Source organism: Curtobacterium sp. JUb34 (assembly GCF_003755065.1).
GTDB lineage: Bacteria > Actinomycetota > Actinomycetes > Actinomycetales > Microbacteriaceae > Curtobacterium.
Genome location: NZ_RJVH01000001.1, coordinates 348,154 through 403,825, shown reverse-complemented (window position 1 = coordinate 403,825; position 55,672 = coordinate 348,154). Strand labels below are relative to the sequence as shown.

The following is a 55,672-nucleotide window of genomic DNA, read 5'->3' as shown; positions in this document are numbered from 1 at the left end:
CATCGAGCAGACCAACGTCCCGACCGACGGGCTCCTGCCCGCGCTCATCGCGACGATCTGGGGGGACTGACGGCCTGGAGGGACGCGGCGGACCCGCGCCGTGCCTCCAGTCCGTCGGTGGGTCTCACCCGCCGGCGCCGCGTCACACGACGCGCGCAGCGACGAGGTCGCGCGCCAGCGTGCGCACCGCGCGGTTCGGCTCCGGACTCGTGCGGATCGCCAGGCCGATTCGGAGCGGTTCGACCGTGTCCTCGAGTTCCAGGACCGCTCCGTCGTGCCGCACCCCGGAGTCCGGCACGACCCCGACGCCCAGCCCCGCCGAGGCGAACCGGATCACCGCGGGCATGTCGTTCATCTCGGCGACGATCCGCCGACGGATCCCGAGTCGTTCGAGTGCGCCGTCCAGGATGATCCGGTTACCGAACCCGTGTGCGGTGTCGACGAAGGGTTCGTCCGCGAGTTCGGCGAGTGACACCGAGTGCCGCCCGGCCAGCGGGTGGTCCGACGCCGTGAAGACCCGGAACGGCATCTCACGCAGCGGTTCGACCACCACCCCGGCGGGCACCGTCGGCAGGCCCGTGTACGCGAGGTCGAGCCGCCCGGCGACGAGGTCCTGCACGAGCCCGGTCGTCCCGGACGGCGAGGTCATGAGCTCCACGGTGACGAGCGGGTGCCGCCGCCGGAACCGCTGCAGCACGCCGGTCAGGTCGACGATGTCCATGCTCGTGAAGATGCCCAGTCGCACCCGTCCGCGCAGGTCGGCGTCATCCACGGTCGCCAGGTCACGCATCCGGTCGAGCGACTCCAGCACGGCGCGGGCGTGGGGGAGCAGGTCCTCGCCGGCGGTCGTCAGCACGAGGTGCCGCCCGGTGCGGTCGAACAGCCGGACGCCGAACGTCCGCTCGAGCGACGCGATCCCCGCCGACACCGTGGACTGCGCCGCCCAGAGCCGCTCGGCCGCACGGGTCACACTGCCCTCGGCGGCGACGGTCACGAACTGTTCGAGCAGGCGGGTCTCCATGCACTCATCATCGATCCGATCGATTGCTGACATCAAGAGCATCCGTTGGACTCGATGGTCGAGCCGCGCGATCATCGGAGCATGTCAACCGTGACCGACACCCCGACGGGCGCTCTCCCCGCCACCGACACCGCCACCGCTCCCGCGAGCGAGCGTGTCCCGGCCCCGCGCGGCCGTCGCGCGCACACCCGTCGGCGCCACGGCTTCGGCTTCTGGGCCGTCGCCTTCGCGTTCCTGTCGGTGATGGCCTTCGCGACCGTCCCCGCACCGCTGTACGTCATCTACCAGGCACGCGACGGCTTCCCGACGTTCACCACCACGATCATCTTCGCCGCGTACGGCGTCGGGGTCGTCGGGTCCCTCTACCTGGCAGGACACCTCAGCGACGTGCACGGGCGGAAGCCGCTCATCCTGGTGTCGATCGCGCTCGAACTCGTCGCCGCCGTGCTGTTCCTGGTCTGGAACGACGTCACCGGCCTGATCGTCGCGCGTCTCGTGACCGGTCTCGGCGTCGGCACGCTCACCGCCACGGCGACCGCCCACCTCGGGGAGCTGCGGGTCCGTGCGACCGGTTCGTCCGACTCGGCGAAGGGCGCGAGCGTGGCAGCGGGTGCCGTCAACCTCGGCGGGCTGTCGCTCGGCGCCCTCGTCGGTGGTGCACTGGCCGAGTTCGTCGGAGCGCCGCTCATGGTGCCGTACGTCGTGTTCGTCGTCGCCCTGGCCGTGGCCTTCGTGCTCGTCCTCGTCGTCCCGGAGACCGTCGCCCGGCCCGAGATCCGCGTGGCCTACCGCCCGCAGCGCATGCAGGCGCCGGAGGGCAAGGCCGCGGCGTTCTGGGCAGCCGGTGCCGCGGCGTTCGCGGCCCTCGCGGTCCAGGGGCTCTTCACCTCGGTCGCCCCGACGTTCCTCGGCACCACGTTCCACGTCACCGACCGACTGGCGGCCGGTGCGACGACCTTCGGGGTGTTCGCCGCGAGCGCCGTGTCGCAGATCGTCTTCGCCCGTCTGTCGCAGCGCGCGCAGATCCGGCTCGGCATGGTGCTCCTCGTCGGCGGCCTGGCGGTACTGGCGGTCGCCGCGGTCCTGCTGCAGGTCGCCGGGTTCATCGGCGGTGGCGTGGTGGCGGGCGCCGGGGTCGGGCTGCTCTTCCGGGCCAGCATCGCGAGTGCCGGAGCCCTGGTCGGTCCCGAGCGTCGGGGCGGGGTGCTCGCAGCGACCTTCCTCATCGCCTACGCCGGGCTGACGGTGCCGGTCGTGGCCGTCGGGGCGGCGCTCCTGGTGATCCCGACGCTGCCCGTCCTGATCGGGTACGTGGTGCTCGTCGCCGTCCTGGCCGTCATCGCCGGCACCCGACTGGCCGCGCGCGCCTGACGCGGGGCGGGCCTCCCGTCCGACCGTCCTGTCCCCGGAACCTGGTTCCGGACACCGCACCACGCGATCGCGCGGTGTCGTGTCCGGAACCAGGTTCCGTCGTCCGCGACGCACTCCCGGCATACTGGGCGCGTGCCCCAGAACCACAACCGTCCCGTCATCACGGGGATCGCGGCCGTGGTGGCTGCCGGTCTCCTCGCCGGCGGGCTGTTCCTGACGGCGCGGCAGGGTGCGGACGACCCGACCATCGGCGCCGGATCGAGCTCCGGGATGCCGACCGACGCTGCGACCGCCTCCGGTGACGGCACCGTCACGATCACCCGCACCGGGCCGGACCTCCCTGGTGACGCCGCCCTCGCACGGTGCGACTCCACGACCCAGGCGACCGTCGCCCAGTACGACACCGCGGCGCTCGGCCGGGTCACCCTGCAGTGCGGCACGTCGGCGCAGGGCTACGAGCACATCCGGCAGCGGCACACCGCCGACTGGCAGGGGGTCGTCGCGGGCCACGGCTCGCGCGACTGGGACGACGCGATGCTCACGGCGGTGCAGACGGCGCTGGTCTCGTCGCGCGACGGGTTCCCGGTCGACGCCGGCGACGGGAAGGTCTGCTACGCGGCGCCGGTGCGGTTCGACGACGGCTCGCGCCCCGACGAGGACCCGTTCGTGAAGGTCATCGTCTCGGCCACCACCGACCGCGTCATCACGGCGTACCCGACGCGCACCGACGACTGCTGACGCGGGCGCGGGCGGGCATCGATCCCGAACGACATGCTCGATGTCGTACGACGTCGAGCATGTCGCAACCGTGCGTCGGCAACTGCCCGCGCGTGCAACGAACGACGAAGCCGATGTCGTACGACGTCGACGATGTCGTTCCACGTCGCAACCGTGCGTCGGCAACTGCCCGCGCGTGCAACGTACGACGAAGCCGATGTCGTACGACGTCGACGATGTCGTTCCACGTCGACAAGCAGAACGGCCGCGCCGCGACCCTACGCGTGCACCTCGTGCTCGTGCCGCCGGTGCGACGCGGGCTCCAGCTGGAAGGTCGAGTGCTCCACGGGGACGTCGAAGTGCTCCGCCACGCACTGCTGCAGCTCGTCGAGGATCCGCGGAGCGTGCGCCGTCGAGAAGCACTCGTCGTCCACCACCACGTGGGCGGTCAGGTTCGGGACGCCCGTCGCCACCAGGGTCGCGTGCAGGTCGTGCACCGCGATGACGTGCTCGAGCTCGAGGATGTGGCCCCGCACGTCGTCGAGGTCCAGCCCCGGCGGCGTGGACTCGAGCAGCACGTTCGCGGTCTCGCGCAACAGCCGGATCGCCCGCGGCAGGATGAGCAGGCCGATGAGGATGGCGGCGACCGAGTCGGCACGCTCCCACCCGGTCAGCATGAGGACGACCGCGGCGGCGATGACGGCGACCGAGCCGAGGGTGTCGTTGAGGACCTCGAGCCGGGCGGCGCGCGAGGTGAAGCCCTCGCCCGAGGCCCGCAGCAGCACGCCGTAGGCCACCAGGTTGCCGACGAGTCCGATGATCCCGAACACGAGCAGCGGCCCCGAGTGGATCTCGGCGGGGACGAACAGCCGCTGGACCGCCGAGATGATCACGAAGACGCCGACCGCGAGCAGGATCGCCGCCTGGGCCGTGGCACCGAGCACCTCGGCACGTTGGAAGCCCCACGTGCGCTGCGTCGTCGGACTGCGGCGGGCGAGCCGCGTCGCGACGAGTCCGATGCCGAGCCCACCGGTGTCGACGACCATGTGCCCGGCATCGACCAGCAGCGCGAGGGAGCCCGTGACGACGGCACCGACGACCTCGGCCAGCAGGATCGTCGCCGAGATGCAGAACGCGATGAGCAGTGCGCGCTCGGACGCGTGCCCGACGCCGTGCCCGTGGTCGTGTCCCATGTCCGACATCGTAGGGATCCGCACCGACGACATGCCAGGATCGGCACGTGACCCGGTCGCCCTACGAGCTGTCCACACCGTCCGAGGTGCTGGCCCGGTTGCACCCGCGGCTGTCGACGTACTTCGGTGCGATCCCGCCCGGTCACGTCGGCCGCGGTGAAGGGGTGTTCGACGTCGTCGGCACGCCCCGCCGGTGGCTCTGGCCGCTGCTCGCCTGGTTCGCCCGCGACTCCGTCATGTTCCCGGTCTGGGAACGGGACGTCCCGTTCACGATCGAGAACCGGCCGGCTCGCGTCCGTCGTGGACCCGGGAACGGTCTGGAGGCCCGCCCCGCGGTCCGCGCGCACCGCACCTTCCGGTTCCGCTCCGGCAGCCGCACGATGGTGGACGCCATCACCGCCGAACCGGACGGCCTGGTCGACCACCTCGGTCGCCACGGGCGCGTCAGCGCCCGGCTCCGGGCGGAGGTCGACGCGCACGGGCCGGACGCGGGCGCCCTGCGCCTGGTCTCCACGCGCGTGACGTTCCGCGCGCTGGGACGCGAGGTGCGCCTCCCGGCCCGCATCGCACCGCGTGTGACGCTGAAGGAACGATTCGATGACGAAGCCGACCTCCAGCGCGTGTCCCTGGTGCTCACGGCGCCGGTGCTCGGCACGCTGTACCGGTACGAGGGGGCGTTCCGGTACGAGATCGCGCCGGACACAGGACGGGGATGAGATGAGCGACCAGAAGGGCCGCGTCGTGATCGCGGGAGCGAGCGGGTTCGTGGGGCAGTACCTGCGGGAGGCCTTCACCGAGGAGGGCTACCAGGTCGTCACGGTCGGCCGGACCGGCGATGCGGTGTGGGGCAACACCCTGCGCATCCGCGAGCTCGTCGACGGTGCCGCCATGGTCGTGAACATGGCGGGCAAGAGCGTCAACTGCCGCTACGGACGACGCAACCGCGCCGAGATCATGCGCTCCCGGGTGGACACCACGCTCGAGCTCGCCGAGGCCGTCCGCACCGCCGAGCACCCGCCGCCGCTGTGGCTGAACGCCTCGACCGCGACGATCTACCGGCACGCCGACGACCGACCGCAGGACGAACTGACCGGCGAGCTCGGCGAGGGGTTCTCGGTCTCGGTGGCGCGCGCGTGGGAGGACGCCTTCTTCGGCGCCGACCTGCCGTCGACCCGTCGGGTGGCACTCCGGATGGCGATCGTCTTCGGTGACGGCAGCGCGCTCGTGCCGCTCATCCGGCTGGCGCAGACGGGGCTGGGCGGCCCGCAGTACGACGGCCCGTGGGTGCCGACGCGTTCCCGGCTGCGGGCGGGGACATACCACCACCACCGGCCGACCCGCGGCCGGCAGCGGTTCAGCTGGGTGCACATCGCCGACGTCCTCGGCTCGATCCGGTTCGTCCGCGACCACCCGGAGATCGAGGGTCCGGTGAACGTGTCGAGCCCGAACCCGTCCGACAACCGGACCGTGATGGCGACGATCCGCGACGCCGTGGGCCGCCGGTTCGGACTGCCGACGCCGCGGTGGATGCTCGAGGTCGGGTCCTTCGCGATCCGCACCGAGACAGAACTCGTGCTGAAGAGCCGGTGGGTGGTGCCGACGCGGCTGACCCAGGCCGGCTACGAGTTCCGGTACCCGCACCTGCGCGGTGCGCTCGCCGGGATCATCGCGGAGCGTCGCCAGCACCGGGGCTGAGCACCGGCACCGGGACTCCGTCGATCGGCGTCGGCACGGGGACCGCGGAAGGCGACGAGTGCGACGGACCCGACGAGTGCGACGGACCCGACGCGCGTGCCGGTCGCGACGACCACAGCACCGCTCCGACCACGACGGCACCGGCGAGCACCTCCACCAGGCCGGGCACCTCGCCGAAGGCCGCCCACGACGCCAGCACGCCGACGACCGGCACGAGCATCGAGAACGGCGCGACGGTGCTCGACGGGTAGGTCGCCATCAGTCGCGACCAGATCCCGTAGCCGACCAGGGTCGCGACCAGCACGATGTAGAGCAGGCCGAGGTCGGCTGGCAGTGCCTCGGCGGTGAAGGCCGTGCCGAGTGCGGCGCCGATGCGGTCCGGCCCCTCGACCACGAAGGACAGCACGGCCATCGGGATCGGCGGCACGACCGACCACCAGAGCGTCAGGTGCAGCGGGTTCGCGGCTCCTGCTCGTCGGGTCGCCACGTTGCCGATCGCCCACCCGAGCGCGCCGCAGAGCGCCAGCACCACCGGCAGCAGCGCCGCCGTCTGCGACCGGTGCAGGGCGATCAAGCCGAGGGCGGCGACCGCGATCGTCACGCCGACGACCTGGCGTCCGGTGAGCCGTTCGCGCAGGAACACGCCGGCGAGCACCACGGTGAACGGTGCCGAGGCCTGCAGCACGAGCGACGCGAGCCCGGACGGCATCCCCGACGCCATGCTCAGGTACAGGAACGAGAACTGCAGCACCCCGAGCCCGAACCCGACGAGCAGCAGCCGCCCGAACGGGATCCTCGGCCGCGGCACGAACAGCAGCGTCGGGACCGCCAGGATCGTGAACCGCAGGGCCGCGAGCAGGAACGGCGGGAAGTGCTCGAGCGCGAGCGCGGTCGCGGGGAAGTTGAGGCCCCAGACGACGGCGACGACCAGGGCGAGGAGGCGGTCACGAGCTGTCATGCTCCGATCGTGACGGCTCCGAACGTGTAGGACCAGCGAATTGTTCGCAACCGACGTTGTAGCCTCCCTGCATGGTCGACTTCGACGTGCAGCTGCTCGCCGTCCTCCGCGAACTCGCCGAGCGTGGCAGCGTCACGGCGGTCGCCGAGGCCACCCACCGGACGCCCAGCGCGGTGTCGCAGCAGTTGCAGACGCTGCAGCGGCAGGTGGGTGTCCCGCTCGTCGAGCGGGTGGGTCGCGGCGTCCGGCTCACCGCCCACGGCGAGGTGCTCGCCGGCCTGTCCACCGGCGTCGCCACGGCGATCGCCCGGGTCGACGCCGCCTGGCAGGAGCACCTGGGCGGGGCGACGGGACGCGTCGACCTCGCGATCTTCCCGTCGGCGGCCGAACTGCTGCTGCCCGGGGTCCTCACCCGGATGCGCGCGCACCCCGGCATCGAGCTGACGCTGGTCGACGTGGACGTCAGCGAGGGGGAGTTCGCACCCCTCGCCGCCGACCACGACATCGCCGTCGGGCACCGGTCCGACGGCGTGCGGCCGGCGGACCAGGGATCGGTGGAGACCGTGCCGCTCCTGCGCGAACCGCTCGACGTCGCGGTGCCGCCGGGGCACCGGCTCGCCGGTCGCGAGCGGGTCGGGATCGACGAGGTCGTCGGCGAGACCTGGATCGGCGTGCCCGAGGGCTACCCGATCGACCGGGTCCTGCAGGCGATGGCGGCGGCGTCGGACGCCCCACCGAGCGTCGCCTTCCGGACGATCCACCTGCCCGTCATCGAGAACCTGGTCGCCGCAGGCCACGGCGTCGCACTCGTGCCGCGGTACACCTCGGGCACCCGGGCGTCCGGCCGGTTCCACCTGGCCGAGCTGGCCGACGTGCGCGCGGGGCGCCGGATCGAGGCGCTGGTCCGCCCCGACCGTGCGGTCCGCCCCGTGGTGCGCACCGTCCTGGAGGCACTGGTCGCCGAGGCCCTGGACGTCACCACCTGAGACGGTCGCGCCCACTGCCGGGCGCACGCCGCGCCTCCCGTCCGGACGTGGGCCGCGGCAGACCCGCTCCGTGCGCGGGAACGCGCTCAGCGCACCTGGAACGGGGTGCCGAGCGGCAGGAGCTCGGCCAACGCGCTGATGTCGGCGTTGTGCATGCGGATGCACCCGTGCGATGCGGCGGTCCCGATGCTCGAGCTGTCGTCGGTGCCGTGCAGGCCGATCTGGCCCGGGCCGCCGCCGAACGAGTTGAGGACGTCCGAGAACGCCGTCGTGCCGTACGCGTACGGGCCGTAGCCGCTGTTCGTCGGGGCGAGCAGCTCGGTCAGGGCGAACCGGCCGGTCGGCGACGGGGTGCCACCGGTGCCGGTCGCCACCGGGTAGCTGTCGACGACCTTGCCGTCCTTGTACAGGTCGAGCGTGTTGTCCGCGCGGGTGACCACGATGGCGTACGGGTCCTCGGAGAGGGTGACCGCGCTCGTCGGGACCCATCCGGTGCTGCCGTTCGGGCGCTGTGCGAGCTGCACCTGCGCCCAGCCGTCCTGCTGGTCGACCACACGGAAGACGAGTGGTGCGCCGGACGGCTGCGGGTTCGACAGGGTGCTCGTGGCGGCGCCACCGGGCGTCCGGCTGACCGGCACTGAGTCGCCGCGGACGGCCGCGACGGTGGTGCTCACGGGCGCGTCGACCGCGTCGGTCGGGCCCGCGGAGCGCGTCGGGCCCGGTGTCGCCGTGGGGGTCGGGGTCGCGCTCGCGGCGACGGACCGTGTCGGGGTCGGCGTGGGCGCCGCCGACAGCGGGCCGAGGGCGACGAACGCCACCGCCCCGGCGCAGACGACGGCCACGGCGGCGGCGATCAGTGTCGCGCGCCGCCGTGGCTCGGTCGGGAGGATCGGCAAGATCAGCCCGTGAAGGTCGCCGTTCCGGGCACCGGCACGGCGACCGGCGCCGTGCCCGCGTCGGCCGTCACGGTGAGCGTCGTCGTGGCCGTCTGCGCCGACGACAGGCCGACGAGACCGAGCACGTAGGTGCCGGCCGAGTCGACGAGGTCAGCGGGCAGGACGATGGTCCCGGAGACGTTGCCGTCGGCGTCGGCACGGAACTGGACGCCGGGGATCGCGACGGCGTCGGCTGCGTCGCCGACCGCAGCGGTGACGACCTCGTTCGGGGCGAAGCCCGAACCCTGCACGCGGACACCGGTCGTGGTGGCCTCGGTCAGGGTGGCGGAGGTGGTGAGCAGACGTGCTGCCGCGGTGGGCTGCGGGGTGAAGTACGTCGTGGTGTCGTCGATGCGCAGGGCCGAGATCGAACCGCTGGCGTCGGCGGCGAGGGCCTGGGCGTCGGACTCGAGCGGCGAGGCGAGGCTCTTCAGCTCGCCACCGACGGAGACCGGGGCGGTCGGCTCCGTGGGCTCGTCGGTCGGTGCCGTCGTCGGCTCGTCCGTCGGCGCCGTGGTCGGCTCGTCGGTCGGCTCGTCGGTCGGCTCGTCGGTCGGCGCGACCGTGGGCTCGTCCGTCGGGGCGGGCGTCTCGGTCGGGGCGGGCGTCTCGGTCGGCTCGTCGGTGGCGGGCGGTGCGGGGACCTCGGCGGTGATGTCGATACCGACGTAGACGACATAGCCGACGACCTCGGCGTCCGCTGCCTTCAGGTCGCTGGCGAGCTTCGAGGTCGACTCGACCTCACCGGTGGCAGGGTCGATCCACCGGGTGAGGCCGTCGCTGACACCGTCGCTGTTGCCGGCGTCGGTGGCGAAGACGACGGTCTGCGCGCTGGTGTCGCCGCCCTCCTGGATCGCGAGGCCGAAGCTCGTCGCCCCGGTCGTGGTGGTGCTGAGGCCGGAGGCGAGCGCCCCGACCTCGCCGCCGGGCACCGGCTTCGTCAGGCCGCGGACCAGGCCGACGGCCTCGCCCTCGGAGACGGACAGCCCGTCCTCGTCCAGCGTGGCGAAGTCGGTGATCTTCCCGCCCGCGGTCGGGTCGGACAGCGCCGCCCAGTACCACTTGTCGTTCAGCGGGACGGTGCCTTCGGGAGCCGCCGTGAAGTCGGAGGACGAGTCGGTCCAGGTCACGATCGCCGATGCGGCGGTGGTCGTCTGGTTCGCGGTGGAGACGGTGGGGACGAGCGCAGCGGTGACGCCGAGCACGGTGGCGCCGACGGCGGCCGCGGTGATGCGGGAACGAAGCACGGTGTGGAGATCCATCCGGTCAGAGGGCAGGGATCGTCCTCTGTGACGCCCCCGGTGCTGAGACGATGCTCAGCACCACGAACCTACCGACTTCGTGAGGATTCCGCACCCCTTTGCGGCACAGTGTTCACATCGCGCAGGTGAACAGCGTCAGACGTCGAGGTGGTCGACCAGCTCGTCCGCCAGACCCGTGTACGTCGCCGGCGTCAGGTTCGTCAGGCGGGCCTTCGCGCCGTCCGAGATGTCCAGGCCGTTCACGAAGACGATGAGGTCCTGCTGGGTCACGCGCTTGCCGCGGGTGAGGTCCTTGAGCATCGCGTAGGGGTCCTCGATGTTCGACTGCCCGGCGGTGACCTCGGCGCGGATGACCGTCTGGATGGCCTCGGCGAGGACCTCCCAGTTGTGGTCGAGGTCGTCGGCGAGCTTGGCCTCGTTCACCGCGATCTCGCCCAGGCCCCGGCGCAGGTTGTCGAGCGCGAGCAGCGAGTGCCCGAACGCGACGCCGATGTTGCGCTGCGTGGTCGAGTCGGTCAGGTCGCGCTGCAGACGGCTCGTCACCAGGGTCTCGGACAGCGTGGAGAACAGCGCCGACGAGATCTCGAGGTTCGCCTCGGCGTTCTCGAACTTGATCGGGTTGATCTTGTGCGGCATCGTCGACGACCCCGTGGCGCCGGCGACCGGGATCTGCGTGAAGTACCCCATCGAGATGTAGGTCCACACGTCGGTCGCCAGGTTGTGCAGGATGCGGTTGGCGTGCCGGACCCGGTCGTACAGCTCGGCCTGCCAGTCGTGCGACTCGATCTGCGTGGTGAGCGGGTTCCAGGTCAGCCCGAGGCCCTCGACGAACTCGCGGGACAGCGTGGGCCAGTCGGCCTCGGGGTCGGCGGCGAGGTGGGCCGAGAAGGTGCCGGTCGCACCGGAGAACTTGCCGAGGTACTCGCCGCCCTCGATCTGGGCCAGGACGCGCTCGAGCCGGTAGACGACGACCGCGAGCTCCTTGCCGAGCGTCGAGGGGGTCGCCGGCTGCCCGTGCGTGTGGGAGAGCATCGGGACGGCGCGCAGCTCGACGGCGAGCGTCCGCAGCTTCTCGAGCACGGCACGGAACGCCGGCAGCCAGACCTGGTCGACGGTGTCCCGCACGGTCAGGGCGTAGGACAGGTTGTTGACGTCCTCGCTCGTGGCGGCGAAGTGGGTGAGCTCGGCGATCGAGTCGAGCCCGAGCTCCGACAGCCGTCGGCGGACGAAGTACTCGACGGCCTTGACGTCGTGGCGGGTGGTGGCTTCGATCTCGGCGAGTTCGGCGATCTGGTCGTGCCCGAAGGTCTCCGCGATGCGCCGGAGCGCGGCCTTGTCGTCGACGCTGAGCGGCGAGGTGGTGAACATCGCGTGGTCGGTCAGGAAGACCAGCCACTCGACCTCGACCACGATGCGTGCGCGGTTGAGCCCGGCCTCGGAGAGGTGCTCGCCCACCGTGTGCACGATCGGGTAGTAGCGCCCGTCGAGCGGGCTGATCGGCTGCGGGGGAAGGGGGGTCATGGGGCTCCCTGACGGACGGCCGGCTCGAGCTGGTGGAAGAGCGCCCGGCAGGCCCGTTCGACGGTCGAGAGCACTCGGTCGAACTCGTGCCGGTCCGCGTAGTACGGGTCCGGCACGTCGGTCTGCTGGGGCCAGGCGTCGTCGTACCGCAGCAGGAGCGTCACCTTGGCGGAGTCGTCCATGGTCGGGGCCCACGATCGCAGGACGCGTTCGTGGGAGCGGTCGAGTGCGACCACCAGATCGAGGTCCGGGAACCGGTCCGGGTCGAACTGACGGGCGCGATGCCTGCTGCCATCGTATCCGCGCGCCGCGAGGGCGGCGATCGTGCGCTCGTCGGCCGGTTCGCCGACGTGCCAGTCGCCGGTGCCGGCGGACTCGACCTGGAAGCGGTCGGCGAGCCCGGCGTCCGCCGCGATCTGCGCGAAGACGACACCCGCCATGGGGGACCGGCAGATGTTGCCGCTGCAGACGAACGAGACGCGGAACGGGGCGTCGACGTCCGGGGCCATGGTCACATCATGGCCCAGGGAGGTGTCCTCCGCGAGGTCCGTCCGCGTCACGCCCGCTGGCGGTTCAGCACCGGACGGACGAACAGCCCGATCAGCCAGGCGAAGACGGCGAGCACGAAGGCGCCCACGATGCCCCAGCCGAAGGACTCGACCTCGAGTCCGAAGCCGAACGCGTCCGAGATGCCCGCGACGATGAGCAGCAGGATCGCGTTCACGATGAAGGAGATGAGCCCGAGGGTCAGGATGTAGATCGGGAACGCCACGATCCGGATCAGCGTGCCGATCACGGCGTTGACGAGCCCGAACACGAAGGCCACGAGCAGGTAGGTGAGCACGGTGGCCGTGGTCCCACCGTCGCCGAACGCGGTGACGGAGACGCCGCTGACGATGAGCGTGGTGAGCCAGAGGGCCACGGCGTTGACGACGAGGCGGACGAGGAATCGCATGCACCCATGATGCCCTCCGACTCCCGCGCACGGGCCGGTAACCTGATCCGGTGACTGACGAGCGAGTGCACATCCGGCCGGAGATTGCTGTGCTCCCCGCGTACAAGCAGGGACGCCAGGCCGCCGACGACGCCTTCAAGCTGTCGAGCAACGAGAACCCGTTCCCGCCCCTCCCCGGTGTCGTCCAGGCCGTGCAGGCGCAGACCGCGTTCAACCGCTACCCCGACGCCACCGCCCTCGCCGTCCGCGCCGCGCTCGCGAACCGCTTCGGGCTGACCGCCGACGAGGTGCACGTCGCCCCCGGCAGCGTCGCGATCCTGCACGAACTCGCCCGCGCGACCTCCGGCCCGGGTGACGAGATCGTCTACGCCTGGCGGTCCTTCGAGGCCTACCCGGGTGTCGTCACCGTCGCGGGGGCCACGAGCGTGCAGGTGCCGAACCGGCCGGACGGCGGCCACGACCTCGACGCGATGGCCGCCGCCGTCACCGAGCGCACCCGCATGGTGATCGTCTGCACCCCGAACAACCCGACCGGCCCGATCGTGACCGAGTCCGAGTTCGCGTCCTTCATGGCCGCGGTGCCGCAGTCCGTCCTGGTCGTGCTCGACGAGGCATACGCCGAGTTCGCCACCGACGAGTCCGCCGTGCACGGGCACCCGCTCCTCGCGCAGTACCCGAACCTGGTCGTCCTCCGGACCTTCTCGAAGGCGTACGGTCTCGCGGGTCTGCGCGTCGGCTACGCCCTCGGCCCGGTGTACGTGCTCGACGCGGTCCGTGCGTGCGCGATCCCCCTCTCCGTCACGGCCCAGGGCCAGGCGGCTGCACTGGCCAGCCTGGAACGCGAGGACGAACTGCTCGAGCGGGTGTCCGAGATCGCCACGCTCCGCGACCACATCGTCACCGAGCTCCGCGAGCAGGGGTGGGCCGTGCCGGACGCCCAGGGCAACTTCGTCTGGCTGCCCACGGGGGTCGGCACGGTCGCCGCGGCCGCCGCCTTCGAGGACGCCGGCATCATCGTGCGGCCCTTCCCGCCGGAGGGCCTCCGCATCTCGATCGGCGAGCACGAGGCTGTGGAAACGCTCCTCGAAACGGCCCGCTCGCTTGTGGGGGACCTCCAGGTGGCCGACTGATGGCTGCCGCTACGCTGGCCCGCATGTCATTCCGCGCCGCGGCTCCCGCGACGACCACCGTCCGGCTCCTCGACCCCGAGGGTCGGTTCGTGGAGACCGACGAGAACGCCGAGTTCGCCGCCGCCGCGCGGGCGATCCCCGACGAGACCCTGCTGGCGATGCACCGCCGCATGGTCCTCACCCGACGGTTCGACCACGCCGGCCACAACCTGCAGCGCACCGGCCAGCTCGGCCTCTGGGTGCCGAGCCACGGGCAGGAAGCCGCACAGACCGGCTCCGCCTTCGCCCTGCGCGCCCAGGACCACGTCTTCCCCTCGTACCGCGAGCACGCCGTCACGATGCAGCGCGGCGTCGAGCCGATGGAGATCATCGCGATGTACCGCGGGCAGACTCACGGCGGGTGGGACCCGGACCAGCGCGGCAACACGCACATCTCCACCCTGGTGATCGGCTCGCAGACCCTGCACGCCACGGGCTACGCGCTCGGTCAGAAGCTCGACGGCGACGTCGGCACGGGCGACCCCGACCGCGACGCCTGCTCCATCGTCTACTTCGGCGACGGCGCGACGAGCCAGGGCGACGTGAACGAGGCGTACGTGTTCTCGGCGTCGACCAAGGCGCCCGTCGTCTTCTTCCTGCAGAACAACCACTGGGCGATCTCGGTGCCGGTGTCGGTGCAGTCCCCGACGCCGCTCGTCGACCGCCCGCGCGGCTTCGGGATCCCGAGCGTGCTCATCGACGGCAACGACATCCTCGCCTCGTACACGGCCTCGGTCGTCGCCACGGACCACGCCCGCAGCGGTCAGGGCCCCGCGTTCATCGAGGCGGACACCTACCGCATCGGCGCGCACACCAGCTCGGACGACCCGAGCCGGTACCGCGCCGACGGCGAGCTCGAGGACTGGGTCCGCCGCGACCCGATCGTCCGCTCCGAGGCGTACCTGCGCTCGAAGGGTGCCACCGACGCACAGTTCGCCGCGTTCGACGAAGAGGGCGAGGACATCGCCGCCGACGTCCGCCGCCGCACCGTGGCACTCACCCCGCCGTCCGTCGACGTCATGTTCGACAACGTCTACCGCGAGCCGCACCCGCTGGTCGCCGAGCAGAAGGCCTGGCTCGAACAGTACGAGGCCGGCTTCGAAGGGGGCGCCCACGCATGAGCACTACCGAGCAGCTCTTCGACTACACGCTGCGCTCCCACCCGGACGCCGGCGAGGTCCCGAGCGACCCCACCCCGACCCTGCCGATGGCGAAGGCCCTCAACGCCGGGCTCGCCGCGGCGATGCAGGCGGACGACAAGGTCCTGCTGATGGGCGAGGACATCGGCCAGCTCGGCGGTGTCTTCCGCATCACCGAGGGCCTGCAGGACCGGTTCGGCCCGGAGCGCGTGCGGGACACCCCGCTCGCCGAGGCCGGCATCATCGGCACTGCGATCGGCCTCGCCCTGCGTGGCTACCGCCCCGTGGTCGAGATCCAGTTCGACGGCTTCGTGTGGCCCGGCTTCGACCAGATCACCTCACAGCTCGCGAAGATGGCGAACCGGCTGCCGGCGCACATGTCGCTCCCGGTCGTCATCCGCATCCCCTACGGCGGCCACATCGGTGCCGTGGAGCACCACCAGGAGTCGCCCGAGGCGTACTTCGCGCACACCCCCGGTCTGCGCGTCGTCAGCCCGAGCACGCCGAACGACGCCTACTGGATGATCCAGGAGGCCATCGCCTCGAAGGACCCGGTCGTCTTCCTCGAGCCGAAGTCGCGCTACTGGCCGAAGGGTCAGGTCGACCTCGTCGACGGGCACGTCCCGATGCACACCACCCGGGTGGCGCGCACCGGCACCGAGGTCACCCTCGTCGGCCACGGTGCGATGGTCGCCACCCTGATGCAGGCCGCCGAGCTCGCCGAGTCCGAGGGCACGAGCTGCGAGGTCATCGACCTCCGCTCGATCTCGCCCATCGACTGGGAGCCGATCCTCACCTCGGTCCGCAAGACCGGTCGCCTCGTCATCGCGCAGGAAGCCTCCGGCTTCGTCAGCGTCGGCAGCGAGATCGCCGCCACGGTCGCCGAGAAGGCGTTCTACACGATGCAGGCGCCGCCGCTGCGGGTGTCCGGGTTCGACGTCCCGTTCCCGGTCTCGAAGTTGGAGCACCTGCACCTGCCGGACGCCGACCGCGTCCTCGAGGCCGTCGACCGCGCCCTCGCGTACTGATCCAGCTCGACTGACCCAACTCGTCCGAACGCCGAAGGAGCCGTAAGTGGCCGTCGCCGAATTCCCCCTGCCCGACGTGGGCGAAGGCCTCACCGAGGCCGAGATCGTGCAGTGGCGCGTCGCGATCGGGGACGAGATCACCGTCGACCAGGTCCTGGTCGAGATCGAGACCGCGAAGTCGCTCGTCGAGCTGCCGTCGCCGTTCGCCGGCACCGTCACCGGGCTGCTCGTGTCCGAGGGCGACACGGTCGAGGTCGGCAAGCCGATCATCCGTGTCGAGTCCGACGCGTCGGTCGCGTCCGGTGCGCCGGTGACGGCTCCGCCCGCTCAGTCGGGAGGCCCGGCACCGGTCGGCGACAGCGTCCCGACCTCGCCCGCGGTCGCCCCTACCCCGCCTGTGGCGCCCGCCCCGGCTGCTCCGGTCGTGCAGACCCCGCCGGCTCCGGCTCCCGCCGCAGCTCCCGTCAGCCCGGCCCCGGCCCCGGCCGCCGCAGCGCCCGTGGCCCCGTCGGCTGCACCGGTGCAGCCCGTCGCCGACGGCGCCTCCGTCGTCGGGACGGACGAGTCCTCCGGCGCTGTCCTCGTCGGCTACGGTTCGGCGACCTCGTCGCCGTCGCGTCGCAAGCCGGGTGCCCGCCGGGCCGCAGCACTCGCGGCCGAGGCGAGCCGTGCCTCCAGTGTGGATGCCGCAGCAGCGGCCGAAGCGGCCAGTGATCCCGGTGAGGACACCACTGCCGAGGCCATCGCCGGTCTGGCGTCCGCGCCCGCACGCAAGCAGACCGTCGCGACCAACGTGCTCGCGAAGCCGCCGATCCGGAAGCTCGCGAAGGACCTCGGCGTCGAGCTCGTCGAGATCGTGGCGACCGGCCTCGCCGGCGAGGTCACCCGCGACGACGTCATCCGGCACGCGAAGCAGGCCAGCGTCTTCCGCAACATCGAGACACCCGAGTGGGGCGAGGTGCGCAGCGAGACGATCCCGGTCAAGGGCGTCCGCAAGGCCATCGCGACCGCGATGACCACCTCCGCGTTCACCGCACCGCACGTGTCGCTGTTCGTCGACGTCGATGCGACCCACACGATGGAGTTCGTCAAGCGGCTCAAGGCCTCGCCGACGTTCGCCGGCGTCAAGGTCTCGCCGCTGCTCATCGTCGCGAAGGCCGTCATCTGGGCCGTCCGCCGCAACCGTTCGGTGAACTCGACCTGGACCGACCGCGAGATCATCGTCCACCACTTCGTGAACCTCGGCATCGCCGCGGCGACCCCGCGCGGGCTCATCGTGCCGAACATCAAGGACGCGCAGGACATGTCGCTGCTCGAGCTGGCGCAGGCGCTCGAGGAACTCACCCTCACCGCCCGCGACGGCAAGACGACGCCGAAGCAGATGGCGAACGGCACCGTCTCCATCACGAACATCGGTGTGTTCGGCATGGACACCGGGACCCCGATCCTCAACCCGGGCGAGGTCGCGATCGTCGCCATGGGCACGATCAAGCCGAAGCCGTGGGTCGTCGACGGCGAGGTCCGGTCGCGCATGGTCACGACCATCGGTGCCTCGTTCGACCACCGGGTCGTCGACGGTGACGTGGCGTCCCGCTTCGTGCACGACGTCGCCTCGGTGCTCGAGGAGCCCGCGCTCCTGCTCGACTGAGCGCGTTCAGGGACCGATGCGTCGGTCGTTCCGCTTCGTGAGCAGAAATGGTCGGGTGGCTTCGAGCCACTCGACCATTTCTGCTCACCATCTGCGGCCTTCCGCAAACGTCGCGTGGTGTTCACACGGATGTCGGTGGTGCAGGGGATGATCGGGACATGGTCCACCAGCTCCTGACCCCCTCGCAGGAGATCCGAACGGATCGCCTCCTGCTCACCCCGCTCACGCCGGCCGACATCGACGACGTGCACGCGGTGTTCTCCGACGCCCGGACGTGGCAGCACCTGCCGAGCGGTCGGCACGTCGCCCGGAGCTCGAGTGTGGACATGGTGCAGCGGAAGATCGGTGGTCGGGCTCGACACGGACTCGGCTCATGGGCCGTCCGCACCGCAGCCGATCACGCGTTCGTCGGGGTCGGCGGCGTGGACATGACCGCCGGCGGAGTCTGGAACCTCGGGTACCGGTTGGCACCCTCCGCCTGGGGGCAGGGCTTCGCCTCCGAGATCGCCCTCGCTGCCGTGCGCGCGGCTGCCGACACCGCACCGGACGTCCCCGTCACGGGGCGCGTGCTCACGAACAACCCGGCCTCCGCAGCGGTGCTCCGTCGTGCCGGGCTGTCGCTCGTGTGGCAAGGGGCTCCCGGGGTGCAGACGTCCTCCGCCGCGGGGGTCGAGGGGCAGGTCTGGACCGACCGGCTGCTCTCCGACGAACAGTTCGCCTGGCTCGTCCGCAACGCCTGAGCGCGGTCACGTACTCGGTGCGTTCAGCGAGACGCTCCGAGTGGCGAGCGCCTCGACGGCCGGCGAATGGGTCGCGATGAGCACAGCCGCCCCGTCGCCGGCGAGTTCGGCCAGCAGGTCGAGTACCATCGCAGCGTTCCCGTCGTCGAGAGCGCTGGTCGGCTCGTCGGCGAGGATGACCGACGGGCGCTTCACCAAGAGCCTCGCCATCGCCACCCGCTGCTGCTCGCCGCCGCTGAGCTCGTGGACCCGGTCGGTTGCCCGTCCGGTCAGGCCGACGCGGTCGAGCGCGTCGCTCGTCCGGACCCCACGGTTCGGTCCGCGGGATGCCCGAGCGATGTCGATGTTCGCCTGGGCGGTCATGTCGGCGACCAATCCGAAGTCCTGGAACAGGTAGCCCAGGTAGCGCTGGCGCAGGAGTCGAGCCTGCCGCCTGTTCCGACTCACCGGTTCGCCGGCGATGCGGATCGTCCCCGAGTCGAGCGCATCGAGGTGTCCCACGCAGTCGAGGAGTGTGGACTTCCCAGAGCCACTCGGCCCGACCAGGCAGACGATCTCGCCGCGCGCGACGTCGAACGACAGATCGTTCCACAGTGTCCGTCGTCCGTGGTGTTTCGATGCGTGTCGTACCTCGATCATCGTGCTCCGTTTCCTCGATCCCGGAGGGTGTTGCGCGCGGTGGCGGCCAGGACGGCGCCGTTGACCGCACTCACCACTGCGATGGCGAGCAGCGCCAGTGCTCCGGCGGTCCCCGCCGACTGCGCGACGGGATCGAGTACCGAGCTGCGCCCGGTCCCGTCCGGGCGAGCGCCCCACCAGGAGTTGACAGTGGCGACGACGGCGATCGAGACCAGGGCGGTCTCGACGAACAGGAGCCCGGCGTCGGCCCGGACGGCTGAGGTGCCGCTGGCGAGCTTCGCGAACAGCGCGCGGCCGTGGCGACGCCGGTGGGCGACGGTCCCGAGCAGCCCCAGCATGATGCTGACGATCAGGGTGCTGACCACCGTGGCCGTGGCGATCACGGTCATCGTGGCCGCGAGCCGTGCTTGCTCGGCGGCGACCTGTCCCACTGCGACCACCGCGCTGAACTCCCTGCGGACGTCTGACGTGTTGATCGACCGTTCCGCGACGGTGCGGTTCTTGAACACCACGTCTCCAGTGGACAGCCACGAACCGAGCTGATCGGCGGAGAAGACCTCCGCGGGTTCCGGGACGACCACGATGACCGCGTCAGCGAGCCAGGAGCGCGTCGACGAATCGTCCGGGTACGAGTAGACCTGCTGGCGTGCAAGTCGACCACCGGTGATCTGCTCCCGCGCGGCGGCGGGCGCTTCGCGCAGCTGCCAGTCGGCGAGCGCGGCGACGAGCCGACGCCGATCGAGTCGACTGTCGGCTGGGATCCACACGGAGATGTCCGCGTCGTCGGCGGTGATGCGGCTGCCGTCCTCGGTGCGGACGTCCTGCAGACCGAGGTAGCCAGCGTCGACGAAGAGCGCCGGAACCGTGGACTTCCCCTGCCCACTGGACACCTCGACGGTCGCGGCGAGCAGCGCATCACGCTGCTCGAGCGCTCTGCCGGCGAAGGCTCCGATGCGGTTCCAGTACTGCTGCGAGTCGATCGGACGGGGGTCCGGGGTGACCCAGAGCTGGACGGTCTCACCTGCGGCTCGGAGGTCGCGTTCTGCTGTCCCGGAACGGACGGTCGCAACGGCACCCGACAGGTCGAACACGGCGGTGACGAGCAAGAGGAGCGCGGGCGCGCGGGCGACCTGCGCGACGAGCACGAGCGCTCCGACGGGTCGAGCACCTCGGAGTGCGGTGGCCAGCGGCTGTCGACAGGCGAGCACGGTGCCGATCGTGTGGGCGGCGATGACCGGTGCCAGCAACGCTGTGCCGATCACGACGACTGCTGTGGCGAAGGTCGCCGCTGACGCGAGCCCGTTGTACAAGAACAGACCGAAGGCGACCACGGGGGTGCCGACGACGGTGGCGAGCAGGGTGCCGCGGACCTCGGCCAGCTCACTGACCACGATGGAGGCGGTGCTCTGTCCGTGCAGTCGTCGAACCGCACTCCGGCGAGGGGCGCCGAGCGTCCCCATCAGGCACAGCGTGACGCATCCCAACGTGAGGGCGCCGACGAGGCCGGACGTCCCGCTGAACCCGTCGCTGACTCCGATGCGGCGCAGGAACGGCACTTGTTCCGAGCTGACGTCGTAGCCGAGGCCGGAAAGGGCATCGAGTACCGCGCGCCGAGCAGCGTCGTCGCCGAAGACCGCGTAGGAGCCGACGGGATCGAAGTGGTCGAGGTCCGACATCGGGAGGACGGTGGTGCTCATCGACCTGGTGAAGTCGCCGTACCCGTCGCTGAGCCAGCCGGCACCCAGACTCGACGGCGCACCGGTGACCAGCGCCTGGCGGAGCGTCGTCGGTGCCGCGCGATCGGCCACGACACGGACGATCGTCGCGCCCTCGGTCTCGGCGACCTGTTCGAGAGACTTCGCGACCCGCTGGTTCGACGCGGTGTCGGCGCCCGCTGCAGCGGTCACCACCGACGATGCACCGACGAGCCCGGCCTCACTGACCTGCACGAGGCCGATGAACCCGAGAACGGACGCGAGGAGCGGCGGGACGACGTACGCGAGTGTCACCGAGCGGATGTTCATGCTCCCCCTTGCGATCGGAGGAGCGGGCTCTCCCTCGGAGCGCCCGCTCCTCGCCTCAGCAGTTGTGGTAGTACGCCTTGTTGCCGCTGCTCGCCTTCGGAGTCATCGCCATCGCGTACTTCCCACCGGGCACGTTCGACACGCGCTTCGACTTCTTGCCGACGGCGGTCGCGCCGTGGCACCGCTTCTCGCGGAAGTAGTTCGACCACGTGTCGTCTCGACCCACACCCCACTGCCAGAAGCTCCCACCCCCACCGTCGCCATGCGTCGAGTAGTCGCGGGTTTCACCGCTCACGCCCGCACCCGGGTCGATGATCGTGACGCCGCCGGTTTCCGCGCCGGACCCGAGGACCTTGAGCGCTGACGCGGATGCGACCGTGGCCGGCCCGGCGATCAGGCCCACTGCCAGACCGATCCCGATCAATGCCTTCGCCTTGCTGTTCTGCATGGTTCCCCTTTCGGACGCCCCCCTGTGGGACTCGAGCGTCACACTGACAGAGCTGAGAATGTGATGTCAAGCCGGTGAAACATCAATGCGCCCCGCCGTCCTGCCCAGGCGGAACGTCACGCACGTTGGCGTTCCGAGGTCGACTCGCTACTGTGATGGGAACTGGTCATGTCCGCGCATGACCACCACCCAGGACCAGCAACGGAGCACGAGGGACGCATGACGAGCCGCATCACCGAGGGTGCCGAACCGAAGCACCAGCAGTTGCGGCGCATCCTGCTCGACCTCGCCACCGCGCGCCTGGCTCCCGGCGCCGCGATCCCGTCCGAACGCCAGCTCATCGCCGAGTACGGCGTCTCGCGGATCACCGTGCGCGAAGCCCTCGGGCAGCTCGTCAACGAGGGCTACCTGGAGCGCGTGCGCGGCAAGGGCACGTTCGTGGCGCACCGGCCCGTGCAGTCGACGTTGCACCTGGCGTCGTTCACCGAGGAGATGCGGGCGATGGGCCACGTGCCGACGACGGTCGTCCTGGTGCGCGAGGAGCGTGTGCCGCCGAGCGACACCGTGGCGGCCCTGCGGCTCGACGCCGAGGTGTCGGCCTTCCACGTGAAGCGGCTGCGGATGGCGGACGGCGCTCCGGTGTCGATCGACGACGCCTGGCTCGTGGCCGACGCGTTCCCGGGCCTGCTCGACCATGACCTGTCCGGGTCGGTGTACTCGATCATCGCCAACGAGTACGGCACCCCGATCGACCGCGCGCAGCAGACGGTGGCCGCGAACCCGGCCGCCGACGACGTCGCGACGCTGCTCGGCACGAAGACCGGCGCTCCGGTGCTCGAGTTCGACCGGGTGTCGTACGCGGGGGAGCGCCCCGTGGAGCACACCCGCAGCTGGTACCGCTCGGACCGCTACCGCGTGCAGATGGAGGTCACGGCGACCCCTGCGGTCGCCTGAGTCTCCGGCCGGGTACGCAAAAGCGACTGTGTGCCGCGAACGGTTCGCGGTGCACAGTCGCTTCGGCGGGAAGGACCGGGAAGGACCGGGGTGGATCCGGGTCAGACCTCGAACAGGGTGTCGCCGTCGAGTACCGAAGTGCCCACCGTGCCCTGGTCGACGGTGTCCGGCGCGGAGCCGAGCACCACGACGGGGCAGATCGGCGAGTACCCGGCGGCCGAGATCACCGAGGGGGTGAACCGGACGACGGGGTCGCCGGCCGTGACCGTCGCGCCCTCGGTCGCGAGGAGCTCGAAGCCCTCGCCCGACAGCTTCACGGTGTCGATGCCGACGTGCACGAGGACGTCCGTGCCCGCCGAGCCCTGCAGCGCGAAGGCGTGCGGGTGCAGCTTCACGATGGTGCCGTCGACCGGGGCCACCGCGGTGACCGCGCCCTCGACGCCCGTCGGGTCGACGGCCACGCCAGCACCGACGAGCTGGCCGGCGAACACCGGGTCCGGCACGTCAGCGAGGGCGACGACCGGACCGGCGAACGGCGTGCGGACCGCCGTCACAGTTCGTCCTGGATGTCCTGCGCGAGGTTGTCGGCGACCGTGCCGACGATGACCTGCCAGCCGGTGCCGCCCCCGACGACGGCCTGGGCGCCCGCGGCCTGCAGCGCGGCCTTGTCGACGAGATCGCCGTCCTCGACCTCGACGCGGAGGCGCGTGATGCAGCCCTCGACCTCTTCGATGTTGTCGGCACCGCCGAGCGCGGCGATGATGTCGGCTGCCTTGATGTCGGCCATCGTTTCCTCCTCGTTAAGGGTTTGCGTACCAGGTTGACACGGGACCGGTCTCGGTTCAGACTACGGAACTGGTCATGACCGGACAGGACCGGACCTGGCGACACCGCCGAGGTTACCTGCGCTGGCTGCACGACTCAACTCACCCCGACAGCTCCACCCAATGACGAGAGGACCTCCGATGAGCGCCACCACTGCCACGGACGTGCCGGAGAAGAAGAAGCCGAAGAAGCAGTCCCGGCTCTTCGCCAACGCCCAGCGCCTCGGACGGAGCCTGCTCCTGCCGATCGCGGTCATGCCCGCCGCTGGCATCCTGAACCGCATCGGGCAGCCCGATCTGCTCGGCGCGATCCCCGGCTTCGAGACGGGAGCGGGAGTCATCTCGGCTGCCGGACAGGCCATCTTCACCTGGTTGCCGCTCCTCTTCGCGGTCGGCATCGCGATCGGGTGGGCGAAGAAGTCGGACGGCACGACCGCTCTGGCCGCCGTCGTCGGCTACATGGTCATGTACCAGGTGTTCGCAGTCATGTCCCCGGTTGTGCTCGCGGGGGTCAAGGACGCGAACGGTGACCAGGCGACCATCAACTTCGGTGTCCTCGGCGGCATCGTGATGGGGCTCGTCTCGGCGGTCATGTGGGAGAAGTTCCACCGCACGAAGATGCCCGACTTCCTGGGCTTCTTCTCCGGTCGTCGCCTCGTCCCGATCCTGACCGCTGCGGCTGGTCTCGTCATCGCCGTGCTCATGGCATTCGTCTACCGCTACTTCGACATCGCGCTCACGGCAGCCGGTACCGCCGTTGCGGACAACGCCGTGATCGGTGGCGGCATCTTCGGGTTCGCGAACCGCATGCTCATCCCGATCGGCCTGCACCAGCTGCTCAACTTCTTCCCGTGGTTCCAGCTCGGCAGCTTCACGAACGCGGCCGGCGACATCGTGCACGGCGACATCCCGCGCTTCCTCGCCGGCGACCCGACCGCTGGTATCTTCCAGACCGGCTTCTTCCCGATCATGATGTTCGCGCTGCCCGCCGGGGCCCTGGCGATCTGGCGCAACGCCAAGCCGCAGAACCGCAAGCTCGTCGGCGGCATCATGATCTCGGCCGCGCTCACGTCGTTCGTGACCGGCATCACCGAGCCGCTCGAGTACTCGTTCATGTTCGTGGCGTTCCCGCTGTACATCATCCACGCGGTGCTCACCGGGACCTCGTTGGCGCTGGTCAACGCACTCGGGATCCACGACGGGTTCTCGTTCTCGGCCGGTGCGATCGACTACGTGCTGAACTTCGGCAAGGCGGACGGAGCGATCTGGCTCATCCCGATCGGCCTCGGCTACGCGGTCGTGTACTACTTCCTGTTCAGTTTCGTGATCAAGAAGTGGAACCTCCGCACGCCCGGGCGTGAAGAGGACACGATCGCCGAGAACACGATCGAGGCGGCCACCAAGCCGTAGACGTCACCACGTGACGGACAGGAGGCGCGGTGTCAGCTGGCACCGCGCCTCCTGTCCGTCTGTCGTCACCACCAGAGCACTGATACCGGTTTTGACAATCGTTATCAGCAAGCGCTACCGTCGGAGCATGCACAACCGACTCCTCGCCCTCCCGCTCGTCGCCGGCGCCGCCGCGCTCGCCCTGACGGGCTGCGCGACGTCTTCGAGCTCGGGCGACGCCGACAGCGACGGGAAGATCGCCGTCGTGGCCTCGACCAACGTCTACGGCTCGATCGTCGAGTCGATCGGTGGCGACCACGTGTCGGTCACGAGCATCCTCGACGACCCCTCGCAGGACCCGCACTCGTTCGAATCGAGCGCCCGCACCCAGCTCGCGGTGTCGAAGGCCGACCTGCTCATCGAGAACGGCGGCGGGTACGACGACTTCATGACCACGCTCGCCGACGCGTCGGACACCACGGCCGACACGATCAACGTCGTGAAGCTGTCCGGCTTGGACAGGGGTGGCGACGCCGAGTTCAACGAGCACGTGTTCTACAGCTACCCGACGATGGTGAAGCTGGTCGACGACGTCACGAAGCGCCTGTCCGCGCTCGACCAAGGCGAGAAGGCCACGTTCGAGCAGAACGCTGAAGCGCTGACCACGAAGCTCGAGGACCTCGAGTCCCAGACCGCCGACCTGAAGAAGACGTACGACGGCGACGCGGTGGCGTACACTGAGCCGGTGCCGGGCTACCTGTTCGACGCGATCGGCCTGGACAACGAGACCCCCGACGCCTTCTCCGAGGCGATCGAGGAGGACGACGACGTGCCGCCGGCCGCCCTCAGGGACACCCTCGCGCTGTTCACGAGCGGCGACGTGAAGCTCCTGGCCTACAACGACCAGACCTCCAGCCCCGAGACCGAACAGGTCAAGAAGGCGGCGGAGGACAACGACGTCCCGGTGGTCGGTGTCACGGAGACGCTCCCCAAGGGGCAGGATTACGTCTCGTGGCAGCAGGCGAACATCGACGCGGTGCAGGCGGCGCTCCAGAAGTGACGACCTCGACCGCAGCAGCGACGACCGACAGCCCGGCGACCACCTCGGTGGACGACCGGGCTGCGGCCCGTCCGGTCCTGGCGCTGCGCGACGCCGGGTTGTCCTTCGGTGAGCGGAAGCTCTGGGGCCACCTCGACCTCGACATCGCGCCGGGGGAGTTCGTCGCGGTCCTCGGGCCCAACGGTGCCGGCAAGACCTCACTCCTGCGCACGGTGCTCGGGCAGCAGCGCCTGACGAGCGGCACGATGTCGTTCCTCGGCCAGCCCGTCCGTCGCGGCCACCGAAAGATCGGCTACATCCCGCAGCAGCGGCTCATGGAGGCCGGCACCCCGCTGCGCGCGCGCGACATGATCGCGCAGGGCGTGACGGGACACCGCTGGGGCGTCCTGCCGACGTCGAGGGCCGACCGGGCCCGCATCGACCGGATCCTCGACGAGGTCGGTGCCACCGCGTTCGCGGACGCCCCGGTCGCCGAGCTGTCCGGCGGTGAGCAGCAGCGCACCCGCGTCGGTCAGGCCATCGCCGCCGACCCGGCGCTGCTGCTGTGCGACGAACCCCTCATCTCGCTCGACCTCCGGCACCAACGCGGCGTCACCGAGCTCATCGACCGGCAGCGTCGGCAGCACGAGGCCGCCGTGCTGTTCGTGACGCACGACGTGAACCCGATCCTCGACGTCGTCGACCGGGTCCTGTACATCGCCGGCGGCCGGTTCCGGATCGGTTCCCCGGACGAGGTCCTGCGTGCCGACGTCCTGAGCGACCTGTACGGCACCCCCGTCGACGTCGTCCGCACGATGGGCCGCATCGTCATCGTCGGCGCGAACGACGCGCACGACCACCACCACGGCGAGGTCGACCCGCACGCCCCGGCGTCGGACGAAGGGCGGATCTGATGGACGTCCTGTCGACGGTCTTCTCGTTCCAGGACTACGGCGAGCTCTTGGCCCTGGTGCAGAACTCGATCTGGGCCGGCGCGGTGCTCGGCATCGTCGGCGGGCTCATCGGCCCGTTCGTCGTCGCCCGGAACATGCCCTTCGCGGTGCACGGCATCTCGGAGCTGTCCTTCGCCGGCGCGAGCGCGTCCCTGCTGCTCGGCGTCAACGTCGTCACGGGCTCGCTCGTCGGGTCGGTGATCGCAGCGCTGCTCATCGGGGTGCTCGGCTCGCGGGCGCGCGACCGCAACTCGATCATCGCGGTGCTCATGCCGTTCGGCCTCGGGCTCGGCATCCTGTGCCTGGCGCTCTACAAGGGGCGTGCGGCCAACAAGTTCGGGCTGCTCACCGGCCAGATCGTGTCGGTGGACAACCCGCAGCTGACGTTCCTGATCGTCATCGCCGCCATCGTCGTCGCGACCCTGCTCGTCATCTGGCGCCCGCTGATGTTCGCGTCGGTGGACCCCGACGTGGCCGCGGCGGCCGGCATCCCGGTACGGACCCTCGCGATCGTGTTCATGCTCGTGCTCGGTCTGGCCACCGCGGTGTCGGTGCAGATCGTCGGCGCGCTGCTCGTGCTGTCGCTGCTCGTCACCCCGGCGGCCGCGGCCCTGCGGCTCAGCTCGCACCCGGTCGTCGTGCCGGTGCTGTCCACGGTGTTCGCCGTGGTGTCGGTCGTCGGTGGCATCCTGCTCGCACTCGGCGGCGGTCTGCCGATCAGCCCCTACGTGACGACCATCTCGTTCGCGATCTGGGTGGTCTGCCGGATCGTCGGGGCCAGGCGCGACCGCCGTGGACGCGACCGGGTCGTCCGCCGCGACCAGCGTGGCGGGGGCGCACCGGGCCTCCCGTCCGGAACGAACGGAACCGGAACCACCGGAACCGGAACCACCGGGACGAAGCCGGCAGCCGGCCAGAAGGAAGAGGTGCCAGCATGAACGCCGTGCAGAAGGTCAAGCGGAACACGTGGCAGCGCGAAGCGGTGCGCGGGGCCCTCGACTCCACCGAGGGGTTCGTCAGTGCGCAGGCGCTGCACCAGCACCTGCGTGACGAGGGCTCGACGATCGGTCTCGCCACCGTCTACCGGGCGCTCGCCGACCTGGCGACCGAGGGCGACGCCGACTCGTTGCAGCAGGACGGCGAATCGCTGTACCGGGCCTGCACGACGGACGCGCACCACCACCACCTGATCTGCCGGAACTGCGGCCGGACCGTCGAGATCGAGGCGGACCCCGTCGAGCAGTGGGCGCAGGACGTCGCCGCGGCGAACGGGTTCACGAACGCCAGCCACGTCGTCGACATCTTCGGCGAGTGCGCGGTGTGCACGGCGGCGGCTGCCGGAACCGGAACCGGAACCGGATCGCGGACCGGCGACGCCGCCGGCGAGTAGGGTCCGCGCCATGCACGTCATCCTCGTCCCCGGGTTCTGGCTCGACGCGAGCGCGTGGGACGACGTCGCCCCGGTGCTGCTGCAGGCGGGCCACACGGTCGAGGCGATCACCCGCGACGGCGACACGCTCGACGAGCAGGTCGCGGCGCTCGTGGAGCGCCTGGACGACGTCGCCAGCCCCGACGAGCCCGTCGTGCTCGCCGGACACTCCGGTGCCGGACCGATCGCGTACATGGCCGCCGACCAGCGGCCCTCGCTCGTCGCGCACCTGCTGTACGTCGACACGTTCCCCGGCCCCGCCGGTGGCTGCGTCAACGATGAGCTGCCCGTGGTCGACGGTGTGGTCCCGCTGCCGTCGTGGGACGTCTGGGAGCCGGCCACGGTGCGCGGGATGACGCCGTCCTTGCGCGAAGCGTTCGAGCACCGGGCGATCCCGGAGCCCGCCGCGGTGCCGTCCGATCGCTTCCACTACGCCGACGCAGCCCGGCACACGATCCCGGCGACGGTGATCACCTGCGAGATCCCGGCGACCGAGCTCGCGACGATGGTGGCCGACCACCAGACCTGGGCCGAGGAACTCGTCGCCACCGAGGAACTCAGCATCGTCGGACTCGAGACCGGACACTGGCCGATGTTCACGGCACCGCTCGAGCTCGGGGAGCTCATGGTGCGTGCGCTTGCGACACGCCCGGACCTCGCGTAGGCTCTCCCCTTGGTTCTCCACCTCCGCGTGGTGGACCCGTTGTTCCAAGCCCTCCGACCGTCGCGAACGCCGCGGTCGCGTGGTGCTCGTTCCCCCTTCGACAGGGGCTGCGGGCCTGGGCGGTGTGCACAACCCCCTCGCATGCACCACTCCGGTGGTCCTGCGCGTGCGCACCAGGCAAGTGAACTTGGGTGCGGCCGTCCGGTCGCACGGTACCTCAGGAGGAAACCATGGCAGCAGTGTGCCAGGTGACCGGCGCCGTTCCCGGCTTCGGTCACAACATCTCGCACTCGCACCGCCGGACGAAGCGCCGCTTCGACCCGAACGTGCAGAAGAAGACGTACTACGTGCCGTCGCTGCGTCGCAACGTGACGCTCAACGTCAGCGCTAAGGGCATCAAGGTCATCGACGCACGCGGCATCGAGTCCGTCGTCAAGGACGTCCTCGCCCGTGGGGAGAAGATCTGATGGCGAAAAAGGGTCAGGACATCCGTCCGATCATCAAGCTCCGCTCGACGGCGGGCACCGGGTTCACGTACGTGACCAAGAAGAACCGTCGGAACAACCCCGACCGTCTCGTGCTGAAGAAGTACGACCCGGTGATCCGCAAGCACGTCGACTTCCGTGAGGAGCGCTAAGCATGGCGAAGAAGAGCAAGATCGCGAAGAACAACCAGCGTGCCGTCATCATCGCGCGCTACGCCGAGCGTCGTCTCGAGCTGAAGAAGGCCCTCGTGGACCCGAACGGCACCGACGAGTCGCGTGAGGCCGCTCGCGTGGGCCTGCAGAAGCTGCCCCGCGACGCATCCCCGATCCGCTACCGCAACCGCGACGCGATCGACGGCCGCCCCCGTGGCCACCTGGGTGAGTTCGGCATCAGCCGTGTCCGCTTCCGCGACATGGCGCACCGTGGAGAGCTCCCCGGCATCACGAAGAGCTCCTGGTAAGCACTCGCAGTACCCGACGCCCCGTCACCTCCTGGTGGCGGGGCGTTCGCTGTGTACGGGGTACATGCGACCCGTCATTCGTCACATCTGCCCCTCCAGCACCCGTCTCCGAGCCCGACAAGCCCGGAAATCCGGGCGAGTCGGCTGTTTTCACCCCCTGCGGCTGGTAGGTTCAACTCCGGTTCCGCCGGGCCCTCGGCCCACTGGCACCGTGGCACGGGGCAACCGCTCCGGGCGCCGGACGGCACGCTCGTCCGACCGATACTGCAAGAAGTCCGAGGAGGACATCCATGGCTGACAAGTCACTGAACCGCACCGAGCTCGTCGCTGCCGTCGCCGCCGAGTCCGGCCAGAGCCAGGCCACCGTCAACGGCGTCGTCGACGCGCTCTTCAGCGTCGTCTCGTCGTCCGTCGCGGACGGCACGAAGGTCACGATCCCCGGTTGGATCGCCTTCGAGAAGACGCACCGCGCCGCCCGCACCGGCCGCAACCCGCAGACGGGTGAGGCCATCGAGATCGCCGCGAGCGACTCGGTCAAGGTCAGCGCCGGCTCGAAGCTCAAGGCTGCGGTCAAGTAAGACTGTTCCGCGCATCGGGAGGGACGGCTTCGGCCGTCCCTTTCGTCGTTCCCGGGGTGCGTTCGTCGCGTCGGGTCGCGTTCGTCGCGCTGCGTGGGCCGGGAGGCCCGTGCCGGTTCCCACAGGTCGGCTCGGCCGGTTCTGTGGCCGGGTGGGCACCGCCTAGGCTTGACGGGTGAATCGGATCGCGCGCATCGCCGGTCCCGCCGTGCTCCTGCTCGTCGGGTTCGTGGCGCTGCTCACGGCACTCGTCATCGGCGGTGGCGCGAACGCAGCGCTGATCGCCGACCCCGGCCCCCTGGTCCGTTTCGGGCTGCCGATCTCCCGGCTGGTCGTGGACCTGTCCGCCGCCGCGACGATCGGCGGTCTGGCGCTCGCCACCGTCGGGCTCTCGCGGTCCGGCCCCGAGTGGAACCGCGCCATCGACGTCGCGGCCGCCGCCAGCGGCATCTGGACGGTGTCGTCCGCGGTCACCACCTTCTTCACCTTCCTGAGCGTCGCCGGCTCGGAGATCAGCATCGACGAGCAGTTCGGCCAGTCGATGGGCGTGTTCCTGACGGGCACGGACCTCGGCCTCGCCTGGCTCGTCACGGTGCTCGTCGCCGCCGCGGTCACGGTGCTCTGCTTCGCCGTGCGCTCGCGGGGGATGGTCGCCCTGACCGCCGGCGTCTCGATGATCGGCCTCATCCCGCTCGCGCAGCAGGGCCACGCCGCCGGTACCGCCAGCCACGACGCCGCGGTCACCGCGCTCGGGCTGCACCTGGTCGGTGCCGCGCTCTGGGTCGGTGGATTGACCATGCTCGTGCTCCTGCGCGGCGTGCTGCCGGGTGACCGTCTGGCCGTGGTCGTCGCGCGGTACTCGAGCATCGCGCTCGGCTGCTTCGTGCTCGTGGCGGTGTCGGGTGTCGCCTCGGCCCAGATCCGTGTCGGCGCCCTGTCGAACCTGTTCACGCCGTACGGCACCCTCGTGCTGGTGAAGATCGGCGCCATCGTGGCCATCGGGGTCCTCGGTGCCGTGCAGCGTCGGCGTGCGATCCGGTCCCTGGCCGAGGCTCCGGCACGGCACCGCCCGTTCTGGACCCTGATCGTGGTCGAGCTCGCCGTGATGGGCGTCGCGTCCGGCTTCGCCGCGGCGCTCGGACGGACGGCGACCCCGGTCGACCAGATCGCGCTGAGCAAGACGACCGACCCGAGCCCGGCCGAGCTGCTCACCGACGACCTGCTGCCGCACGCGCCCGGGGCCTGGGGCTGGCTGACGCAGTGGAACATCGACCTGTTCTGGCTGATGGCCGCCGTGCTGCTCGCCGCGACGTACGTCGCCGGCGTCGTCCGCCTGCGCCGTGCCGGGGTCCGCTGGCCGGTGCGCCGTTCGGTGGCGGCGGCCCTGGCGATCGTGTCGCTCGTCGTCGCGACGTCCGGGTCGCTGCACCAGTACGACCGGTTCCTGGTGTCGGCGAACGTCGGCGCGCACGTGCTGCTCGGACTCGTGGTGCCGGCGCTGGTGTGGGCGGCGGCTCCGGTCGTGCTCATCCGGGCCGCGGTGCACCCGCGCGACGACGACAGCACCGGGGTGCGCGAGTGGACCGGTGTGCTGGTCGACAACGCCGCGGTCCGCTACCTCGTGCAGCCCTTCCCCGCGTTCCTGCTCGCCGCAGCGGTGTGGTGGGCGTACTTCGCCACCGACGCCGTCCGCTGGTCGGTGAGCGACTCCACGGGACGCACCGTCATCGACGTGGGCTTCCTGCTCGTCGGGCTCCTCGCGATGCCGACGCTGTTCACCCCCGTCGCGGCGGGCCGGACCCACCCGACCCGGGGGGCTGCGGTTGTCCGGATCGTCGGAGCCGTGGTCGTCGCGGCAGGGGCGGTGTCACTCGGCATCGCGATGCGCGGGCCGCTCGGGCTGCTGCAGGCCTCGTGGTTCGGCGCGATGGGACGCACGTGGGGGCCCGACCCGCTCGTCGACCAGGCCCGCGGCGGGCTCGTGCTCGTGGCCGCCGGCGTGCTGCTCCTGGTGGCGGTCGTCGTCGTGGTGCTCGTGCAGCTGGGGCGTGCCGGAACGTCGGGTCGCACGCTCGCGGCGGACGCTCGCACGGCCGCGGCGGACACGCGCGCCCTTGAGCAGGACGCACGATGAGCATCGAACTCAGCGACGAGCAGCGGGCCGTCTTCGAGTACATCGAGCACACCCGCGACCACGTCTTCATCACCGGTCGGGCGGGGACGGGCAAGTCCACCCTGCTCAACCACCTGTCGTGGAACACCGAGAAGCAGGTCGTGATCTGCGCACCGACCGGGGTCGCGGCCCTGAACGTCGGCGGTCAGACGATCCACTCCTTGTTCCGCTTGCCGATCGGCCTGATCGCCGACGCCGAGCTGCGCCAGGGGCCGGACACCCGGAAGCTCCTGAACACCATCGACACCCTGGTCATCGACGAGGTCTCCATGGTGAACGCCGACCTGCTCGACGGGATGGACCGCTCGCTGCGGAAGGCCCGTGGCCGGCAGTTCGAGGCGTTCGGCGGCGTGCAGGTCGTGATGTTCGGTGACCCGTACCAGTTGCCGCCGGTACCGGGCGGCGCCGACGAGCGCGCGTACTTCACCGACCACTACCGGTCGATGTGGTTCTTCGACGCCAAGGTGTGGCTCGAGGCGAAGCTGAACATCATCGAGCTCGCCACCGTGCACCGCCAGCGCGACGACGCGTTCGCCGCCATGCTCACGGCGGTGCGGCACGGCCGGGTCACCGCCGAGATCGCGGACCAGTTGAACACCGCAGGCGCGCGGCCCTCGCCCGACGACGCCATCACCCTCGCCACCCGGAACGACACCGTCGCGCGCATCAACAAGGCGGCGCTCGATCGGTTGCCCGGCAAGGTCAAGACGGCGAAGGCCGACGTCAACGGCGACTTCGGCGGGCGGAACTTCCCGGCCGACGAAGCACTCGAGCTGAAGCCCGGCGCGCACGTGATGTTCCTGCGCAACGACGCCGACCAGCGGTGGGTGAACGGCACGCTCGGCATCGTCACGGCGATCCGCGACACGGTGTGGGTCGACGTGGACGGGGAGTCGTTCGAGGTCCAGCCGTCGGTGTGGGAGAAGTTCAAGTACTCCTACGACGCCGACAAGAAGGAACTCAAGAAGGACACCGTCGGCGAGTTCCAGCAGTTCCCGTTGCGGCTCGCCTGGGCGGTCACGATCCACAAGTCGCAGGGCAGCACCTACGACCGAGCGGTGGTCGACCTGGGCAACCGGGTGTTCAGCGCCGGACAGACGTACGTCGCGCTGTCACGGCTGACCTCGCTCGAGGGGCTGTACCTGACCCGGCCGCTGCGGCCGCAGGACATCATCGTCGACACGGACGTCCGACGCTTCATGTCCGAGGCGCCACGCATCGTCGCGACGGCACTCGAAGCCCCGAAGCCGGAGCCCGCGTCGGACCCCGACTCCGACGACGACGCCTGACGCACTCGCGCACTGCACCCACGCTCCGCGCACACGACGACGCCCGCCTGCCGGAGCGGCAGACGGGCGTCGGGGAGCGGGGCGGTGCGTCAGGCGCGAGCCGCCGCACGCAGCGCGCGGAGGTTCTCCTTGTCGGCACCGAACGCCGTCAGCAGCAGGACGACCCCGACGATCGCGTGGAACACGTTGTCGGTGGTGTTCAGCGCGAAGATGTTCGCCGAGGTGTCCACGAACACGAAGCCGTAGACCGCCAGCACGACGAGCACGGCACCGACGAGCAGGTTGCCGTTCCGTGAACCGATGGTGTTGCCGAGGCCGGTGATGAGGAGGACGGCGGCGAGCAGCACCCAGATGAGGGCGAGCGGCGGGTTCACCCCGAAGGCGTTCCAGAGCATCCCACCCTGGCGGCTGAAGAAGCCCGGGTCGCCGTCGGCGGCGAAGAAGAAGCCCAGGATGCCCCAGAGTGCGAGGACGCCACCGACCGTGAGCGCGAGCCCGCGGTTCGGTGAGGCGGTGATGCCCGGTTCCTTGATGGCCACTTCGGTCTCCTCCTCGTACACTGCCGACGCGACGTGCGTCAGTCCGGCGGTGCCCGCCGGACTGCGCGGCGCGGCACTGATGGGCACGGCGCGGGATCCGCGGGCGACGGCCGCACGGTTCCCAGCCTCCGGCCGGTGTGCCAACGGTATCGTGTCCGACCCCGACCGTCCGAATCGCAGCGCCGTCACCAGGCGTGCGACGAGACCGACGACGACCACTCCGAGGAGGACCAGCCCGGTGACCTTGACACCCGAGCGCAATGCACCGGAGTCGCGTGGACCGAGCGTCTCGCGGCGGTTGCGGTGGGGTGTGCTGGCGGCTCTGGGGTTCGTGATCGTGCCTTCCGTCTACGCGGCCGCGGTGCTGACGCCGGTGGGGCAGCGCATGGAGGACGCCGCGCTCGGCGGGGTCCGGGAGTCCGACCTGTTCAGCTCGGACACTGCGCTCAACGTCATCTCGGTGCCGGTGATCCTGTTGCTCGTTGTCGTGATCGTCGCGGTGGCGTTCGCCAGGCGACGGCTCTCGGTGGGGCTCGGCGCGGGTGCAGTGGTGCTCGCGTCGGCGGCCACCTCGACGCTCGTCAAGCGTATCGCCGAGCGCCCGGAGATCGCCCAGTCGACGACGCCGAACTCGTTCCCCTCGGGGCACGCGACGATCGCGCTCGCCGCGCTGTTCGCCGTGCTGATGGTCACGCCCCGTCGCTTCCGGCCGATCGTCACCTTGCTCGGGGCGGTCTACGCGGTCTTCGTGGCCAACCAGACGGTCGTGTACGGCTGGCACCGGGTGAGCGACATCATCGGCGCGTGCGCGATCGCGATGTTCTGGCTCGGCGTCGTCCGGGCGTTCGGGCCGAGGGTCGACCGGGGGCTGCGCGGTGACCGGGACGGCCGTCGGGGGCCGCGCCGGGTGGTCAGTGTCGTCCTGCTCGTCGCGACCGGGGTCACGCTGGCCGTCGGTGTCGCGGCGCTCGTCGTCGGCCTGACCGGGGACGGGGCCCACGACCGTGCCGCGATCCTGATGGCCGGACGCCTGGCCTCGAGCGCGAGTGTCCTGGCGGTGGTGACCGCGGTGTGGTTCCTCGACGGCATGCACCACGCGGCCCGGACGGACCCGGCCGCACTGCCCGACGCCCGCTGACGCGACCGGTCCACACCTGGCGGGAATGTGCCGGCGTGCGCTACGTTGTACCCAGCAAGTCGATGCAAACGCATCGATATCGCGAAAGGCGGCGCATCATGCAGTTCGGCATCTTCACGGTCAGTGACGTCACGACCGATCCCACGACCGGCACCACGCCGGACGACACCCAGCGCGTCCGTGACATCCTCACCATCGCGCAGCACGCCGACCAGGCCGGGCTCGACGTCTTCGCCACCGGTGAGCACCACAACCCGCCGTTCGTCGCTTCGTCGCCGACCACCCTGCTGGCCTACCTCGCGGCGAAGACGAAGGACATCACGCTCTCGACGAGCACCACACTCATCACCACGAACGACCCGGTGCGCATCGCCGAGGAGTACGCGATGCTCCAGGTGATCTCCGACGGCCGCATGGACCTCATGATGGGTCGCGGCAACACCGGCCCCGTGTACCCGTGGTTCGGGCAGGACATCCGCCAGGGCGTCAACCTGGCGATCGAGAACTACGCGCTCGTCCGCCAGCTCTGGGAGAACGACGTCGTCAACTGGCAGGGCAAGTTCCGTACGCCGCTGCAGGGCTTCACCTCGACGCCGCGCCCCCTCGACGGCGTGCCCCCGTTCGTCTGGCACGGCTCGATCCGCACGCCCGAGATCGCGGAGCAGGCCGCCTACTACGGTGACGGCTTCTTCCACAACAACATCTTCTGGCCGATCCAGCACACCGAGCAGATGGTCGGACTGTACCGCCAGCGCTTCGAGCACTACGGTCACGGCCGTGCCGACCAGGCGATCGTCGGTCTGGGCGGGCAGTTCTTCGCCCGGAAGAACTCGCAGGACGCGGTCGACGAGTTCCGGCCCTACTTCGACAACGCCCCGGTCTACGGCCACGGTCCCTCGATGGAGGACTTCGCCGCCCAGACCCCGCTCACGGTCGGTTCGCCGCAGCAGGTCATCGACCGGTACGCCGCGATGAAGGACCACGTCGGCCACTACCAGCGACAGCTGTTCCTGGTCGACCACGCGGGACTGCCGCTCAAGACGGTGCTCGAGCAGATCGACATCCTGGCGACGGACATCGTGCCCGAACTCCGAAAGCTGAACGACGAGGGTCGTCCGGCCGACGTGCCGTCCAACCCGCCGAGCCACACGGAACGCGCCGCCGCGGCGCTCGCCGCCGGCACGGTCGGCAGCGACCACGTCGCCGCCGAGGACGAGTGGACGGGCGCGTCCGTCTGATCGTCACGTGACCACCTGACGGACGGGAGGTGGGCCCCATCCGCCGGTTCCGGCGTGACGCGCCAGCGGCACGACGGCCGTGCCGGGAGGGACGGTGCCAGCTGGCACCGGGCCTCCCGTCCGTCTCTGCGTGCGTCCAGGGCGCTGCGTCGCGAACGCGACAGTCCTGCGGATGGCGCTGCCGTCACCTTTGCAAGAGCGACAGTCGCCCGCCGATCATCCGCGGAGATCTGTCGCTTTCGCGGGAGGAGCGGCGGGCTCCGCGACCGGACGCGCGGGGACGAGCTTCAGGCCGACGACGCAGCCGACGATCCCGGCGATGAACAGCACGCGCAGCACCGTGACGGGCTCGGCACCGGTCGCCATGCCCCAAAGGACGGTCAGGGCTGCACCGGTGCCGGTCCACACCGCGTACGCCGTGCTGATCGGGATGTGCTTGAGGACGTAGCCGAACGCGACGAGGCTGATCACGATCGTGACCGCGAACACGAGCGTGGGGCCGGGGCGCGTGAAGCCGTCGCTCTCGCCGAGGGCGGTCGCCCACACGGTCTCGAGTGCGGCGCTCACGAACAGGACGATCCAGGCCACCTCAGCTCACCACCTTGAGGCCGACGACGCAGGCGACCAGGCCGAACACCAGGCCGAGGCGGGCGAGCGACGCCGATTCCTGCCGGCGCAGGATCGACACGACGACCGTGAGCGAGGCGCCGATGCCCACCCAGACGGCGTAGGCGGTGCCGACCGGGATCGACTTCATCGCGAACGCCAGGCCGACCATGCTGAGGGCCATGCCGGCGACGAACACGATCGTCGGGACGACCTTCTTGAAGCCGTTCGACGCGCTCAGCGCGGTGGCCCAGACGGCCTCGAGCACGCCGCTCAGCACGAGGATGACCCATGCCATGACGATGTTCCCTTCGTTCCGATCGAGTAGTCGCACGACTGTGCGACAACCATTCCGACGCTAGCACGAGTTCGTACGACTGTGCGAGTATGGCGTCGTGGCCAGGAGCATGGACGTGGAGCAGCGGCGTCGGACCGTGTCCGAGGCGGCGTGCCGGGTGCTCGCCCGCGACGGACTGGGGGCGCTGAGCGTGCGGAACGTGGCGGCAGAGGCGGGGCTGCCGCCGAGCACCGTCCGCTACACCTTCCCGACCCAGGCGAGCGTCCGGTCCCACGCGCTCGAGCTCGTGTTCGACGCGACCGCAGCCCGGATCGACGCCGTGCCCACGGACCTGGAGGGGACGGCCTACGCGCACGCGGTGCTGCTCGAGCTGCTGCCCCTCGACGAGGAACGACGCATCGAGCTCGACGTCTACCTGGGCCTCGGCACCGCGGCGCTGACCGACGCCGAACTCCGGCCGTTCCACGACCGGGTCGTCGACGAGATGCGCGAGTGGTGCGGGCGGATCCTGCGAGCGCTCGGAGTGCCGGACGCCGACGCCGCCTACGAGACCCGCCGCCTGCACGCCCTGGTGGACGGGCTCGCGATGCACATCGTGCGGCTCGACCCAGGGGGTGACGCCTCGTGGGCGATCGACACCCTCGACCGGCACGTGGCGGGCATCGCCCGGGGCTGACCGCGGCCCTCGCACGGTGCCAGGGCGCACGCGGACGGTGCGAGGTTCCGTACTCGGTGCGAGTCGCGCGACCCTGCACCGAGTACGGAACCTCGCACCGGACGACCTGGCCGGCCGCCACGCGCGCACGGACCGCCACGCAGCACGCGTCGCCTATCCTTTCCGGGTGACGACGACCACGCCGCCGCAGCAGCGCTCCCGCTCCCGTTCCCTGACGGGCCCGGGCCTCGTGCTGCTCACCGTCGTCGTGCTCCTGGGGATCCGGCTGCTGTCCCCGAGCATCGGGACCGCCGGGCTGCCGGACGTCGTGCAGGACTTCCTGACGCTGGCGATCAGCGTCGTCGTCGAGTCGCTGCCGTTCGTGGTGCTCGGCATCGTGCTGTCGATCGTCGTCGAGGTCTGGGTGCCGGTCGGCGCGCTCGAGAAGGTCCTGCCGCAGAACGCCTTCGGCCGCCGCGCCGTGATCTCCCTGATCGGCATGCTCTTCCCGGTGTGCGAGTGCGGCAACGTGCCCCTCGCCCGCGGCCTGATGATGCGCGGGTTCACCCCCGCCGAGGCCGTGACGTTCCTGGTCGCCGCCCCGATCCTCAACCCGCTCGTCATCATCAGCACCGCGCAGGCGTTCGGCTGGTCCGGGTGGATCCTGCCGGTCCGGATCGTCGGCGGGTTCGTGATCGCGAACCTGGTCGGCTGGATCGTCGCCGCGCACCGCCGTCCGGCCGACCTGCTGCTCCCCGCCTTCGAGGCCCGGTGCCGCGCGGCCGTCGGAGCACCCCGGGGTGTGCACCGCTGGCGACAGAGCGCCGCACAGTTCGGCGGCGAGACGGCGACGATGATGCCGGCGCTGTTCGTCGGTGCCGGCCTGGCCGCCGCGATCCAGGTCGCCGTGCCCCGCTCGACCCTGGTCGCGATCGGCTCGAACCCGGTGCTGTCCGTCGCGGCGATGATGCTGCTGGCGATGACGGTGTCGCTCTGCTCGAACGTCGACGCCTTCTTCGCGCTGTCGTTCGCCTCGACGTTCCTGCCCGGGTCGATCACGGCCTTCCTGATCATCGGGCCGATCATCGACGTGAAGATGATCGCGCTGCTGCGCACGACGTTCCGGGTCCGGTTCCTGGTGCTGCTCGCTGTCGTGTGCGTCCTGTTCGCCGGCGCCGTGGGATTGGTGATGAATGTCCTCGTCTGATGCGCGCAGCAACGCGCCCGCGTACCTGGGCCTCGGGTCGGTGCTGGCCGTGGCGCTCTGCACGCTGTGGCTGGCACTGGTCGGGCACCTCGACCTGTACATCAACCCGCGCTACTCGGTGTTCACGATCGTCCTCGCCGCCGTCGGGGTCCCCGCGTCGATCGCCGGCCTGGTCGTCATCGCCCGGGGGCACGGCCACACGCACGGCGACGATGAGCACGAACACGAACACGAACACGAACTCGGTGGGCGACCGGGAGGCGCGGGTCGCCGCACGCGCATCGTGCTCGGCGGGGCAGCCGCGATCGTCACGATCGGCGTCACCGTCGCGATGCTCGTCCTGCCCCCGACGACGCTCTCCGCCCGCACCGCGCAGCAGCGGAGCGTCGACTCGGCCACCCTGTCGAACGCCACGGGCTCCGAGGCAGCGGTGTCCCTGCTCGGCAGCGAGGGCGTCGACACCTCGCAGTACGGCGTCAAGGACTGGGCGGCGCTCATCCGGCAGACCACCGACACCACTGCGCTCGTCGGCAAGCAGGTGCGGCTGTCCGGCTTCGTGGTCCCCGGCCAGGACGGCTCGTTCACGCTCACCCGGTTCGTGATCAGCTGCTGCGCCGTCGATGCCCAGCCCGTCGGTCTCGGTGTCGTGACGGACGCCGGCGACCGTCCCGACGCGGTGCCCGACGAGGGACAGTGGGTCACGGTGACCGGCGCCCTCGCAGCCAACCCGGACCAGTCCGCCGACGCCCGCATCGTCATCAAGGCCGCGAAGGTCACCGAGATCGCGCAGCCGAAGGACCCGTATGAGTACTGAGGGGCGCCGTGGGCGCCGCCCGGTCGCGCGCCGGTTCCACCGCCGGTACCTCGCCGTCGTGGTGGTCCTGGCCGTGGTGGCGGCGCTCGCGGCCGTCGTCGGGTCGCAGCAGGGGCCGCGCCTGCGCGACGTGTCGTACGACGCCAGCGGCCTGGTGTCCCGACCGGCGCAGCGGGTGATCCTGACGGCGAACCAGGCCCTGCAGCAGGTGTCCGCCGACGACGTCCGGGTCAGCCCGGCAGCGGCCCACACGGTGACCTCGAGCGGCAACACGATCGCGGTCGAGTTCGCCGGCCCCCTGGCCTACGACCGCGACTACACCGTGACGGTCGCGAACGTCCGGGCGCCGGGGCAGCGCGCCACGTCGGACCTCACCGCGGCGATCCGCACCGGCAGCACCGACGTCCTCGCCCTCGTCCCCGGGCCGGCCGGGGCGAAGGACCGCATCGTCCGGCGGTCCCTCGACGCGGGCGGTGCGACCACGGTCTACGAGGGCACGGCGATCAGCGAGTACGCCCGGCTCGGTCGTTCCCTGGTGGTCGTGAGCGGCACGGACGCCAGTTCGTCCGTCGACGTCGTGGCGCTGAGCGGCGGGGTGCAGGACGACGACGCCCCCGTCGAGCACCTCACCCTGCCGTCGTCGCAGGGTCGGGTCACCGCGCTGCACGTCGCCGACGACGGCGCTTCGTTCGGGTTCGAGTACGCCGACACCTCGACCGGGCAGTCGCGGAACACCGGCCTGTACGTGGTCGACATGACGGGCACGCACCTGCCCACCGCGATCGCGGCGAACGGCAAACCGAAGACCGGTGCCGTGCCGATGACGGTCGGGCAGTGGGCCTACGTCCCGCGCACCGAGAGTGCCCTGGTCCGGACGGGCAGCGACGACCTGGTGCTCGTCGACATGAGCGGCCGCGCCGATCCGGTCCGGCTCGGCAGTGCCACGTACCTGCACGGGTTCGTCGGCACGGGCACCACGGCCGTGGTCGAGACCGGCACCGGCATCGAGCGGCTCGACCTGACCGACGGCGCGAAGACGGCGCTTCGGGCCCCTGCCGCCAGCACCGATGCGCCGGTCCTCGGCCGCATCGCTCCGCTGACGGACGACACGTACCTGCGGGTGCTGGGGGACGTGCGGTCGGACGGGACCGTCTCGGCTCGGATCGTGCGTGTGGACGGGGGACGGGCCTCCCGGCTGCCGGTGAGCATCCCCGACGACGCGAGCGTCACCGCGGTCTGCCCGTCGCCGAACGGCCAGTTCGCCGCGGTCGCGACGAAGTCGGCGACCGACGAGCTGGTGAGCATCGTCGACGCGACCTCCGGCGCGCTCGAGGCGAGCATCGACGCCGGCTCGGTCGACTGGTGCGGTGCCCTGCCGTCGGGCGACGAGGTCGGCTGACGGTCCCGAGACGACAGACGGAAGGCCCGGTACTAGCTGGTACCGGGCCTTCCGTCGTTCAGGTGGTGACGACTACGCCAGCGTGGCCGCGTCGATCACGAAGCGGTAGCGGACGTCCGAGGACAGGACGCGCTCGTAGGCCTCGTTGATCTGGTCGGCGCTGATGAGCTCGGTCTCCGGCAGGATGTCGTGCTCGGCGCAGAAGTCGAGCATCTCCTGGGTCTCCTGGATGCCGCCGATGGCGGAACCGGCCCAGCTGAGCCGACGCGGGATGAGCGCGAAGGCCGGGACCTCGAGCGGCTCGGACGGTGCACCGACGTTGACGAGCGTGCCGTCGACCTTGAGCAGGCCGAGGTACGAACCCATCGGGATCTTCGCCGAGACGGTGTTGATGATGAGCTCGAAGGAGTTCGCGAGCTTCTCGAACGTCTCCGGGTCCTTCGTCGCGTAGTGGGCCTTCGCGCCGTAGCGGAGCGAGTCCTCCTGCTTCGAGGTGGTCTGCGACAGGACGGTGACCTCGGCGCCGAGCGCGACGGCGATCTTGACGGCCATGTGGCCGAGCCCGCCCATGCCGACGACGGCGACCTTCGTGCCGGGGCCGGCCTTCCAGTGGTGCAGCGGGGAGTAGGTGGTGATGCCGGCGCAGAGCAGCGGCGCGACCTTCTCGATGTCGAGCGACTCGGGGACGCGGAGCACGAAGTCCTCGTTCACGACGACGGCCTGCGAGTAGCCGCCCTGGGTGATCGAGCCGTCGGCGGGGTCGACGCTGGCGTAGGTGCCGATGTTGCCCTTGAGGCAGTACTGCTCCTGGCCGGCGACGCAGTTCTCGCACTCGCCGCAGGAGTTGACCATGCAGCCGACGCCGACGCGGTCGCCGACCTGGTGCTTGGTGACGTTCTCGCCGACTGCGGTGACGTGGCCGACGATCTCGTGGCCGACGACCTGCGGGTACTGGATGGGGCCCCACTCACCGCGGACGGTGTGGATGTCCGAGTGGCAGATGCCGGCGTAGGCGATGTCGATCGCGACGTCGTCCGGGCCGACGTCCCGACGGGTGATGGTGGTCTTGACGAGCGGCTCGGTCGCTGACGGTGCCGCGTACGCGTTGACGGTGCGCAATGATCTCCTCGTGGGGGTGGTTCGTTGCGGGCCGGTTCCGGCCCGGAACCAGTCTGATGGAGCGCGCCACGGCGTGGGAGGTTCCGATGGGGCTCCCCAGGGCGGGAATCGGGGTGCTCAGGCCAACCGTGCGAGCCGCTGGCCCGCGATGGCGGCGAAGCGCAGCGGATCGGCGAGGGCGTCGGACGGTTCGCCGGTGGTCTGCGTGGCGAGCACGGTGAGCGAGGCCGCGGCGGCGTAGTCGTCGAGCGACGCCTCGATCGCGCCGGCGACGAGCATCGACCGAGCCCCGGGTGCGTGCGTCGCCGTGAGCGACCGCACCACCGACGGGACCTTGCCGGCGGCGGACTGGCCGTCGTACCGGCCCTCGCCGCTGATGACCACGTCGGCGCCGTCGAGTCGGTCGGCCAGCCCGAGCACCTCGGCGACACCGTCCGCGCCGCGGGCCAGGGTCGCACCCCAGGCGAGCAGGCCGAAGCCGACGCCACCCGCGGCGCCGGCGCCCGGGGTCGCGGGGTCCACGGAAGGGAAGCGCGCGGCCCAGGCGGCCAGCTGCTCGTCGACCCCGGCGACGCGCGAGGGCGCGATGCCCTTCTGTGGCCCGAAGACCGCGGCGGCGCCGGTCGGGCCGAGCAGGGGTGACGTCACGTCGGTCAGCACGGTCACGCCGAGCGGCGGCAGGGCACGCAGCGAGCCGCGGTCGCCGTCGAACCCGAGCGCCTCGAGCACGGGCCGTCCGCCGTCGGTCGACGCGCTGCCGCCGATGCCGAGCACGAGCCCCGTGGCGCCGGCGTCCAGCGCGGCGGCGATCGCCTCGCCGAACCCCCGGCTCGTGGCGGTGTCCGGCAGCAGTTCGGTGAGCAGGGGGAGCCCGCTCGTCGCCGCGAGCTCGACCACCGCGCGGCCGTCGGGCAGCCGCAGCCAGTGGGTGTCGACGGGTTCGCCGGCCGGACCCGTGACCGTGACGGGCACGCGGACCGCGCCGGGGACCGCGGTCGCGAAGGCGTCGAGGGTGCCCTCGCCGCCGTCGGCCATCGGCACGAGCACGACGTCGTCGTCGGGGCGTTCGGACAGCCAGCCGTCGCGGACTGCCTGGGCGACGGACGCCGCGGTCGCGGTGCCCTTGAACGAGTCCGGAGCCACCACGATGCGCACGAGGACCACCGTAGCGGGCGCCGAGTGACACCCCACACGTGCTGGACACGGCAGGTAAGGGTGTCCTAAGTTAACAGTTAGGTGAGGCTCACCTAACTTCACGAACCAGCACTCGGGATCATCTCCATGTCGTCACTCCGTCGCGCCTGCACGGCCGCAGCGTCCGCCCTCGTCGTCCTCGCCGTGGCAACCGGCTGCACCGGCGTCGGTGCCGGCACCGCGGGTGCGACGCACGCGGCGGGTCGCGGGACGAGCGCGACGGACCCGGCCGCGGGCCTCCAGGCCATCGCCCCGGTGACCGACGCGAAGGGCGTGACCGGCCCGCGGACCGCGACCCTGGCGACGGACCTGCCGCCGACGGCGAGCGAGGTCGACGAGCCCGAGCTGCCCGTCACCGTCACCGACAACCAGGACACCGAGGTGACCGTCACGAGCGCGGACCGCATCCTCGCGCTCGACATCTCCGGCACGCTGTCGTCCACCGTGTACGGCCTCGGTCTGGGGGACCACCTGGTCGGGCGGGACGTGTCGACCGGCTTCTCGGGCACCGAGGACCTGCCGCTCGTCACCCAGAACGGCCACGAACTCTCCGCGGAGGCGATCCTCGCGCTCCGGCCGACGGTCCTGCTCACCGACACCTCGCTCGGACCGTGGGACGTCGTCCTGCAGATCCGGAAGGCCGGCGTCCCCGTCGTCGTCGTGGACCCGCACCGGGACACCACGAACACCGACGCGATCATCGACCAGGTCGCCACGGCGCTCGGCGTCCCGGCGACCGGCGACCGTCTGGCAGCCGAGGTGCACGCGCAGGAGCAGGCCGTCGCCGCGCAGGTGGCCCGCATCGCGCCGTCGGATCGCGCCGACAAGCTGAAGATGGTGTTCCTGTACGTGCGGGGGAACGCCGGGATCTACTACCTGTTCGGCCGAGAATCCGGCGCCGACTCGCTCATCGACGCCGTCGGCGGGCGGGACGTCGCGACGGAACAGGACTGGACGGGCATGCGGCCGGTCAACGCCGAGGCGCTCGTCGCGATGCAGCCGGACCTGGTCATCATGATGACGAAGGGGCTCGAGTCCGTCGACGGGGTCGACGGCCTGCTCCAGCGGGTCCCCGCGATCGCGAAGACGCCCGCGGGTGAGCACCGCCGCATCGTGGACATGGCCGACACCACGGTGATGAGCTTCGGGCCGCGCACGCCCGAGATCGTGGCCGCCTTGGCCACGGCGATCTACGGTCCGGCGGACGCCTCGTGACCGTCCGGGAGGAACGGATCGCGCCCGCAACGCGCGTCCCCGCCGCGCAGGCGCTCACGTCCAGGTCGCGGGTCGGCCGCATCGCGCTCCTCACCACCGGGCTCGTGGTGGCGCTCGTCGTCGCGACGCTGGTGTCGGCGAGCGTCGGACAGCTCGGCACCTCGCCGGCCGAGGTGCTCCGGACCGTGGCCCGGTCGGCCGGGCTGCCGGTGGACGGCCCCGCCGACGACCTCGTCACCCAGGCGCTGTGGACGATCCGGTTCCCCCGCGTGGTGATGGCGCTGCTGATCGGTGCCGCGCTCGCCGCAGCCGGTGTGCTCATGCAGGCCGTGTTCGCGAACCCCCTGGCCGACCCCGGTGTCGTCGGGGTGTCCGGCGGAGCCGCCTTCGGGGCGTGCGCCTCGATCGTCTTCGGCCTGCAGTTCGCCGGGTACTGGACGACGCCGCTGATGGCCTTCGTCGCGGGCCTGGTCGCGACGCTGCTCGTCTACGGGCTGTCCCGTGCCGGCGGCCGGACCGAGGTCGTCACGCTCCTGCTCACCGGCATCGCGGTCAACGCGTTCACCGGGGCGGGGCTCGCCTTCCTGACCTTCCTCGGCGATCAGCAGGCGCGTGAGCAGATCGTGTTCTGGCAGCTCGGGTCCCTGAACGGTTCGATGTGGGACCAGGCCGCGGCGATCGCCCCCGTCGTCGGTGCGGGGCTCGTCGGCGCCGTGGTGCTGACGCGCTCGCTCGACCTGCTCGCGCTCGGCGACCGGGCCGCGCGGCACGTCGGGGTGCGGGTCGAGGCCGTCCGGGTCGTCGCGATCGTCGTGGTCGCCCTGCTGGTCGGCGCAGCGGTCGCGTTCGCCGGCATCATCGCGTTCGTCGGGCTCGTCGTCCCACACCTGATGCGGATGGTCATCGGCCCGGCGCACGGTCCGCTCCTGCTCGTCTCGACGCTCGGCGGCGCCCTGCTGCTGACGATCGCCGACCTGCTCGCGCGCACCCTGGTGCCGTACGCGGACCTGCCGATCGGCATGTTGACCTCGCTCGTCGGCGGTCCCTTCTTCTTCTGGCTCCTGCGCCGTGCGCGCCGTCGGTCGGGTGGCTGGGCATGATCGGGGCGAGCACCGCCGGCGCGGTCGTGGTCTCCGGGATCGGCGTCGTCATCGACGGGCGACCGCTGCTCGCCGACGTCGACCTGACGGTGCGCGCGGGCGAGGTCCTGGCGCTCGTCGGTCCGAACGGTGCCGGCAAGTCGACCCTGCTCCGGGCGATCGCCGGTGACCTCGCCCACAGCGGCACGATCGCGATCGACGGGGTCCGCACCGGCGGCGAAGCACCGCTCGCCACCGCTCGTCGGCGCGCCGTGCTCGAGCAGGACACCGCGGTGGCCTTCGGGTTCCGTGTCGGCGAGGTCGTCCGGATGGGCCGGGCACCGTGGCGGGGGACCCGGCGAGCGGTCGACGACGACACCGTGGTCGCGCGCGTGCTCGACCAGGTCGAACTCGCCGACCGGATCGACCAGGCGTTCCCCTCGCTGTCCGGCGGCGAACGCGCCCGGGCCTCGTTCGCCCGGGTCCTGGCGCAGTCGACGCCGGTGCTGCTGCTCGACGAGCCGACCGCCGCCCTCGACCTGCGGCACCAGGAGGCCGTGCTGGCCGTCGCTCGCGCGCACGCCCGGGCCGGTGGCGCGGTCGTCGTCGTGCTCCACGACCTGAGCCTCGCCGGAGCGTACGCCGACCGCGTCGCCATGCTCGCCAGTGGCCGGATCGTCGCCGACGGCACCCCCACCGACGTCCTCACCGCCGACCGCATCGGCGCGGTCTACCGGCACCCGGTCACGGTCGTGCCCGACCCGAACACCGGCACGCCCGTCGTCGTGCCGTCCCGAACCGTCCAGGAGGCCTCCTCGTGACCACCCGCGCCCGCCCGCTCCGGTTCGCGCTCGCCGGACTGCTCGTCGCGCTCAGCGCCGGGGGAGCCGCCCTGGCCGGCGTCGCTCCCGCCTCGGCAGCCGGCCGGGTCAGCGTCGCGATCGAGGGGCACCCCGAGGTCACGAACCAGGTCGACTCGACCTACCTGACGACCCTGCGCCTGAACGGTTCCGGCTTCCAGGGCATCAAGAACGGGTACGGCGGCATCTACGTGGCGTTCGGCACCGTGACCGGCACCTGGCAGCCGAGCAAGGGTGGCGTGACGGGCGCGGACTACAGCTACGTGCCCGACGACGAGTCGAACCCCACCGGGTACCTCGACTTCGTCGCCTTCGAGGGCAGCTCCACCGCGTCGGCGGCGAACGGCGGCACGGTCGACTCGGCCACGGGCACCTGGTCGGCGACCCTCAAGGTCCCCGGTTCGACGTTCCAGGCGCTCGACCGGAACGGCGCGGTGACGACCGTCGACTGCACGGTGGTGCAGTGCGGGATCATCACGATCGGTGCGCACGGTGTCGCGAACGCGAACAACGAGTCGTTCACGCCGGTCGCCGTGCAGAACCTGTACGGCAGCGGCGGCACGTTGGCCGGTGGGGGGACCAGGCCGACCACCGGGCAGCCGCAGGCCGACCCGGCGGACGCGGGCAGTGCCTCCCGTCCGGTCGCCGAGCCGTCGTCCGGGGCGAGCGCGACCGCGAAGGCGACCACGCGGCCGACCGCGATCGCGAAGCCCACCACGACCGCGCGCCCCACTGCATCGGCGGCGCCCACTGCACCGGGGGCGACCCCGTCGACCGTGGCCGCCGCTGCGGACGGTTCCACGGGCGGGATCGACCCGGGCGTCCTGCGGATCGTGCTCGGCGGGCTGTCCGCGCTCGTCGTGGCCGTCGCCGCACTCGTCGCCGTCGCGATCGTGCACTCCCGGCGCACCGCACGGCGCGTTGCGACCGACGTCTCGGACGTCGCCCCCGACGCCCCGTAGGACCACCAGACCAGGGCGCCCACAGGGGGCGCCCTCATCGAAAGGGAACACCGCCATGGCACGAATCGCACGCTCCTTCGGGATCACGCTCGCGGCAGGGGTCGCAGCGGTCGGCATCGCCGTCCTGCCCGCCGTCAGCGCGTCCGCCGCGACCGCCGTCACGAACGACTACGGCGCCAGCCTGTCGGTCAGCGGACCGGCCTCGGTCGTCTCGGACGGCTCGGGGTCCGTCCACGGCGTCTCGAACGGCACGGTCACGGTGACCGGCGACGGCTTCGACGGGAACGCCCAGGGGCGCGGCTTCGGCGTCTACGTCGTCTACGGGCCCAAGCAGGCGGACTACGCCACCAACTCCGGCTGGTTCGCGTCCGCGCAGTGGGTGTCGAAGAGCGCGTTCACGGCCGGTGGCGGGTTCACCACGACGATCGACATCGCGAAGTCCTACACGGCCGACCCGCACCACACCGGTGACGCGGCGTCGACCGTGAGCTGCGACTACGACACCACGAAGACCGCGACCGCCAACGCGGCGCTCGGGCAGTACGAGTGCTTCGTGCAGACGTTCTCGGCCCACGGCGTCGCCAACGACCCGGCCGACCTCGACGAGGTCCAGGTCCCCGTCACCTGGTGACCCCCGCGGTGCCCCGGGTCCGCCCGGGGCACCGTCTCCCCACACCCGCACCACCCGACCCGAGGAACCGATGCACACCCAGACCAGACCCGCCCGTCGTCTCCGGGCGCTCAGCGCCACCGTCGCCGCGATCATCGGCCTGACGGCGACCGTCGTCGGCACCGCGCCCACGGCAGCCGAAGCCGCGGGTCCCGCCGCGACCGTGTCGGGTGGGACGCTCGACTGGGGGTTCAAGCAGTCGTTCCGGAACTACGTGCCGGCCGCGGGGCAGTCGGTGTCCGGCGGTGCGTCGAAGAACGCCGACGGCACGTTCCGGTTCGCCGCATCGGGCGGCAGCTACGACCCCGGCACGCGGAAGCTCAGCGTCACGGGTTCCGGCGCCGCGGTGTTCGACTACCGGGCGCACACGTTCGTCATCTCGCTGCGCGACCCGGCGATCGAGCTCACGCCGACCACCGGCACTCTGACCGCCGGGGTCGACGTGCGGCTGGTGGACCCGACCACCGGTGCCACGACGCCCGACCCGGGGACGAAGCGCATCGCGTTCGCGACGATCGACGTCACCAAGGGCACCCGCTCGGTCACCGACGGGAAGTACTCGTGGACCGGTCTGCCGACGACGATCACCGCGGCGGGGGCAGCGGCCTTCGCCGCGGACGTCACCGGTGGCAGCAACCCGACGCAGTTCTACGCGGCGGGCACCGCGCTCGACCCGCTGTCGGTCTCGGTCACGGGTGACTGGGCAGCCGAGGGGGCGGGCGGTGACCAGGAGTTCAGCGACCCGGGTGTCGCCGGCGTCATCAGCACGGGGGTGCAGACCGCGGTCGGTGACACGACCATCGGCCGGGTCACCACGGTGGTGCGGGACGCCCCGCGTGCCGCGATCGTGGTGCAGGTCCCCGCTGCCGGAACCGCCAAGGCCAGTTACTTCGTCGTGGACGACGACGGCAAGCGCATCGCCGGGCCGATCGACCCCGGGATCGCCACCTCGAAGCCGAGCGTCGACCCGTCCACGGGCGACATCGTCGCGACCGCATCGCTGCCCGCCGCGGAGTTCGGCGGCACCGGCGCGAACGTCCAGGGCTGGGTCGTCATCGAGCGAGGCGCGGACGCCGCGTACCGGAACGTCGTGCACGTGAAGCCGTCCGTCGCGGTGCCCGCTGCGAAGGCGTTCGCGGTCGACCCCGCGGACGGCTCGATCGTCGCGCAGGTCGCCCCGGCTGCGAACGGCGGGTCCGCGGGGCTGCTGCGGGTGGCGGCCGGCAGTGGAGCGGGCTCGGGTTCTGGTTCCGGTTCTGGTTCTGGTTCTGGTTCCGGTTCTGCTGCGGTGGCCGAGGTCGGCACCAGCCCTGCCGGCGGGACCGTCCGAGCCGTGACCCGCACGGCCACCCTGATCGGCTCGGTCACCGGGACGATCTCGTCGGTCGGCATCGACTGGACGGGGAAGCGCGCCGTCGTGTTCGACCAGGCAGCCGCACTCGCACGCGTGCTCGACCTCGGCACCGGAGCCTCGGTCGCCGACGTGTCGATCGGCGCCGCAGCGACGTCCGGGGCCACCGGCGGGACCGTCGTCGACTCGCAGGGCCGGGCCTGGTGGAGCAACGACGGTGACGGCACGCTCCGCGCCGTCTCGCTCCGGGGGACCCCGGCCGTGACGACCTCGATCGACCGGGTCGGCGGCGCCGCGTACCTGGCCGTCGACGAGTCCGCGAAGCGCCTCTGGGTGTCCGCTGCCGGCTCCACCGACGCGGGCAACGTCCTGCGCTCGTACGCGATCGACGGTCGGACCGCGGCGACGATCGGTGCCGAGTACACGCCCGGCTCGACCTACACCGGTGATCCGTTCGTGCTCACCGACGACGGGCGTGTGGTCGTCGGGATCACGAACGCCGCGTCCGACGCCGGCGCCCAGGGCCTCCGCACCTTCACCGTCGCGACCACGCCGTCCGTCACGAAGCAGCCGGCGGACGTCTCCGTCACGTTGACCGGCGCGACCACCGGCACGGACGGCGGCACGACCCCGGCGACTCCGAAGCCGGTGTCGTTCACCGTCGCCACCACCGGGACCCCGACACCCACCGTGCAGTGGCAGCAGCAGACCCCGTCCGGCTGGGCCGACCTGCAGGACGGCCCGTCGGTGTCCGGCGCGACGACCAGCACGCTCCGCATCACCGCCACCGAGGGCCTGGACGGCGACCGGTACCGTGCGGTCGCCACGAACGTCGTCGGGTCCACCGTCGTCGGGCGGGTCGCGTCCGACACCGCGACCCTGCGTGTCACCGTGCAGGCGCCGACGAACCCCGGTGGTGGGGACGGCGGCGGGGGAACGGGCGGCGGCGGCACCGGTGGCGGGTCGACCGTGGTCGGTGCGGACGGTTCGATCACCGGGGCGGCGAACGCCCGCGGCGCCTCGACGAACGTCCGGCCGGCCACCGGGCTCTCGACCGCTTCGGCGGGCACGAAGCTCACCGTGACGGGCTCCGGCTTCACGAAGAACACCAACGGCTCCGGGCTGTACGTGCTGTTCGGGTACGTCACGAAGCACCCCAGCGCCGGGGGAGCGGCCGGCGCGGGCTACGACTACGTCCCCGGGTCCGGCGGCACCGGGCAGGACGGCCAGGGCTTCGTCGCCTGGCCCGACAACACCGGTACCGGAGCAGCAGCGACCGCGGAGCTCAGCGGCACGAAGAACGCGGGCTTCACGCAGGGCGGCATCGTCGCGCGCTCCTCGTTCACGGGCCAGTCGACGAAGCGCGTCGACTGCCTGTCCGGTGCCGTGCAGTGCGGTGTCCTGACGATCGGTGCGCACGGCGCCGCCGACGCCGCGGTCGAGACCTTCACCCCGGTGTACTTCGCCGGGCAGACGGTCCCCGGCTCGCTGCCGACCGGTCCGACCTCGGGTGGCGGTGGTACCGGCGCCGGCGGCACGGTCATCCAGCCGCCCGTCGTGCAGCTGCCCCCGACGGCGGGGCCGCCGACGATCACCACCGCAGCGGACACCGTGCCGGAGAACAGCGCCGGGGCCGCCGCACCCCGGAACACCGCGCCCCGGAACACGGCGAAGGCCCCGTCGGCCGCTGAGCCGCCCACCGCTCCGGCCGCGGACTCGGACGAGCTGCTGCGCCGGATCCGCGCCGGGGACATCAGGACCGTCGCAGCCGCCGACGCCGGGATCCCCGACGAGGTCAGCGCGGGCGACCAGCTCGAGCTCCGTCTGGCGTGGACGGGCGAGGACGCGGGCGGGAGCGTGTGGACCTACTCCGAACCGGTGCAGGGCGACGACTTCGCCGTGGACGACGACGTCGCCACCGCCACGGTCGACACCACCGGCCTGGAGGTCGGCGACCACCACGTCGTGCTCGTCGGCGACGCGGGCACGGTCGTGGCGGTGCCGTTCGCGGTGACCGACGGTGTCGAGGCGGTCGCGCAGCCGGCCGACGGGTCGATCGCCGCCGCGCCTGCCGCCGACCCGGGCGGCGACGGGATGTCCACCGAGACGCTGCTGCTCGTCGTGATCGGGTTCCTCGCCGGGCTCGTGGTGCTGGCGCTCGGGCTCGTGGTGCTGCTGCTGACCGGAGTGCTGCAGGTCCGGACCCGGCGGAAGCCGGTGGTGGCTCCGGCTGCAACGGTCGTCTGACGACGGCGTCGTGCGCGTGCGTGCTGCGTCAGGCGCCGACGTGGCCGAGCCCGACGAGGAACAGCGCCTCGGCCAGGGCCATGTGCTCGATCTCGGACGGGTCCACGCTCTCGTCCGGCGCGTGCACGTTCGCAGCGGGCTCGGACACCCCCGCCAGGACGACCTCGACCCCGGGGATCGCCCGTTCGAGCGTCGCGCAGAGCGGGATCGATCCGCCGCCACCGAGGGAGCCCACCGACGACACCCGGTACGACGACGCCAGTGCGCTCCGGAACGCCGACGAGTACTGCCCGGCCGTCGCGCGGAACCCGTCGCCGGTCCCCGTCACGCGCGCGGTGACCTCGACCCCGGCGGGCGCTCGCCGCAGCAGGTGCGCCACCAGCAGTTCGCCGGCGGCAGCGGGGTCGACGCCCGGCGGCACCCGGAGGTTCAGCGCGGCACCGGCGGTCGCCTGCACGGACGGCGACGACCCGGCGACGGCCGGCGCATCGATGCCGACGACGGTCAGCGCCGGCCGTGCCCAGACCTGGGACGCCGGGTCCCCGGACCCGATCGGCACCGCGCCGTCGAGCAGCCCGGCGTCGGCGGCGAACCGGTCGGCGTCGTAGGGCAGGCCGTCCCAGGTCTGGGACCCGTCGAGTCCGTCGACGGTGGTGTCCCCGGCGTCGTCGCGCAGCGTGGCGAGCAGGGCCACCAGGGTCGCGATGGCATCGGGCGCCGCACCGCCGAACATCCCCGAGTGCACGGTGCCGTGCAGCGCCCGGATGCGCAGTTCGACGAACGCGGTGCCGCGCAGGGTGGTCACGAGCGCTGGGGCCCCGACGGCGGCGTTGCCGGCGTCCATCACGATGGCGGCGTCGACGTCGGCGAAGTCCGCTGCGTGGGTGGACACGTACTGCTCGAGACCGTCGGTGCCCTGTTCCTCGGATCCCTCGACGACCACGACGAGCCCGACCGGGAACGAGCCGTGCACGTCGAGCAGCGCCCGCAGGGCCACGAGGTGGGTGACGACCCCGCCCTTGCAGTCCGCGGCACCGCGACCGTACAGGCGACCCTGGCGCTCGGTCAGGGTCCACGGGTCGCTCGTCCACGCCGCGAGGTCGCCGGCGGGTTGGACGTCGTGGTGGGCGTAGAGCAGGACCGTCGGGGCGCCGGGTGGGGCCGGGTGGGTGGCGAGGACCGCCTGTGAGCCGTCCGACGTCGTGACGAGGCGCGACGCCAGGCCGAGGCCGTCGAACGCGACCCGCACGCGCTCGGCGACCCGGTCGCAGTCGTCGAGCGACTGCACGGCCGCGTCGTGCACGGACGGGATGGCGACGAGCGCTGCGAGCTCGTCGAGCCCCGCGGGCATCCCGCTCCGGACCGCGTGGCGGAGCAGGTCAGCGGACGCGGCCCCCGGCAGCGCGGCGTCGCCGGTGCTCACGAGCGCCCGATCTCCCAGATGCGGAACTCCCCCGAGGCGTCGACCGACTTCGTGAGTCCGGTGAGCGACTTCTGCCCGATCACGTTCTCCTGGCCGGCCAGCAGCGGGATGAGCGGCACGGACTCGGCGGTGTCCTGCTGGATCTGCTCGATCTGCTCCGTCCGCGCTGCCGCGTCGGGCTCGACGGCCTGCGATGCGACCAGTTGCTGCACGGTCCGGTCGTCGAAGTGGTTGGCGAGCAGGTTGACGTCCTCGGAACCGTAGGCCGGCGTCAGGTACGACGAGGCGTCGGGGTAGTCCTGGAAGAACCCGAGCTGGAAGACCGGGTACTCGCCCTTGCCGACGTTCCCGACGTAGGTGTCCCAGCTCGCCGACTGCAGGTCGACGGTGAACAGGCCGGTGTCCTCGAGCTGCTGCTCGATCAGTGCGTACTCGTCGTCCGACCCGGAGCCGTAGTGGTCGGTCGTGTACTCGATCGGCAGCGCGACGGGCGTGTGCACGCCGGCCTCCTCGAGGATGGCCGCGGGGTCGGCGCCGTCGTACTCCGTCTGGAACGCATCGGTCGCGCCGGTGAAGTCGGACGGCACGATCGAGTACGCCGGAGCGTAGGTGCCCTGGTAGACGTCCTTCGCGATCGCCGCGCGGTCGACCGTCGCGGCGACGGCCTGGCGGATCGCGGTCTTCTGCGCGGTGTCGTCACCGGGCATCGTGTCGAGGTTGAAGCCGAGGAACCGGACCTCGCCCGACGAGCCCTGGACCCGCTGCAGGCCGTCGTCCTCGGACAACGAGGTGACCTCGGTCGGCGTGAGCTGGCGGTACGCCACGTCGGCGTCGCCCTCCTGCACCGCGAGCTTGAGGTCGGCGGACTTCGTGTACTGCTTGATCGTCACGCTCGACGACTCCGGCGCGGTGCCGTCGTACTCCTCGTTCGCCGTCAGGGCGATGGTCGCCCCGCCGTCGGCGGACTGCCGCAGCGCGTACGGACCGGACCCGACGACCCCGTCGTCCGCATGGACCTTCGTCTTCGAGAACACGCTGCTGTCGACGATCGCGCCGGCCATGCTCGCCAGGACGTACGGGAACGTCTGGTCGTTCGCCTGCTCCAGGGTGAACGTGACCTCGTCGCCGTCGGCCGCCACGGACGCCATGTTGGCGAGCAGCGACCCCGGACCGTTCTCGGAGCCGATGCCGGCCTGGCGCTCGAACGAGAACACGACGTCCTTCGCCGTCAGGGCGTCACCGTTCGAGAACGTGAGCCCGTCGCGGATCCGGCACGCGTAGTGGGTGCCGTCGGTGAAGTCGCAGGACTCGGCGACCTCGGGACTCGGCGTGGTCCCGCCGGCCGGGTAGGTGAGCAGGTGCTGGTACAGCTGCGTCTGCACCGTGTAGCTGCCGCGGTCCCAGGCGCCGGCCGGGTCGAGGGACGTGACGGGATCGGTCGTCCCGATCACCAGGCCGTCGGAGACGTCGGTGGACGCACCGGTCGAGACGCAGCCGGTGAGCACGGCGGCGACGGCAGCGGAGAGCGCGAGCGCGGAGAGGAGTCGGGTCGTCACGGGGTTCCTGAGGGGGATGGTTTCGAGAGGGAGAAACGGGGATGTGCGGCCCCGCCGGTCGCGAGGTCGGCGATCATGTCGCCGAGCAGCGGTGCGAACTTGAAGCCGTGGCCGGAGAACCCGGTCGCGACTGTGACGGGACCACGTCGGTCGATCACGAAGTCCTCGTCGGGGGAGTTGTCGTACAGGCAGCTGATGAAGGTCGGCTTCGACGCGTCGACACCGGGCACGTACCGCGCGACGTAGGCCTGCAGCCGCTCGGCCTCGGCCGGCACGGGCGTGAAGTCGCGGTGGTCCGGATCGACGACGGGGCCGGTGCCGTGGAACCCGACCTTGACGCCCTCGCCCGGGGTGAGCAGCCCGTACACGTCGTCGTCGGCGGCCCAGTGCACGAAGCTCGGCCACGCCTGGTCCGG

57 protein-coding genes (2 of these 57 running past the window's edge) are annotated in these 55,672 nt (G+C 71.5%); 36 read left to right on the top strand and 21 right to left on the bottom strand.

All coding sequences use genetic code 11. The features are described from left to right. Positions 1–70, top strand: the final stretch of a protein-coding gene (locus EDF63_RS18555; protein ID WP_185021244.1) for a hypothetical protein. Its footprint begins 698 nt before the window's first position; 70 of the gene's 768 nt are visible here — the last part of the coding sequence; the start codon falls outside the window, past its left edge; it ends in the stop codon at positions 68–70. Between the two features lie 72 nt (positions 71–142). Here EDF63_RS18555 and EDF63_RS01845 read toward each other — a convergent pair whose 3' ends face one another. Further along, positions 143–1,021: a LysR family transcriptional regulator gene (locus EDF63_RS01845; RefSeq protein ID WP_185021243.1), complete on the bottom strand. Its 879-nt coding sequence runs from the start codon at positions 1,019–1,021 to the stop codon at positions 143–145. An 81-nt stretch (positions 1,022–1,102) separates the two neighbouring features. Between EDF63_RS01845 and EDF63_RS01840 the strand changes: the two genes are divergently transcribed. Both EDF63_RS01840 and EDF63_RS01835 read left to right on the top strand, forming a co-directional pair. Next, positions 1,103–2,392 (top strand): MFS transporter, encoded by a 1,290-nt coding sequence (locus EDF63_RS01840; protein ID WP_123310692.1) that lies wholly within the window; start codon positions 1,103–1,105, stop codon positions 2,390–2,392. A gap of 132 nt (positions 2,393–2,524) precedes the next feature. After that, the gene (locus tag EDF63_RS01835; RefSeq protein WP_123310690.1) at positions 2,525–3,130 is read left to right on the top strand and encodes a hypothetical protein; all 606 of its coding nucleotides are present in this window, start codon (positions 2,525–2,527) and stop codon (positions 3,128–3,130) included. Between the two features lie 257 nt (positions 3,131–3,387). Here the strand turns inward: EDF63_RS01835 and EDF63_RS01830 are convergent, their stop codons facing one another. Then, positions 3,388–4,302 carry a cation diffusion facilitator family transporter gene (locus tag EDF63_RS01830; protein ID WP_123310688.1) on the bottom strand — a complete coding sequence of 305 codons (915 nt, stop codon included), beginning with the start codon at positions 4,300–4,302 and terminating at the stop codon, positions 3,388–3,390. 47 nt (positions 4,303–4,349) lie between these two features. Between EDF63_RS01830 and EDF63_RS01825 the strand changes: the two genes are divergently transcribed. Continuing rightward, positions 4,350–5,018 (top strand): DUF4166 domain-containing protein, encoded by a 669-nt coding sequence (locus EDF63_RS01825; protein WP_123310686.1) that lies wholly within the window; start codon positions 4,350–4,352, stop codon positions 5,016–5,018. 1 nt (position 5,019) lies between these two features. After that, positions 5,020–5,997, top strand: coding sequence for an epimerase (locus EDF63_RS01820; RefSeq protein ID WP_123310684.1), 978 nt, complete (start codon positions 5,020–5,022; stop codon positions 5,995–5,997). On the opposite strand, the gene EDF63_RS01815 is transcribed toward EDF63_RS01820, so the two are convergent. Next, the gene (locus tag EDF63_RS01815; RefSeq protein ID WP_123310682.1) at positions 5,966–6,955 is read right to left on the bottom strand and encodes an EamA family transporter; all 990 of its coding nucleotides are present in this window, start codon (positions 6,953–6,955) and stop codon (positions 5,966–5,968) included. The two genes, EDF63_RS01820 and EDF63_RS01815, sit on opposite strands and share 32 nt — an antisense overlap. Positions 6,956–7,026: 71 nt before the next feature. Between EDF63_RS01815 and EDF63_RS01810 the strand changes: the two genes are divergently transcribed. Further along, the gene (locus EDF63_RS01810) at positions 7,027–7,941 is read left to right on the top strand and encodes a LysR family transcriptional regulator (RefSeq protein ID WP_123310680.1); all 915 of its coding nucleotides are present in this window, start codon (positions 7,027–7,029) and stop codon (positions 7,939–7,941) included. A gap of 86 nt (positions 7,942–8,027) precedes the next feature. Here the strand turns inward: EDF63_RS01810 and EDF63_RS01805 are convergent, their stop codons facing one another. The 5 genes from EDF63_RS01805 to EDF63_RS01785 all read right to left on the bottom strand — a co-directional run bounded on the left by EDF63_RS01805 (position 8,028) and on the right by EDF63_RS01785 (position 12,614). After that, positions 8,028–8,837 (bottom strand): L,D-transpeptidase family protein, encoded by an 810-nt coding sequence (locus EDF63_RS01805; RefSeq protein ID WP_260232938.1) that lies wholly within the window; start codon positions 8,835–8,837, stop codon positions 8,028–8,030. A 2-nt stretch (positions 8,838–8,839) separates the two neighbouring features. After that, on the bottom strand, positions 8,840–10,123 hold the full coding sequence (locus tag EDF63_RS01800; RefSeq protein WP_148061694.1) for a hypothetical protein: 1,284 nt from the start codon (positions 10,121–10,123) through the stop codon (positions 8,840–8,842). 150 nt (positions 10,124–10,273) lie between these two features. Further along, complete coding sequence (gene purB, locus EDF63_RS01795) at positions 10,274–11,659, bottom strand: adenylosuccinate lyase (RefSeq protein ID WP_123310670.1); 1,386 nt, start codon at positions 11,657–11,659, stop codon at positions 10,274–10,276. After that, positions 11,656–12,168, bottom strand: coding sequence for a low molecular weight protein-tyrosine-phosphatase (locus EDF63_RS01790; RefSeq protein WP_123312163.1), 513 nt, complete (start codon positions 12,166–12,168; stop codon positions 11,656–11,658). Before EDF63_RS01790 ends, purB begins: the two co-directional genes overlap by 4 nt. Positions 12,169–12,215: 47 nt before the next feature. Beyond that, positions 12,216–12,614 carry a phage holin family protein gene (locus tag EDF63_RS01785; protein WP_111087052.1) on the bottom strand — a complete coding sequence of 133 codons (399 nt, stop codon included), beginning with the start codon at positions 12,612–12,614 and terminating at the stop codon, positions 12,216–12,218. 50 nt (positions 12,615–12,664) lie between these two features. On the opposite strand from EDF63_RS01785, the gene EDF63_RS01780 reads away from it, so the two are divergent. The 5 genes from EDF63_RS01780 to EDF63_RS01760 all read left to right on the top strand — a co-directional run bounded on the left by EDF63_RS01780 (position 12,665) and on the right by EDF63_RS01760 (position 18,338). Further along, entirely contained in the window at positions 12,665–13,744 is a 1,080-nt protein-coding gene (locus EDF63_RS01780) for a histidinol-phosphate transaminase (protein ID WP_123310668.1), read from the top strand. Between the two features lie 23 nt (positions 13,745–13,767). Next, entirely contained in the window at positions 13,768–14,904 is a 1,137-nt protein-coding gene (locus EDF63_RS01775) for a thiamine pyrophosphate-dependent dehydrogenase E1 component subunit alpha (protein WP_123310666.1), read from the top strand. Positions 14,905–14,990: 86 nt separating this feature from the next. Further along, positions 14,991–15,950, top strand: a complete 960-nt coding sequence (locus EDF63_RS01770; RefSeq protein ID WP_123312162.1) for an alpha-ketoacid dehydrogenase subunit beta — start codon at positions 14,991–14,993, stop codon at positions 15,948–15,950. Positions 15,951–15,996: 46 nt separating this feature from the next. Further along, positions 15,997–17,598 (top strand): dihydrolipoamide acetyltransferase family protein, encoded by a 1,602-nt coding sequence (locus tag EDF63_RS01765; protein ID WP_123310664.1) that lies wholly within the window; start codon positions 15,997–15,999, stop codon positions 17,596–17,598. A 158-nt stretch (positions 17,599–17,756) separates the two neighbouring features. Continuing rightward, positions 17,757–18,338, top strand: a complete 582-nt coding sequence (locus EDF63_RS01760) for a GNAT family N-acetyltransferase (protein WP_185021242.1) — start codon at positions 17,757–17,759, stop codon at positions 18,336–18,338. 6 nt (positions 18,339–18,344) lie between these two features. Here EDF63_RS01760 and EDF63_RS01755 read toward each other — a convergent pair whose 3' ends face one another. From EDF63_RS01755 to EDF63_RS01745, 3 genes are read right to left on the bottom strand one after another with little or no spacing between them, the layout of a single operon-like run. Beyond that, a complete protein-coding gene (locus EDF63_RS01755) occupies positions 18,345–18,977 on the bottom strand; it encodes an ABC transporter ATP-binding protein (RefSeq protein ID WP_123310660.1) in 633 nt (210 codons plus the stop codon). Beyond that, on the bottom strand, positions 18,974–21,001 hold the full coding sequence (locus EDF63_RS01750; RefSeq protein ID WP_123310658.1) for a hypothetical protein: 2,028 nt from the start codon (positions 20,999–21,001) through the stop codon (positions 18,974–18,976). Before EDF63_RS01750 ends, EDF63_RS01755 begins: the two co-directional genes overlap by 4 nt. A gap of 55 nt (positions 21,002–21,056) precedes the next feature. After that, a complete protein-coding gene (locus EDF63_RS01745) occupies positions 21,057–21,449 on the bottom strand; it encodes a lactococcin 972 family bacteriocin (RefSeq protein WP_123310656.1) in 393 nt (130 codons plus the stop codon). 219 nt (positions 21,450–21,668) lie between these two features. Between EDF63_RS01745 and EDF63_RS01740 the strand changes: the two genes are divergently transcribed. Continuing rightward, positions 21,669–22,403 (top strand): GntR family transcriptional regulator, encoded by a 735-nt coding sequence (locus EDF63_RS01740; RefSeq protein ID WP_123293453.1) that lies wholly within the window; start codon positions 21,669–21,671, stop codon positions 22,401–22,403. A gap of 101 nt (positions 22,404–22,504) precedes the next feature. Here EDF63_RS01740 and EDF63_RS01735 read toward each other — a convergent pair whose 3' ends face one another. Both EDF63_RS01735 and EDF63_RS01730 read right to left on the bottom strand, forming a co-directional pair. Beyond that, on the bottom strand, positions 22,505–22,957 hold the full coding sequence (locus EDF63_RS01735) for a glucose PTS transporter subunit IIA (RefSeq protein WP_123310654.1): 453 nt from the start codon (positions 22,955–22,957) through the stop codon (positions 22,505–22,507). Beyond that, entirely contained in the window at positions 22,954–23,190 is a 237-nt protein-coding gene (locus EDF63_RS01730; RefSeq protein ID WP_071253138.1) for a PTS transporter subunit EIIB, read from the bottom strand. Before EDF63_RS01730 ends, EDF63_RS01735 begins: the two co-directional genes overlap by 4 nt. A 178-nt stretch (positions 23,191–23,368) precedes the next feature. On the opposite strand from EDF63_RS01730, the gene EDF63_RS01725 reads away from it, so the two are divergent. The 12 genes from EDF63_RS01725 (at position 23,369) to EDF63_RS01670 (ending at position 33,686) form a co-directional block, all read left to right on the top strand. Then, positions 23,369–24,637, top strand: a complete 1,269-nt coding sequence (locus EDF63_RS01725; protein ID WP_123310652.1) for a PTS transporter subunit EIIC — start codon at positions 23,369–23,371, stop codon at positions 24,635–24,637. Positions 24,638–24,764: 127 nt separating this feature from the next. Continuing rightward, a complete protein-coding gene (locus EDF63_RS01720) occupies positions 24,765–25,676 on the top strand; it encodes a metal ABC transporter solute-binding protein, Zn/Mn family (RefSeq protein ID WP_123310650.1) in 912 nt (303 codons plus the stop codon). Between the two features lie 47 nt (positions 25,677–25,723). Beyond that, complete coding sequence (locus EDF63_RS01715; protein ID WP_123312161.1) at positions 25,724–26,569, top strand: metal ABC transporter ATP-binding protein; 846 nt, start codon at positions 25,724–25,726, stop codon at positions 26,567–26,569. Beyond that, a complete protein-coding gene (locus EDF63_RS01710) occupies positions 26,569–27,546 on the top strand; it encodes a metal ABC transporter permease (protein ID WP_260232934.1) in 978 nt (325 codons plus the stop codon). The genes EDF63_RS01715 and EDF63_RS01710 overlap by 1 nt, the downstream gene beginning before the upstream one ends. Then, entirely contained in the window at positions 27,543–27,998 is a 456-nt protein-coding gene (locus tag EDF63_RS01705) for a Fur family transcriptional regulator (protein WP_123310648.1), read from the top strand. Before EDF63_RS01710 ends, EDF63_RS01705 begins: the two co-directional genes overlap by 4 nt. A 10-nt stretch (positions 27,999–28,008) precedes the next feature. Continuing rightward, positions 28,009–28,701: an alpha/beta fold hydrolase gene (locus tag EDF63_RS01700; RefSeq protein WP_123310645.1), complete on the top strand. Its 693-nt coding sequence runs from the start codon at positions 28,009–28,011 to the stop codon at positions 28,699–28,701. 230 nt (positions 28,702–28,931) lie between these two features. Further along, positions 28,932–29,168, top strand: a complete 237-nt coding sequence (gene rpmB, locus EDF63_RS01695) for a 50S ribosomal protein L28 (protein WP_111085377.1) — start codon at positions 28,932–28,934, stop codon at positions 29,166–29,168. Next, positions 29,168–29,338: a 50S ribosomal protein L33 gene (gene rpmG / locus EDF63_RS01690; protein WP_017886456.1), complete on the top strand. Its 171-nt coding sequence runs from the start codon at positions 29,168–29,170 to the stop codon at positions 29,336–29,338. Before rpmB ends, rpmG begins: the two co-directional genes overlap by 1 nt. 2 nt (positions 29,339–29,340) lie before the next feature. Further along, complete coding sequence (gene rpsN / locus EDF63_RS01685) at positions 29,341–29,646, top strand: 30S ribosomal protein S14 (protein ID WP_017886455.1); 306 nt, start codon at positions 29,341–29,343, stop codon at positions 29,644–29,646. Between the two features lie 290 nt (positions 29,647–29,936). Beyond that, entirely contained in the window at positions 29,937–30,224 is a 288-nt protein-coding gene (locus tag EDF63_RS01680; RefSeq protein ID WP_111085379.1) for an HU family DNA-binding protein, read from the top strand. A 175-nt stretch (positions 30,225–30,399) separates the two neighbouring features. Then, entirely contained in the window at positions 30,400–32,358 is a 1,959-nt protein-coding gene (locus EDF63_RS01675) for a cytochrome c oxidase assembly protein (protein WP_123310643.1), read from the top strand. Further along, complete coding sequence (locus EDF63_RS01670; RefSeq protein ID WP_123310641.1) at positions 32,355–33,686, top strand: ATP-dependent RecD-like DNA helicase; 1,332 nt, start codon at positions 32,355–32,357, stop codon at positions 33,684–33,686. Before EDF63_RS01675 ends, EDF63_RS01670 begins: the two co-directional genes overlap by 4 nt. An 89-nt stretch (positions 33,687–33,775) precedes the next feature. Here the strand turns inward: EDF63_RS01670 and EDF63_RS18550 are convergent, their stop codons facing one another. Beyond that, positions 33,776–34,225 carry a DUF4383 domain-containing protein gene (locus tag EDF63_RS18550; protein ID WP_185021241.1) on the bottom strand — a complete coding sequence of 150 codons (450 nt, stop codon included), beginning with the start codon at positions 34,223–34,225 and terminating at the stop codon, positions 33,776–33,778. Between the two features lie 238 nt (positions 34,226–34,463). Here EDF63_RS18550 and EDF63_RS01660 point away from each other — a divergent pair, with 238 nt between their 5' ends. After that, positions 34,464–35,363: a phosphatase PAP2 family protein gene (locus EDF63_RS01660; RefSeq protein ID WP_148061693.1), complete on the top strand. Its 900-nt coding sequence runs from the start codon at positions 34,464–34,466 to the stop codon at positions 35,361–35,363. 98 nt (positions 35,364–35,461) lie between these two features. Next, positions 35,462–36,601 carry a CE1758 family FMN-dependent luciferase-like monooxygenase gene (locus EDF63_RS01655; protein ID WP_123310633.1) on the top strand — a complete coding sequence of 380 codons (1,140 nt, stop codon included), beginning with the start codon at positions 35,462–35,464 and terminating at the stop codon, positions 36,599–36,601. 216 nt (positions 36,602–36,817) lie between these two features. Here EDF63_RS01655 and EDF63_RS01650 read toward each other — a convergent pair whose 3' ends face one another. Together EDF63_RS01650 and EDF63_RS01645 are read right to left on the bottom strand one after the other, a co-directional pair. After that, positions 36,818–37,189 carry a multidrug efflux SMR transporter gene (locus EDF63_RS01650; RefSeq protein WP_123310631.1) on the bottom strand — a complete coding sequence of 124 codons (372 nt, stop codon included), beginning with the start codon at positions 37,187–37,189 and terminating at the stop codon, positions 36,818–36,820. Between the two features lies 1 nt (position 37,190). Continuing rightward, entirely contained in the window at positions 37,191–37,505 is a 315-nt protein-coding gene (locus tag EDF63_RS01645; protein ID WP_123310629.1) for a multidrug efflux SMR transporter, read from the bottom strand. Between the two features lie 97 nt (positions 37,506–37,602). Between EDF63_RS01645 and EDF63_RS01640 the strand changes: the two genes are divergently transcribed. The 4 genes from EDF63_RS01640 (at position 37,603) to EDF63_RS01625 (ending at position 41,580) form a co-directional block, all read left to right on the top strand. Then, on the top strand, positions 37,603–38,181 hold the full coding sequence (locus EDF63_RS01640) for a TetR/AcrR family transcriptional regulator (protein WP_260232933.1): 579 nt from the start codon (positions 37,603–37,605) through the stop codon (positions 38,179–38,181). A 166-nt stretch (positions 38,182–38,347) separates the two neighbouring features. Then, entirely contained in the window at positions 38,348–39,367 is a 1,020-nt protein-coding gene (locus EDF63_RS01635; protein WP_123310625.1) for a permease, read from the top strand. Beyond that, on the top strand, positions 39,354–40,181 hold the full coding sequence (locus EDF63_RS01630; RefSeq protein WP_123310623.1) for a TIGR03943 family putative permease subunit: 828 nt from the start codon (positions 39,354–39,356) through the stop codon (positions 40,179–40,181). Before EDF63_RS01635 ends, EDF63_RS01630 begins: the two co-directional genes overlap by 14 nt. After that, complete coding sequence (locus EDF63_RS01625; RefSeq protein WP_148061692.1) at positions 40,171–41,580, top strand: hypothetical protein; 1,410 nt, start codon at positions 40,171–40,173, stop codon at positions 41,578–41,580. The genes EDF63_RS01630 and EDF63_RS01625 overlap by 11 nt, the downstream gene beginning before the upstream one ends. 72 nt (positions 41,581–41,652) lie before the next feature. Here the strand turns inward: EDF63_RS01625 and EDF63_RS01620 are convergent, their stop codons facing one another. Both EDF63_RS01620 and EDF63_RS01615 read right to left on the bottom strand, forming a co-directional pair. Then, positions 41,653–42,699, bottom strand: a complete 1,047-nt coding sequence (locus tag EDF63_RS01620) for an NAD(P)-dependent alcohol dehydrogenase (protein ID WP_123310619.1) — start codon at positions 42,697–42,699, stop codon at positions 41,653–41,655. 117 nt (positions 42,700–42,816) lie between these two features. Next, the gene (locus EDF63_RS01615) at positions 42,817–43,854 is read right to left on the bottom strand and encodes a glycerate kinase (RefSeq protein WP_123312160.1); all 1,038 of its coding nucleotides are present in this window, start codon (positions 43,852–43,854) and stop codon (positions 42,817–42,819) included. 126 nt (positions 43,855–43,980) lie between these two features. Here EDF63_RS01615 and EDF63_RS01610 point away from each other — a divergent pair, with 126 nt between their 5' ends. From EDF63_RS01610 to EDF63_RS01585, 6 genes are all read left to right on the top strand, one after another. Beyond that, positions 43,981–45,108, top strand: a complete 1,128-nt coding sequence (locus tag EDF63_RS01610) for a hemin ABC transporter substrate-binding protein (RefSeq protein ID WP_123310617.1) — start codon at positions 43,981–43,983, stop codon at positions 45,106–45,108. Continuing rightward, on the top strand, positions 45,105–46,208 hold the full coding sequence (locus tag EDF63_RS01605) for an iron ABC transporter permease (RefSeq protein WP_123310615.1): 1,104 nt from the start codon (positions 45,105–45,107) through the stop codon (positions 46,206–46,208). The genes EDF63_RS01610 and EDF63_RS01605 overlap by 4 nt, the downstream gene beginning before the upstream one ends. Then, positions 46,205–47,008, top strand: a complete 804-nt coding sequence (locus EDF63_RS01600; RefSeq protein ID WP_123310613.1) for a heme ABC transporter ATP-binding protein — start codon at positions 46,205–46,207, stop codon at positions 47,006–47,008. The genes EDF63_RS01605 and EDF63_RS01600 overlap by 4 nt, the downstream gene beginning before the upstream one ends. Beyond that, the gene (locus EDF63_RS01595; RefSeq protein WP_123310611.1) at positions 47,005–48,009 is read left to right on the top strand and encodes a hypothetical protein; all 1,005 of its coding nucleotides are present in this window, start codon (positions 47,005–47,007) and stop codon (positions 48,007–48,009) included. The genes EDF63_RS01600 and EDF63_RS01595 overlap by 4 nt, the downstream gene beginning before the upstream one ends. A gap of 55 nt (positions 48,010–48,064) precedes the next feature. Beyond that, positions 48,065–48,640 carry a hypothetical protein gene (locus EDF63_RS01590; protein WP_123310609.1) on the top strand — a complete coding sequence of 192 codons (576 nt, stop codon included), beginning with the start codon at positions 48,065–48,067 and terminating at the stop codon, positions 48,638–48,640. A 70-nt stretch (positions 48,641–48,710) separates the two neighbouring features. Next, positions 48,711–52,277: an HtaA domain-containing protein gene (locus EDF63_RS01585; protein ID WP_123310607.1), complete on the top strand. Its 3,567-nt coding sequence runs from the start codon at positions 48,711–48,713 to the stop codon at positions 52,275–52,277. A 28-nt stretch (positions 52,278–52,305) separates the two neighbouring features. On the opposite strand, the gene EDF63_RS01580 is transcribed toward EDF63_RS01585, so the two are convergent. The 3 genes in view from EDF63_RS01580 to EDF63_RS01570 are tightly spaced (each overlapping or abutting the next) and all read right to left on the bottom strand, a layout consistent with a single transcriptional unit that may run on beyond the window. Further along, positions 52,306–53,700, bottom strand: coding sequence for a M20/M25/M40 family metallo-hydrolase (locus EDF63_RS01580; RefSeq protein ID WP_260232931.1), 1,395 nt, complete (start codon positions 53,698–53,700; stop codon positions 52,306–52,308). Beyond that, a complete protein-coding gene (locus EDF63_RS01575; RefSeq protein WP_185021240.1) occupies positions 53,697–55,256 on the bottom strand; it encodes an ABC transporter substrate-binding protein in 1,560 nt (519 codons plus the stop codon). The genes EDF63_RS01580 and EDF63_RS01575 overlap by 4 nt, the downstream gene beginning before the upstream one ends. Beyond that, positions 55,253–55,672, bottom strand: the final stretch of a protein-coding gene (locus EDF63_RS01570) for an FAD-dependent oxidoreductase (protein ID WP_260232930.1). It continues 717 nt past the right edge of the window; 420 of the gene's 1,137 nt are visible here — the last part of the coding sequence; its start codon lies beyond the right edge, outside the window; the stop codon is at positions 55,253–55,255. The genes EDF63_RS01575 and EDF63_RS01570 overlap by 4 nt, the downstream gene beginning before the upstream one ends.

What these genes read in the sequence shown, in the direction of transcription:
- EDF63_RS01750 (WP_123310658.1), bottom strand. Translation starts at nt 21,001, where the DNA reads ATGAACATCCGCTCGGTGACACTCGCGTACGTCGTCCCGCCGCTCCTC.
- EDF63_RS01610 (WP_123310617.1), top strand. Translation starts at nt 43,981, where the DNA reads ATGTCGTCACTCCGTCGCGCCTGCACGGCCGCAGCGTCCGCCCTCGTC.
- EDF63_RS01790 (WP_123312163.1), bottom strand. Translation starts at nt 12,168, where the DNA reads ATGGCCCCGGACGTCGACGCCCCGTTCCGCGTCTCGTTCGTCTGCAGC.
- EDF63_RS01705 (WP_123310648.1), top strand. Translation starts at nt 27,543, where the DNA reads ATGAACGCCGTGCAGAAGGTCAAGCGGAACACGTGGCAGCGCGAAGCG.
- EDF63_RS01775 (WP_123310666.1), top strand. Translation starts at nt 13,768, where the DNA reads ATGTCATTCCGCGCCGCGGCTCCCGCGACGACCACCGTCCGGCTCCTC.
- purB (WP_123310670.1), bottom strand. Translation starts at nt 11,659, where the DNA reads ATGACCCCCCTTCCCCCGCAGCCGATCAGCCCGCTCGACGGGCGCTAC.
- EDF63_RS01810 (WP_123310680.1), top strand. Translation starts at nt 7,027, where the DNA reads ATGGTCGACTTCGACGTGCAGCTGCTCGCCGTCCTCCGCGAACTCGCC.
- EDF63_RS01785 (WP_111087052.1), bottom strand. Translation starts at nt 12,614, where the DNA reads ATGCGATTCCTCGTCCGCCTCGTCGTCAACGCCGTGGCCCTCTGGCTC.
- EDF63_RS01760 (WP_185021242.1), top strand. Translation starts at nt 17,757, where the DNA reads ATGGTCCACCAGCTCCTGACCCCCTCGCAGGAGATCCGAACGGATCGC.
- EDF63_RS01670 (WP_123310641.1), top strand. Translation starts at nt 32,355, where the DNA reads ATGAGCATCGAACTCAGCGACGAGCAGCGGGCCGTCTTCGAGTACATC.
- EDF63_RS01680 (WP_111085379.1), top strand. Translation starts at nt 29,937, where the DNA reads ATGGCTGACAAGTCACTGAACCGCACCGAGCTCGTCGCTGCCGTCGCC.
- EDF63_RS01625 (WP_148061692.1), top strand. Translation starts at nt 40,171, where the DNA reads ATGAGTACTGAGGGGCGCCGTGGGCGCCGCCCGGTCGCGCGCCGGTTC.
- EDF63_RS01820 (WP_123310684.1), top strand. Translation starts at nt 5,020, where the DNA reads ATGAGCGACCAGAAGGGCCGCGTCGTGATCGCGGGAGCGAGCGGGTTC.
- EDF63_RS01655 (WP_123310633.1), top strand. Translation starts at nt 35,462, where the DNA reads ATGCAGTTCGGCATCTTCACGGTCAGTGACGTCACGACCGATCCCACG.
- EDF63_RS01645 (WP_123310629.1), bottom strand. Translation starts at nt 37,505, where the DNA reads ATGGCATGGGTCATCCTCGTGCTGAGCGGCGTGCTCGAGGCCGTCTGG.
- rpsN (WP_017886455.1), top strand. Translation starts at nt 29,341, where the DNA reads ATGGCGAAGAAGAGCAAGATCGCGAAGAACAACCAGCGTGCCGTCATC.
- EDF63_RS01740 (WP_123293453.1), top strand. Translation starts at nt 21,669, where the DNA reads ATGACGAGCCGCATCACCGAGGGTGCCGAACCGAAGCACCAGCAGTTG.
- EDF63_RS01815 (WP_123310682.1), bottom strand. Translation starts at nt 6,955, where the DNA reads ATGACAGCTCGTGACCGCCTCCTCGCCCTGGTCGTCGCCGTCGTCTGG.
- EDF63_RS01725 (WP_123310652.1), top strand. Translation starts at nt 23,369, where the DNA reads ATGAGCGCCACCACTGCCACGGACGTGCCGGAGAAGAAGAAGCCGAAG.
- EDF63_RS01720 (WP_123310650.1), top strand. Translation starts at nt 24,765, where the DNA reads ATGCACAACCGACTCCTCGCCCTCCCGCTCGTCGCCGGCGCCGCCGCG.
- EDF63_RS01770 (WP_123312162.1), top strand. Translation starts at nt 14,991, where the DNA reads ATGGCGAAGGCCCTCAACGCCGGGCTCGCCGCGGCGATGCAGGCGGAC.
- EDF63_RS01585 (WP_123310607.1), top strand. Translation starts at nt 48,711, where the DNA reads ATGCACACCCAGACCAGACCCGCCCGTCGTCTCCGGGCGCTCAGCGCC.
- EDF63_RS01745 (WP_123310656.1), bottom strand. Translation starts at nt 21,449, where the DNA reads ATGCAGAACAGCAAGGCGAAGGCATTGATCGGGATCGGTCTGGCAGTG.
- EDF63_RS01845 (WP_185021243.1), bottom strand. Translation starts at nt 1,021, where the DNA reads ATGGAGACCCGCCTGCTCGAACAGTTCGTGACCGTCGCCGCCGAGGGC.
- EDF63_RS01730 (WP_071253138.1), bottom strand. Translation starts at nt 23,190, where the DNA reads ATGGCCGACATCAAGGCAGCCGACATCATCGCCGCGCTCGGCGGTGCC.
- EDF63_RS01755 (WP_123310660.1), bottom strand. Translation starts at nt 18,977, where the DNA reads ATGATCGAGGTACGACACGCATCGAAACACCACGGACGACGGACACTG.
- rpmB (WP_111085377.1), top strand. Translation starts at nt 28,932, where the DNA reads ATGGCAGCAGTGTGCCAGGTGACCGGCGCCGTTCCCGGCTTCGGTCAC.
- EDF63_RS01830 (WP_123310688.1), bottom strand. Translation starts at nt 4,302, where the DNA reads ATGGGACACGACCACGGGCACGGCGTCGGGCACGCGTCCGAGCGCGCA.
- EDF63_RS01710 (WP_260232934.1), top strand. Translation starts at nt 26,569, where the DNA reads ATGGACGTCCTGTCGACGGTCTTCTCGTTCCAGGACTACGGCGAGCTC.
- EDF63_RS01600 (WP_123310613.1), top strand. Translation starts at nt 46,205, where the DNA reads ATGATCGGGGCGAGCACCGCCGGCGCGGTCGTGGTCTCCGGGATCGGC.
- EDF63_RS01590 (WP_123310609.1), top strand. Translation starts at nt 48,065, where the DNA reads ATGGCACGAATCGCACGCTCCTTCGGGATCACGCTCGCGGCAGGGGTC.
- EDF63_RS01630 (WP_123310623.1), top strand. Translation starts at nt 39,354, where the DNA reads ATGTCCTCGTCTGATGCGCGCAGCAACGCGCCCGCGTACCTGGGCCTC.
- EDF63_RS01700 (WP_123310645.1), top strand. Translation starts at nt 28,009, where the DNA reads ATGCACGTCATCCTCGTCCCCGGGTTCTGGCTCGACGCGAGCGCGTGG.
- rpmG (WP_017886456.1), top strand. Translation starts at nt 29,168, where the DNA reads ATGGCGAAAAAGGGTCAGGACATCCGTCCGATCATCAAGCTCCGCTCG.
- EDF63_RS01840 (WP_123310692.1), top strand. Translation starts at nt 1,103, where the DNA reads ATGTCAACCGTGACCGACACCCCGACGGGCGCTCTCCCCGCCACCGAC.